Annotated in this window: 30 protein-coding genes and 1 pseudogene; 18 read left to right on the forward strand and 13 right to left on the reverse strand. The window is 62.5% G+C overall.

What is annotated here, in order from left to right; translation table 11 throughout:
• The 3 genes and pseudogenes from ACFPWW_RS12405 to ACFPWW_RS12415 form a co-directional block, all read left to right on the forward strand.
• A partial coding sequence (locus ACFPWW_RS12405; RefSeq protein ID WP_377311859.1) for a cytochrome c-type biogenesis CcmF C-terminal domain-containing protein occupies window positions 1-733 on the forward strand: 733 nt, incomplete at its 5' end.
• Window positions 734-747: 14 nt separating this feature from the next.
• Window positions 748-1,223, forward strand: a pseudogene (locus ACFPWW_RS12410) (cytochrome c-type biogenesis protein CcmH).
• Window positions 1,224-1,298: 75 nt separating this feature from the next.
• On the forward strand, window positions 1,299-1,991 hold the full coding sequence (locus ACFPWW_RS12415; protein WP_377311861.1) for a CBS domain-containing protein: 693 nt from the start codon (window positions 1,299-1,301) through the stop codon (window positions 1,989-1,991).
• A 207-nt stretch (window positions 1,992-2,198) separates the two neighbouring features.
• On the opposite strand, the gene ACFPWW_RS12420 is transcribed toward ACFPWW_RS12415, so the two are convergent.
• Together ACFPWW_RS12420 and ACFPWW_RS12425 are read right to left on the reverse strand one after the other, a co-directional pair.
• Window positions 2,199-2,360, reverse strand: a complete 162-nt coding sequence (locus tag ACFPWW_RS12420) for a heme exporter protein CcmD (protein WP_377311862.1) — start codon at window positions 2,358-2,360, stop codon at window positions 2,199-2,201.
• Between the two features lies 1 nt (window position 2,361).
• On the reverse strand, window positions 2,362-3,126 hold the full coding sequence (locus tag ACFPWW_RS12425) for a heme ABC transporter permease (RefSeq protein ID WP_377311864.1): 765 nt from the start codon (window positions 3,124-3,126) through the stop codon (window positions 2,362-2,364).
• Between the two features lie 247 nt (window positions 3,127-3,373).
• Here ACFPWW_RS12425 and ACFPWW_RS12430 point away from each other — a divergent pair, with 247 nt between their 5' ends.
• Window positions 3,374-5,224: an ABC transporter transmembrane domain-containing protein gene (locus ACFPWW_RS12430; protein WP_377311943.1), complete on the forward strand. Its 1,851-nt coding sequence runs from the start codon at window positions 3,374-3,376 to the stop codon at window positions 5,222-5,224.
• A 167-nt stretch (window positions 5,225-5,391) separates the two neighbouring features.
• Window positions 5,392-5,691, forward strand: coding sequence for a hypothetical protein (locus tag ACFPWW_RS12435; protein ID WP_113500131.1), 300 nt, complete (start codon window positions 5,392-5,394; stop codon window positions 5,689-5,691).
• 39 nt (window positions 5,692-5,730) lie between these two features.
• On the opposite strand, the gene lysA is transcribed toward ACFPWW_RS12435, so the two are convergent.
• Window positions 5,731-7,002, reverse strand: coding sequence for a diaminopimelate decarboxylase (lysA, locus tag ACFPWW_RS12440; RefSeq protein WP_377311865.1), 1,272 nt, complete (start codon window positions 7,000-7,002; stop codon window positions 5,731-5,733).
• 147 nt (window positions 7,003-7,149) lie between these two features.
• Here lysA and ACFPWW_RS12445 point away from each other — a divergent pair, with 147 nt between their 5' ends.
• Window positions 7,150-8,073 (forward strand): LysR family transcriptional regulator, encoded by a 924-nt coding sequence (locus ACFPWW_RS12445; protein WP_377311866.1) that lies wholly within the window; start codon window positions 7,150-7,152, stop codon window positions 8,071-8,073.
• A 24-nt stretch (window positions 8,074-8,097) separates the two neighbouring features.
• On the opposite strand, the gene ACFPWW_RS12450 is transcribed toward ACFPWW_RS12445, so the two are convergent.
• The 6 genes from ACFPWW_RS12450 to ACFPWW_RS12475 form a co-directional block, all read right to left on the reverse strand.
• Entirely contained in the window at window positions 8,098-9,159 is a 1,062-nt protein-coding gene (locus ACFPWW_RS12450) for an ABC transporter ATP-binding protein (RefSeq protein ID WP_112706089.1), read from the reverse strand.
• A gap of 21 nt (window positions 9,160-9,180) precedes the next feature.
• Complete coding sequence (locus tag ACFPWW_RS12455; RefSeq protein WP_377311867.1) at window positions 9,181-10,035, reverse strand: sugar phosphate isomerase/epimerase family protein; 855 nt, start codon at window positions 10,033-10,035, stop codon at window positions 9,181-9,183.
• 30 nt (window positions 10,036-10,065) lie between these two features.
• The gene (locus ACFPWW_RS12460) at window positions 10,066-11,304 is read right to left on the reverse strand and encodes an ROK family transcriptional regulator (RefSeq protein ID WP_112573249.1); all 1,239 of its coding nucleotides are present in this window, start codon (window positions 11,302-11,304) and stop codon (window positions 10,066-10,068) included.
• A 40-nt stretch (window positions 11,305-11,344) separates the two neighbouring features.
• Window positions 11,345-12,187 (reverse strand): carbohydrate ABC transporter permease, encoded by an 843-nt coding sequence (locus tag ACFPWW_RS12465; protein ID WP_112573247.1) that lies wholly within the window; start codon window positions 12,185-12,187, stop codon window positions 11,345-11,347.
• Entirely contained in the window at window positions 12,184-13,113 is a 930-nt protein-coding gene (locus tag ACFPWW_RS12470; RefSeq protein WP_112573244.1) for a carbohydrate ABC transporter permease, read from the reverse strand. Before ACFPWW_RS12470 ends, ACFPWW_RS12465 begins: the two co-directional genes overlap by 4 nt.
• A gap of 68 nt (window positions 13,114-13,181) precedes the next feature.
• Entirely contained in the window at window positions 13,182-14,480 is a 1,299-nt protein-coding gene (locus ACFPWW_RS12475) for an extracellular solute-binding protein (RefSeq protein ID WP_377311868.1), read from the reverse strand.
• 278 nt (window positions 14,481-14,758) lie between these two features.
• Between ACFPWW_RS12475 and ACFPWW_RS12480 the strand changes: the two genes are divergently transcribed.
• On the forward strand, window positions 14,759-15,805 hold the full coding sequence (locus tag ACFPWW_RS12480; RefSeq protein WP_112706096.1) for a Gfo/Idh/MocA family protein: 1,047 nt from the start codon (window positions 14,759-14,761) through the stop codon (window positions 15,803-15,805).
• 15 nt (window positions 15,806-15,820) lie between these two features.
• On the opposite strand, the gene ACFPWW_RS12485 is transcribed toward ACFPWW_RS12480, so the two are convergent.
• Window positions 15,821-16,957 carry an ROK family transcriptional regulator gene (locus ACFPWW_RS12485; RefSeq protein ID WP_377311869.1) on the reverse strand — a complete coding sequence of 379 codons (1,137 nt, stop codon included), beginning with the start codon at window positions 16,955-16,957 and terminating at the stop codon, window positions 15,821-15,823.
• Window positions 16,958-17,798: 841 nt separating this feature from the next.
• Here ACFPWW_RS12485 and ACFPWW_RS12490 point away from each other — a divergent pair.
• From ACFPWW_RS12490 to ACFPWW_RS12535, 10 genes are all read left to right on the forward strand, one after another.
• Complete coding sequence (locus ACFPWW_RS12490) at window positions 17,799-18,803, forward strand: ABC transporter substrate-binding protein (protein WP_377311871.1); 1,005 nt, start codon at window positions 17,799-17,801, stop codon at window positions 18,801-18,803.
• Window positions 18,803-19,837 carry a FecCD family ABC transporter permease gene (locus ACFPWW_RS12495; protein ID WP_377311873.1) on the forward strand — a complete coding sequence of 345 codons (1,035 nt, stop codon included), beginning with the start codon at window positions 18,803-18,805 and terminating at the stop codon, window positions 19,835-19,837. The genes ACFPWW_RS12490 and ACFPWW_RS12495 overlap by 1 nt, the downstream gene beginning before the upstream one ends.
• On the forward strand, window positions 19,827-20,612 hold the full coding sequence (locus tag ACFPWW_RS12500; RefSeq protein WP_112757232.1) for an ABC transporter ATP-binding protein: 786 nt from the start codon (window positions 19,827-19,829) through the stop codon (window positions 20,610-20,612). The genes ACFPWW_RS12495 and ACFPWW_RS12500 overlap by 11 nt, the downstream gene beginning before the upstream one ends.
• Window positions 20,612-21,346 carry a molybdate ABC transporter substrate-binding protein gene (locus ACFPWW_RS12505; protein ID WP_377311875.1) on the forward strand — a complete coding sequence of 245 codons (735 nt, stop codon included), beginning with the start codon at window positions 20,612-20,614 and terminating at the stop codon, window positions 21,344-21,346. The genes ACFPWW_RS12500 and ACFPWW_RS12505 overlap by 1 nt, the downstream gene beginning before the upstream one ends.
• 355 nt (window positions 21,347-21,701) lie before the next feature.
• Complete coding sequence (locus ACFPWW_RS12510; protein ID WP_377311876.1) at window positions 21,702-24,728, forward strand: alpha-mannosidase; 3,027 nt, start codon at window positions 21,702-21,704, stop codon at window positions 24,726-24,728.
• 210 nt (window positions 24,729-24,938) lie between these two features.
• Window positions 24,939-26,969: a transketolase gene (gene tkt / locus ACFPWW_RS12515; RefSeq protein WP_377311877.1), complete on the forward strand. Its 2,031-nt coding sequence runs from the start codon at window positions 24,939-24,941 to the stop codon at window positions 26,967-26,969.
• Between the two features lie 147 nt (window positions 26,970-27,116).
• Window positions 27,117-28,262 (forward strand): extracellular solute-binding protein, encoded by a 1,146-nt coding sequence (locus ACFPWW_RS12520; protein WP_377311878.1) that lies wholly within the window; start codon window positions 27,117-27,119, stop codon window positions 28,260-28,262.
• Window positions 28,262-29,152 carry an ABC transporter permease subunit gene (locus ACFPWW_RS12525; protein ID WP_112573224.1) on the forward strand — a complete coding sequence of 297 codons (891 nt, stop codon included), beginning with the start codon at window positions 28,262-28,264 and terminating at the stop codon, window positions 29,150-29,152. The genes ACFPWW_RS12520 and ACFPWW_RS12525 overlap by 1 nt, the downstream gene beginning before the upstream one ends.
• Window positions 29,152-29,970 (forward strand): ABC transporter permease, encoded by an 819-nt coding sequence (locus tag ACFPWW_RS12530; RefSeq protein ID WP_377311879.1) that lies wholly within the window; start codon window positions 29,152-29,154, stop codon window positions 29,968-29,970. Before ACFPWW_RS12525 ends, ACFPWW_RS12530 begins: the two co-directional genes overlap by 1 nt.
• Window positions 29,971-29,994: 24 nt before the next feature.
• On the forward strand, window positions 29,995-31,074 hold the full coding sequence (locus ACFPWW_RS12535) for an ABC transporter ATP-binding protein (protein WP_377311880.1): 1,080 nt from the start codon (window positions 29,995-29,997) through the stop codon (window positions 31,072-31,074).
• Between the two features lie 6 nt (window positions 31,075-31,080).
• Here ACFPWW_RS12535 and ACFPWW_RS12540 read toward each other — a convergent pair whose 3' ends face one another.
• The 3 genes from ACFPWW_RS12540 to ACFPWW_RS12550 form a co-directional block, all read right to left on the reverse strand.
• The gene (locus tag ACFPWW_RS12540) at window positions 31,081-31,914 is read right to left on the reverse strand and encodes an inositol monophosphatase family protein (protein ID WP_112706075.1); all 834 of its coding nucleotides are present in this window, start codon (window positions 31,912-31,914) and stop codon (window positions 31,081-31,083) included.
• A gap of 216 nt (window positions 31,915-32,130) precedes the next feature.
• Window positions 32,131-33,858, reverse strand: a complete 1,728-nt coding sequence (gene poxB, locus ACFPWW_RS12545; protein WP_377311881.1) for a ubiquinone-dependent pyruvate dehydrogenase — start codon at window positions 33,856-33,858, stop codon at window positions 32,131-32,133.
• 228 nt (window positions 33,859-34,086) lie between these two features.
• Window positions 34,087-35,946, reverse strand: coding sequence for a TPR end-of-group domain-containing protein (locus ACFPWW_RS12550; protein ID WP_112758858.1), 1,860 nt, complete (start codon window positions 35,944-35,946; stop codon window positions 34,087-34,089).
• A gap of 637 nt (window positions 35,947-36,583) precedes the next feature.
• Between ACFPWW_RS12550 and ACFPWW_RS12555 the strand changes: the two genes are divergently transcribed.
• Window positions 36,584-40,387, forward strand: a 3,804-nt coding sequence (locus ACFPWW_RS12555) for a N,N-dimethylformamidase beta subunit family domain-containing protein (RefSeq protein ID WP_377311882.1), incomplete at its 3' end; no start/stop codon positions are given.

Here is a 40,387-nt window from a genome sequence, read left to right on the forward strand (position 1 = left end):
CCTGCAGCGGCTCTATGTCGTGGCCGCTCTCGCCTTTGCCGCCGCGCTCGTCTTCTTCTATCTCGAACATGGCGGCCCGGTCATGGCCGTGCTCGGCCTTGCCGCCGGCCTGTTCCTGATCCTGGGCGCCGTTGCCGACCTCTGGTATCGCGCCGGCATCGGCAAGGTGAAGGCCGATATCGCCTGGCGGCGGCTCACCGGCCTGCCGCGCTCGGCCTTCGGCACGGCGCTCGCCCATGCCGGGCTTGGCATCACCGTGCTCGGCATCGTCACCGTGACCACGTTTGCGACCGAGCATGTGATCGAGATGAAGCCCGGCCAGTCGGCGGAGGCCGGCGGCTACGGCATCGTCTTCGACGGCATGCAGCCGGCGACCGGCCCGAACTATACCGAGGACCGCGGCCATTTCTCGATCCGCCGCGGCGGCGCGCAAGTCGCCGATACCTGGTCGGCCAAGCGGCTCTATACCGCAAGGCAGATGCCGACGACGGAGGCCGGCATCCTGACCTTCGGCCTCAGCCAGCTCTATGTTTCGCTCGGCGACGCCACCCGTGACGGCGGCATCGTCGTGCGCATCTGGTGGAAGCCGTTCATCCTGTGCATCTGGGGCGGGGCGCTGGTCATGGCGCTCGGCGGCTTCGTCTCGCTCAGCGACCGGCGCCTGCGGGTCGGCGCCCCGAGCCGGAAGGCGAAGGCCAGGGCCGCAGCACCGACAATGGAGCCGGCGGAATGAGGAGCCTCCTCCAAATGTCGCGCCGTCTCTCCCGGCTCCTCATCATCCTGTTCGTCCTTTTCGCCCCAATGTCCGCCTTCGCCGTCAACCCGGACGAAGTGCTTGCCGACCCGGCCCTTGAAGCCCGGGCACGGGCGCTGTCGGCGGAGCTGCGCTGCATGGTCTGCCAGAACCAGTCGATCGACGATTCCAATGCCGACCTTGCCAGAGACCTGCGCCTTCTCGTGCGCGAGCGCATCACCGACGGCGATACGGACGAGGAGGTGCTGGACTATATCGTCTCGCGCTACGGCGAGTTCGTGCTCCTGAAGCCGCGCGTCAGCCTGCGCACGCTGCTGCTCTGGGGCGCGCCCCTGCTGCTGATCCTTGCCGGCGGCGTCTCCCTCATCGTCTTGCCCGCAAACGCGCCGGCAAGCCGACCGGCAGCAAGCTCACCGACGAAGAGCAGGCACGGCTTGCCGAGCTTCTGGATCCGACTCTGCGACTTTGACGGAGGTCAAGGCCCATTCGTCCCGGCCGCCCTACTCTCATGGAACAAGAGGTTTCCGGAAGGGGAGGCGGAGCTATGCAGGCCAAGGACATTATGACGAGCGACGTGGTTTCGATCAGCCCAGCGGCGGAGATCCGCCATGCCGTCGCGGTGATGATGCAGAACAATATCAGCGGGCTGCCTGTCGTTGAAGACGGGGGGCGGATCTGCGGGATTGTGACCGAAGGCGACCTCCTGCTGCGCCGGGAGATCCGGCTTGCGCCGCGTAGCGCGCGCCACGCGGAAGTTACGTCCGATGTCGATCTCGACCGCTACATTCGCGGCAACGGCTGGTCCGTCAGGGATATCATGTCACGCGATGTCATCGTCGCCGGTCCGGACAGCGAGGTTTCGGATATTGCCGAAAGCCTTGAGGTGCATCGCATCAAGCGCATCCCGATCGTCGAGGGCGGGCGGCTCGTCGGGATTGTCAGCCGGCGCGATATCCTCGCTTTGATAACGGACGCGCCGACGCTCAGATTGCCACGCGAGGATGACGCCATCCTCCTGGCGGTTCGCACGCGCCTGAAATACGATCTCGGCCTGACGCCGCAACGGATACGCGTATCCGTTCGCAACGGGCAGATCACGCTCGAAGGGAATTTGGAAAGCGATCTGCAGCGCCGTGCCGTGCTGGCGCTTGTCGAAAACCTCGGGTCGGGAGGCTGCCTTGATCGGTTGCAGATTGCCGCAGATCCGGGTCCGGAAGATCGGTCGCAGCGGACCTGAGCCCGGGCCGCAGCCCCGGCGCTTCCGATCGGCGGCCGGCGGCCAATGCTTGCCGGGCGCTGCACCGATGCCGGCCAACCTGCCTGAACGGCGTGCGGCCATCGCTATGGGCACGCCATAGGCACCCGGTCCATCAGCTCCGTTCGGACTGATCTCAAGGACAGCGTAGGGGCTGTTGCCGCGCGCGAGGACGGTGTTTCCGGCGAATTATCGCCCGTCAGCATGAGGGGCCGCGCGATGCCTGATCTTCGCGACGACCTCGACTTGCCGGCGATAGGCGCGGCCGCGAAACCAGATCGTCACGCTGATGGCGGTCATGGTGGCGAAGGCGACGGCATAGGCGGCCAGCACATATTCCTGATGTGTCATCTCAGTTTGCCCTTTCTGTTGCGGCCCGTGCGGCCAGGCGGTGATGCGACATGAGTTTTCGCCGCCAGATTTCGTTCCTGATCGAGGCGATGTGGAGGGTGAAAAAGAGTGCCGTAAAGGCCAGGCCCATGGTCAGCAGCGGGCGAAGGAATTCGATATCCAGGGCGGGGCCATCCAGCCTGAGCACGCTCGCCGGCTGGTGCAGCGTGTTCCACCAGTCGACAGAGAACTTGATGACGGGAATGTTGACGAAGCCCACGACAACGAGAACGGCCGTGACGCGCGCAGCGCGCGTCGGCTCGTCGATGGCACGGTTGATCGCCAGCAGTCCGAGATACATGAGGAAAAGCACGAACATCGAGGTCAGGCGCGCATCCCAGACCCACCAGGTGCCCCACATCGGCTTGCCCCAGATCGCGCCCGTCACAAGCGACACGAGGGTAAAGGCCGCACCGATTGGCGCCGCGGCGCGGGCGGCGACATCGGCCAGCGGATGGCGCCATACGAGAGAGCCGATGGCGTTTGCCGTCATCACCGCATAGCAGAACATTGCCATCCAGGCCGCCGGAACATGCACATACATGATCCTGACGGTCTCACCCTGCTGGTAGTCTCCGTCGGAGACGAAACTCAGATAGAGGCCGATGACGAAACAGAGGGCGGTGAGCGTCGAAAGGCCGGGCAATATCCGGTCGGCGAACGCCAGGAACCTGGCGGGCTGCGCAAGGCTGGCGATGTTGTCTTTGATGCGTCCGGCATAGGTCATGGCCTGCTCTAGCGCCCAACACCGCCAGATTAATTGACCCGGATCAAACTGCGGTCATGCGCCTCTCATTCGCTCGGCCGACATCAGGGTTCGAGGTAGGGGCAGCGAAGCCTTTCGCTGCATGTTGCTGAGACCTTGTGCCGCGGCAGCGCTCCGGCTCAACCGGTCGATAATTGATCGCGGTCAAAGACGATCGCCGCGCAATGTCAAAAAAAGGGGCATTCCAGTTCAGGAGACCCTCATCTTGATGATTGCCGCGCACGACCGAACCGCCGCTCCCCCTCCCGGCGCGATTGCGGGTTCCCACCCGCGCTCCGGGAAAAAGAAGCCGGCCGTTTCCGGCCTTCTCCGATTGCTGCCCCTGCTGCGGCCCCACCGGGGTCTTCTGCTGTGGGCGCTCGTCTCGTTGGCTGCTGCAGCCATGATCTCGCTTGCGCTGCCGATGGCGGTCCGCCGGATGATCGACCACGGATTCGGTCAGTCCGACGGCGGTTTCGTCAACAGCTATTTCCTGATGCTTCTTGCTCTTGCCGTCGCGCTCGCCATAACAAGCGCCTGCCGGTACTATTTCGTCACGACGCTTGGCGAACGCATCGTCAGCGACCTGCGTGTGAAAACCTTCCGGAACGTGACACGCCTGCCGGCCCGCTTTTTTGACGCCAACAAGTCCGGCGATATCGCATCCCGGCTGACGGCTGACGCTGCGCAGATCAAGTCCGCATTGAACCTTGCCGCGTCGGTGGCCCTGCGCAATTCGCTGCTGTGCCTGGGCGCTCTGGCGATGATGTTCGTCACGAGCCCGGGACTGTCCGCCATTACTTTGGGCGCCATCCCGCTCGTTGTTGCGCCGCTCGTTCTTTTCGGTCGCTCGGTTCGCAGAAAATCGCGGGCGGCGCAGGACACGCTTGCGATCGCGTCGGCCTTCGCCAGCGAGATGATCGCCGGCAGCCGAACGATGCAGGCTTTCAACGGAGAGGCGGCGGCGAGCGAGAGATATGCACGCGAGGTCGAGACCTCCTACCGCAGCGCCGTCCACGCCGCCCGCTCCCGCGCGCTGCTGACCGCCGTCGCCATTGCCCTCATTTTCGGAAGCGTCGTCGGGGTTCTCTGGATCGGCGCCCACAACCTGCTGTCCGGTACGCTTTCGGCCGGGAGCCTCAGCCAGTTCCTGCTTTATTCCGTCATTGCCGCTGGCTCGCTGGGCTCGCTCTCCGAAGTCTGGGGCGAACTGGCGCAGGCGGCAGGTTCGGCCGAACGCCTTTTCGAGCTGCTCGATGAAGATGGCGGCGAAAGCGAGCCGGTCTCGCAAACTGCGCTCAGTCGGCCCGCCGCAGGCGCAATCGAAATCCGGGACCTGCATTTCGCCTATCCGGGAGCCCCGGACAAGGAGGTCCTTGCGGGCCTGTCGATGAGTGTCCGGCCCGGAGAGACGGTGGCGCTTGTGGGCGCTTCCGGCTCCGGCAAGAGCACGATCTTCTCGCTGCTGCTCGGCTTCTACCCGAATTATTCCGGCCAGATCTCGCTCGATGGCTGCGATATCCGCACAACCGCGGCCTCGGCCGTTCGAGGCGAAATAGCCGTCGTGCCGCAGGACGTGACAATCTTTGCGACGACCATCGCGGAGAATATCGGCCTTGGACGCCCCGACGCCTCAGACGAAGAAATCGCGGCGGCTGCGGCCGCGGCACGGGCGCATGGATTTATCTCCGAACTGCCGGATGGCTATCGTAGCGTGGTCGGCGAGCGCGGTCTCACCCTGTCGGGCGGGCAGCGGCAAAGACTGGCGATCGCCCGCGCGGTCCTGAAGAACGCGCCGGTCCTTCTGCTGGACGAGGCCACGGCATCTCTCGACGCGGAAAACGAAATGCTCGTGCAGAAAGGGCTCGACGATCTGATGTGCAACCGCACGACGATCGTGATCGCGCATCGCCTTGCCACTGTGCTCAAGGCGGATCGAATCCTGGTGATCGACGGCGGGCGGGTGATCGAGGAGGGAACGCACGCCGCGCTGATCCGCCAGGGCGGAACCTATTCCAAGCTTGCCGAACTGCAGTTCGATCTCACGGAGGCGACGGCGCTCAAGGGGCACGCGGCATGAGCCTTGCGGCGACAGGTATCTGCGATGTGCACGCCTGTCGCTTGCTCCAGGGCTGGCCGGTCATTCCGCTGACCGGCCCGGAACCCAGGCTTTTCGGATATGAATAAGGTTGACAAGCAACCTTTTAGATGAGAACAAAAAGAGAACTATTGGGAAGGCGGTTATTCATGATACGTTTCGCGCCGAAGACTACTCCGGCAGTCAAAATTGCAAAGCCGAATACCGACATCGAGCTGGCGGATTCCATCGCCGCCGTCCAGAAAGTGGCCGACGACGCGAACAGGCAGGCCGATCCGGCGACGGGCGAACCTGCAGCAATATTACTCCTTGAGTTATCGGGGGAGCCCGCTCCAAAAGTCAGAAAGACGGGCTCCAGGAAGCGCAGAGAGGCTGGAAACCCGACGCGGCTTGAAACGGGCAACCGGGGTCATGATCGAAACGCCGGTGATTTGCTGCTCGACCTCTGACGACAGGTTTCCGGCACCAGTGCCGAAGGTTTGGCTGCGTCACGCCGCCGCCGCGGCGTGACTTGCGGTCAATTCCAGCTCGCAAAGCTCGTCGATGGTCTGGCGTCGGCGGATCAGCCGGGAATTTGCCCCGTCGATGAGATATTCGGCAGCGTGAAGCCGGCTGTTGTAGTTTGACGACATCGACGCGCCATAGGCGCCTGCCCCGTGGAAAACGAGAAAGTCGCCGACCTCGGCAGGAGGCAGCGGCCGCGTCTCGACCACGCCGTCGGCCCCTTGCGTGAATACGTCTCCCGATTCGCAGAGCGGTCCTGCTACGACAGTGGGGCGCGGTTCGGACGAGCTTAGGTCCCGGTCGTCGTGAGGCAGCACCGATATCCCGTGATAGCTGCCATAGAGGGCAGGGCGCATCAGGTCGTTGAAACCCGCATCCACGAGAGTGAAGTGATTTCGGCCAGCTTGTTTTGTCGCGCGGACCTCGGCCAGCAGTACACCGGCTTCTGCCACGAGGAAACGTCCAGGCTCGATCTCCAGGCGCACGGCATGGCCGAGCCTGCTTTCCGCCTGCCTGCGCACGCTGTCCCACAGGCTGAAATAATGCGCGGTATCGATTGCCTTGTCCCCGTCGCGATAGGGAACGGAAAGGCCACCGCCTGCCGATATCGCCTCGATGTCGTGATCCAGACTGTTGAGCAGGCCGGTCATCGCGTGACAGACCTGTTCGAGATGGCCGTAATCGACGCCGGAACCGATATGGAGATGAAGCCCGACGAGATGCAGGCGATAACGGCGGACCAGGTCGATGGCGTGGCCGAGTTCGGTATGCCAGATGCCGTGCTTGCTGTTTTCTCCGCCCGTATTTGTCTTGTTGCTGTGGCCGTGGCCGAAGCCGGGATTGACGCGCAGCCAGACGCGATGACCGGGCGAAAGCTGGCCGAGCTGGTGCAGCATGTCGATGGAGCCGGCATTGACTTCGACCTTGTCGTTGACGACGCGGCGCAGGGTGGGGCGGTCGAAAATGTCGGCGGTGTAGACGAGCCCTGCCGCGCCTGAAACGGTCGAACCGGCAGAAAATCCGGCCCGCTGCGCGCGCTCGATTTCACCAAGGGATACGGAGTCCACAAGCACGCCCGCCTCCCGCATGAGGGAGAGGATGTGGATGTTGGAGCACGCCTTCTGCGCATAGCGGATCACATCGAACGCCCCAAGCTGCCTTATCCGCTCGCGGATCGTCGAAGCGTCGTAAATCCACAAGGGCGTCCCGTATCGATGGGCGAGGGCAATAAGGTCATTGGCGGGGGTGAAGGGCATGGTACGGCTTATCCATAGGGCGACCCTTCGAACCGGGAGATCGTTTCAGCTGGGCAATGCGGTTTTCGCAAAAGGGTTGACCACGAAACCGGCCATATGAAAAATATCAATTTTTCCAGTCTGCATTCAATTCCGATATGAGGTGGCATGGCCGTTACCCTTCGGCATATCGAGGTCTTCAGGGCGGTGATGATGACGGGCAGCGTCACGGATGCGGCCGCGATGCTGAATACGTCACAACCGACAATCAGCCGCGAACTGGCGCGCTTCGAACATCTGATCCAGATGCAGCTTTTTGAGCGCATACGCGGCCGGCTGCGCCCGACCGCGCACGCTCTGCAATTGTTCGAGGAAGTGCAGCGCGCCTATTTCGGGCTGGATCGCATCCTCGATGCAGCGGCGTCGCTGCGCCAGTTCGAGCAGGGACAGCTTTCCATCGTATGCCTGCCGGTCTTTTCTCAATCGCTCCTGCCGCAGACATGCCGGCGTTTCATCGAGCGCTTCCCGAACGTGGGCGTCAGTATCGTTCCGCAGGAATCCCCTCTGCTGGAGGAATGGCTGTCGGCGCAACGTTATGACTTCGGGCTGACCGAGGTCGGCCACGCCCCTCAGGGCACGGAGGCGACCCCACTCATGACGCTCGACGAGATCTGCGTGTTGCCGGAGGCTCATCCGCTTCTGGCAAAGGCCGTTCTGTCGCCCGGCGATTTCGAAGGGCAATCCTTTGTCAGCCTGTCGGCGACGGACAGCTACAGGCAGCAGATTGATCAGATTTTTCGAAATGCCGGCATCGCCAGGCGCATGGTCGTCGAGACCCACAGCGCGGCATCCGTCTGCTCGATGGTGCGGGAGGGAATTGGCCTGGCCATCGTCAACCCCCTGACGGCCCTGGATTTTTCCGGCAACGGTGTTCACCTTCGCCGGCTGTCGTTCTCGGTCCCGTTTTCCGTCAACATCGTGCGGCCGATCCATCGGCCGCAGTCGCAACTGGTCGAGCTATTCGGGGGCGAACTGGCCCGGCAGGCCCGGCAGATCGAAACCCGGCTTGCCGCCCTCATTGGCCCTCGCTGACCGCCGACACCCTGTTGCACCTCGTCAGTTCAGCACCGGTTCTCCAGCGGTGATACGCTGCTCGCCTTCGTCAAACAGATGAACAGAATCGTGGAGCGGAGCGATGCGCAGAACATCGCCGGGGGCAGCTCTGATCCGCTCCCGGAACACGCAGCTGATCGTCTGCGCGCCAAGACGGGCGATCACCAATGTCTCGGACCCTGTCGGCTCGACAACGGCGGTCGTCACCTCGATGCCGTTGGGATCGAGCGTGATGTGTTCGGGGCGAATGCCGTAGGTGACGGCGCCGGACGGGTGCCGCTCGCTCGGCAGGACAAGCCCGTCTGCGGTCCGGAAACCTTCATTCGTCATGGTCCCCCTGATGAAGTTCATGGCGGGAGAGCCGATGAAGCCGGCAACGAAGAGGTTGTTCGGGCGATCGTAAAGTTCGAGCGGAGAACCGGATTGTTCGATCAGGCCGTCCTTCATCACGACGATCTTGTCCGCCATCGTCATCGCCTCGATCTGATCGTGGGTGACGTAGATCGTCGTGGTCTTCAGCCGCTGATGCAGTTCCTTGATCTCGGAGCGCATCTGCACGCGCAGCTTGGCATCCAGGTTCGACAGGGGCTCGTCGAACAGGAAGACGGCGGGATCGCGAACGATCGCGCGTCCCATGGCGACGCGCTGCCGCTGGCCGCCCGACAGCTGCTTCGGATAGCGCTCGAGAAGCGCCTCCAGCCCGAGGATCTTGGCGGCATTGCCGACGCGCCTGTCGATCTCGGTCTTCGGCATGCGCTTCAGCCGCAACGAGAAGCCCATATTCCTGGCGACCGTCATGTGCGGATAAAGCGCGTAGTTCTGGAACACCATGGCGATGTCGCGATCCTTCGGTGCCAGCTCGTTGACGATATGCGCGCCGATCTGGATCTCGCCGGAGCTAATGTCTTCCAGGCCGGCGATCATTCTGAGCAGGGTGGATTTGCCGCAGCCCGAGGGGCCGACCAGCACGACGAACTCGCCGTCGCGGATATCGACCGAAACGCCTTTGATGGCTTTGAACGCGCCGTAGTCCTTGCGCGCATTGTTCACTCTCACATGGGCCATTTCCGTCCTCCCGGGTCGCTCTCAAAGCTTGTCCAAGACGTTTCTGAGGTAGGCGAGCCCGAGGCGCTCACCTTCTTTTCTGGCCTCGAGATCCTTGCCCGGCCATCCGTAGGCGGCGTCTTCGTGTTCGATCGAAAGCGTGCCATCAAAGCCGCCGGCGCGGGCCTGGCGCAGGAAGCGGGGCCAGTCGAGCAGGCCCTGGCCCGGCAGCTTGTACTGCCACCAGCCCTTGCCGTGGTAGCCGACCGCCTGCTGGGCGGCTGCATCGATGGCCGTATCCTTGGCGTGGAGAATGGCGATGCGATCCTTGACCGCCTCCATCGCGGCATAGGGATCGACGCCGATGCGGATGAGGTGCGACGGGTCGAATTCGAGAGCGAAGCGCCGGTCGGGTATGCGCTTGAAGAGCTCCTGCCAGCCTTTCGGCGTGGTGCCGATGAAATTGTCCTTCGGCCCCGGCCAGTTTTCGATCGCGAAGGTGAGGCCGCCTGACGTCGTGCGGGCAATCAATCGGTTGGCGAAATCGGCGAAATCATCGTAGTTGGTCTCCTCGTCGGCACTGTCGTCGCGGCCGGGAAAAATCACGAAGATCGGCACTCCGGCGTCACCGATCGCCTCCGCAAATTCCTCCGTTCGGGTGCGAAGTTCGCCGCGCTTTGTGCGATCGGAATCGAGCTGGTTGCCGAAATAGGTAATCGAGGAGACGAAGAGGTTGCGGTCCCGGGCGAGTGCCACCGCAGCCCGCACCCTGTCCGGCGTCCTGATGTGGCCGCCGACGTCGATTTCGATCGCGTCGAAACCGGCCGACGCCGCAAAATCCACCACTTCCTCAAGTGGCCGGTCGTTGAATGTCGACGTATAAAAACCAATCCTCATCAAAATCCTCCCAGTGCCTTGCCGGCGGTTTCAATTGTTCAGGCGATCCATGAATTTGAGAGGCGAGCGGGTGCGCTGAACGGCGTCGGCCGATGCCAGCATCAGGGCCGCGGCCATCGGCATCGCTGCCGCACCGAGCGCCGAAGCGTCCTCGCCGAGCGAAGCGCGATGCAGCGAGGGCAAGGTGGTGTCTGCGGCCGTCAGATGTTCGTGAACGTAGCGCAGCAGCTCGTCGATCATGCGGATCGGCAATCGGCCGCCGATGATGATGGCGTCGGGATCGACGATCATGCCGATATGCTTGACGGCAACGGCAAGATGCGCGCTCATCTCCTTCAGCCATTTCGAAACGAGCGCCCTGCCATGCGCGTCAAGGGCCAGCAGGTCCTGGGGCACGCTTGCGCGGATGCCGTGTTCGGCCAGGAATTTGTAGAGGAAGAAGATCGTCACCATCTCGCCCAGAAGATCGACCTTCGGTGCCGCCTTGTCCCGATCGTCGGCGATCGGCAGCCAGCCGATTTCGCCGCTGAGCGCCATGGCGCCGCGATGGCCGTTGCCGTCGAGCACGAGGCCTCCGCCAAGGCAGGCGTTGATGGCGATGTAAAAGAAGCTGCGGCTTTCCGACCCGAGGCCGTAATCCAGTTCCGCAAGTGCCGCGGCATTGGTCTCGTTCTCGATGAAGACCGGGTGCTGCGTCAGGTTTTCCAGCGCTGCGCGGACGTCGAATTCCATCCATTCCGAGTAGTCGTCGGGCATGCCGAGGAAGCTGATCTCGCCGAGCCAGTCCGGCATGGCGAGCCCGATGCCGGCCAGATGCGCGTCGTCGATCAGGCGGCTTCGCTGGAAGTGCGAGATCGCATCGGCCGTCAGCTGCATGAATTCGGCCGGCCGCACATAGCGCTTTTCGTGGTGCACGCGGGCACGCACGTTGCCGACCGCATCGACGGCGACAATCGTCAGATGGTCGCGATCGATGTTGATGCCGATTGCGTAGAATGCATCGGGGTTGATCTCGAGCTCGATTGCCGGCTGGCCCCGGAGCCCATGGCGCCGGCGCGCCTCGATGATCAGGCCCTCGTCGAGCAGGCGGTCCACGATGCGGGCGATCGCCGGTTTGGTAAAGCCGGTCTGCCGGGCAATCTCGGCACGCGAGATCGGCGCCTGCCGATGGATGCAGCGCAGAACGACGGCTCTGTTGTGTTCGCCCGCATCCTCGACATTGGCCCCCGTCAGGTCGGGAGACAGTCTGGCGCCGGTCGTCTGGTTCATGGTCGGGATCCTCCATCTGCCACGCACATGCAAGCCGGCCTCATCCTTTCACTGCGCCGCTGGTCATGGCACCAAGGATCAGCCGCTGGAGCGACAGGAAGGCCACGATCGCCGGCACGACGGAGATCAGGCAGGCGGCCGCAAGCAGCTGGATGGACGAGTCGGTCTGCATGCCACGGAAGTTAAAGATCCCGACGCCGATCGGCATCAGATTGTTTTGCGTGAGCAGCAGAAAAGGCACGAGGAACTGCGACCAGCCGGCAATCACGGTGATGATGAAGACGGAAGCGATGCCCGGCGCCGAAAGCGGCAGGACGATCCGCCAGAAGACCGAGAACCGGTTGCAGCCGTCGATCATGGCTGCCTCGTCGAGGCTGCGCGGAATGCCGTCTATCGTGCTTTTCAGCAGCCAGGTCGCAAGCGGCACGCCGAGCGCGATATAGACCATCGTGACGGCGAAATGCGTGTCGAGCAGGCCAAGACGGTTCATGTAGCGGTAGAGCGGCACCATGATGACCAGCGGCGAGATCATCTGGAACAGCAGGAGCCCCATCATCGACAGGCCCTTGCCGCGGAACTGGAAGCGGGAAAATGCATAAGCCGCAGGCAGGGCGACGATCAGCACGCCGAAACCGCTGAAGGCAGCAAGCTTCAGCCCGTTCCAGAGATAGATCGGGAAGTAGCTGTTGTTGAGCACGGTGACGAAGTTGTCGATGGTCGGATTGTGCGGGATGTAGCGCGCCACGCCGCGATAGATTTCCCGCCTGTCGCGCAAGGCCATCGACAGGAGATAGGAGAGGGGGCCGGCGAAGAAGATGAACATCGCCAGCATGAAGAGGTAGCTCAGGAAGTCGCCGAAGCGCGTGCCGGTGCGCCTGCTCATTGCTCCTCCTCCTTCGGCAGGAACGATGCGTAAACGAAGGCAAGCCCTAGGCTGATGATCAGCATCAGCACGGAGAGCACGCTGCCGCCGGAAAGATCGTAATTGCGGAAGACGATATTGAACACGTAAAGCGAGATCACCTCGGTCGCCCGCCCCGGACCGCCGCCGGTCAGCGTGATGATCGCGTCGAAAGTGTTGAGCGTCATGATCGTGATGAGGATCATGTTGACCAGCATGGCGGCGCGCAGCTGCGGGAGAGTGATGAAGAGGAACTGTTGCGAACCTGTCGCGCCGTCGACATCCGCCGCCTCGTAAAGGGACGGGTCGATCGATTTTAGGGCTGCGTACATGACCACCATCGAGAAGGCCGTGCCGCGCCAGATATTGGAGATCAGCGCCGACCACGGCGCGATCGCCGGATCGGATAGCCAGGCGACCGTCGGCAGGTGCATGAGCCGCAAGATGCTGTTCAACGCCCCGTAGGGGGCTTCGGAAAACAGCATCTGCCAGATGATGCCGCCGGCAATGCCGGGCACGACCCAGGCAACGAGCGCCGTGGTGCGCAGGATCGTCGTGCCGAACAGGCCGCGTTTTTCGCCTCTGATGACAACGACGGCAACGGCGAGACCGAATATCTGCTGTCCGATGACGCTGCCGCCCACGAAGATGAGCGTGGCCCATAGGATGTCGGGCAGCTGCGGCGAACTCAGCGCGTTCGAGATCGTGCCGAGCGTATAGACCGGATTGTCGCCGATCAGGGTCGCATTGGTGAACGACAGGCGGAACACGTCGATCACGGGATAGAGATAGAAGATGCCGATGACGATGATCACGGGCATGATCCAGGGCAAGGGTGCCCCGGCAAAACGGCGCATGAACGATCTGCTGTGAGGCGGGCTGGCAGCCTCGATGGCGATGGGGCTCATTGGGCTTCTCTGTCCGGGTTTGACATGACCGGCGACGCCCGTCATGGGCGCCGCCGCAATCTCAATCGTTAGAGACGCTTGTATGCCTCCATCGTCGCGTTGAACGCCGCGTCCAGAGCCTCTTCCGGCTTCTTGGTGCCGGACAGGACATCGCCCATCATGATCTGGATCTGGTTGGAGATTTCCGGATAGATCGGAGCGCCCGGACGGGCCTGGCCGTTGACGAGAGCTGCGGCAAAGGTCTTGTTGGCCTCGGTTGCGAAGACATCATATTTGTCGAAGAGCGACTTGCGCGTCGGCAGCTGCTGCTGCAGCGCATTGGCCGGCCCCATATAGACTTCGCGGGCAAGATTGGCGCACATCTCCACCTTGTCCTTGTCCTTGCTGAACGAGGCGATCGTCCATCCGCCGGTGCCGGTGGAGCGCTGGTCTGCGGTCGGGCCGGGGATCGGCGAGAAAGTCCAGTTCTTGAACTCGTCTTCGTCGAGCGTGACCTTCAGCTGGGCATATTGCCAGTTGCCGCCGATGAAGAGAGCGGTGGTTCCGGCAGCTGCCGCGGCGTTGAGGTCGTCATAGTTTCCGATGGTCGTCACGCGCTTGGGTGCGGCACCGGAATCGACCAGATCCTTGTAGTAATTCAGGGCCTTCAGGAATTTCGCCTTGTTTTCGACCTCGCCGAAGATGGGCTTGCCGGAATCGTCGACGAGCTTGCCGCCGAGCGCCCAATAGTTGGCCAGCCAGTCGAAGGTGGAGCCTTCGTAGCGGCCGGCGTTGAAGAGGATGCCTTCCATGCCCTGTTCGACGGAGGAAAGCCCGGCCTTCTTCAGGTCGTCCCAGGTCTGCGGCGCGTCGGCAACGATGGATTTGTTGCGGTAGAGAACACGAAGGTCCGTGTCCCACCACCATGCACGGATCGTCTGGTCCTTGTCGGTGATGCCGTTGCGGATGAAGGGGAAGAGGTCGGCGATTTCCTCCTTCGAGAAATAGGGCGTGAAGTCGGCGAGCACATGGTTGACCATGAACTGCGAGAGCACGAAGGAGTCGACCGCAGCACAATCCGGAGCGTTGCCGGCCTTGGCCTGCTCCAGCATCTTGGCCTGTTCGGTGCCGATATCGGCCGACATGAACTGCATCTGCAGTTTCCAGTCGGGATGCTTCTTGATGAACTCGACGAAGAGCTTCTGGTAGCCTTCGGCGATTGCCGGGTCGGCATTGTTGGGGCTGTCGTTGGTGAGCCGGACGACCAGGGTTTTCGGGGCGTCGGCAGCCCCGATCCTGTCCTTTGTCGCGAGCTCCTGGGCAAATGCGGCAGGCACTGAAAATAACATTGTGCTCAGCGCTAACGCGCTGATGAACGCTCTCTTCATGATGGGTCTCCTCCCCATTTTAAACGGATACAGCCTGGTGGTCGGTTGACCTCTCCTCATTTCCATGCTGCATTAATTAGATTAAGTTACTTTGATTTGATGTCAAGCCGCAGCTTGGGAGGAATGAGATGCTGGCGACATTCAACACAAGTTAGCGAACCGCAGCCGCACGTCCCGATCACAAGAGAATCGAGCCATTTCGGGCACCCGCAATGGCACGGTGAGGTTTTGCCTCGGCTACGTGAGGATAGCCGAACCTGACATCCATGGAGGATCAGATGCGTTTACTCATTCTCGGCACTGGTGGAATGGCCAACCAACATGCCGCAAATTTCAAGGCGATCGAAGGCGTCAGCGTGGTGGGCGGGGTCGATGTCGTGCCCGAACGGCTGGCAGCCTTTTGCTCCGAACACGGGATCCCGAACCACTTCGGCTCGCTCGAGGAGGCGCTGGCCTGGGGCGAGTTCGACGCCGTCGCCAACGTCACGCCCGACCGCATTCACCACCCGACGACGCTTCAGGCGATCGCGGCGGGAAAGCATGTGTTCTGCGAAAAGCCGCTGGCGACCGATGCCGTCAAGGCGATGGAAATGACCGATGCAATCGAGAAAGCCGGCAAGGTCGGCATGGTCAACTTCACCTATCGCAATTCGCCCGCCCTGCAGAAGGGCCGGCAGATGGTGCTCGCCGGCGAGATCGGCGCGGTCAGGCATGTCGAGGCGTCACATCTGCAGAGCTGGCTCGTCGGCCGTCATTGGGGCGATTGGAAAACCGAGAGCAAATGGCTGTGGCGCCTCAGCAAGAAACACGGCTCGAATGGCGCGCTTGGCGATATCGGCATCCATATCGTCGATTTCGCGTCCTACGGTTCGGGGCTGGACGTCGCCCATGTCTTTGCCCGGCTCAAGACATTCAACAAGGCGCCGGGTGACAAGATCGGCGAATATGACCTGGACGCGAATGACAGTTTCACCATGAATGTCGATTTCACCACAGGGGCGATCGGCACAATCCAGGCGACGCGCACCGCCGCAGGCCAGATGGATCAGCTGCGTCTCCGGGTCTATGGCGAAACCGGCTCGATCGAGATGATCTACGACACCGGAAAATCGACGCTTCGCGCCTGCCTCGGCGAAGACGTTCACACCGCCACATGGCGCGATATTCCCTTCGATCCCGTCGAGACCAACTACCAGCGCTTCGTGCAGGCTGTCAGGGCGGGCAAGACGCAGGAACCCTCGTTCCGTCGCGCGGCGAATATCCAGAAGGTGCTCGACAAGGCACTGGCCTCCGATATCAGCCACGCCGACGAGGCGCTTGTCTGATCGGATACTCGGGCGTCAGGCAGAGACCGGCGGCAGCAGGGTGTTGAGGAAGGGCAGCAAGGCCGCCCCCAGCGCCACGCCGCCGCCGCTGAAGCTTGCCGGTTTCATCGGCGAAATCCATGGTGTCAGGAAAGGTCGCTTGGATGTGTCGCGCCGTTCGACGGAAAGCTGGTGGATCAGCGCTTCGATGACGCTTCGCGGCAGGTCGCTGCCGATCATGATGACACCAGGGGCAATGAAACCGGCCATGGCGATGATCGGGTCGAGAAGGTGGCTGGCCGCGTCGCGGATCCACTGCGTCAACTGGGGGGAAGACGGTTCCGCGCCCGCAATGAGGCGCCGGAACTCCTCGTCGCTGATCAGGGCGCGCAGGGCGCCGAAGCCGACCACGCTGTTCAGCCGGACATTGTCGGGACCGGTCAGCATCTCGCCGATACTGCCGGCGCGTCCGTGAACGCCGGAATAGGGGATGCCGCGAACGAGGAAGCCGGCCTGGACGTCTTCGTCGATGATGATCATTGCCAGCCCGCCTTCGGGCGCGGGCGCGCCGATGGTGCGCTCGGCAAGCAGGCTTGCGGTGCACTCGTTCTCCACATGTATGCGTGCAAGCGTCGAGGTCGCGTCGAGTTCCTCGCCTTCCTGTGGGGTCCAATCGTTGGACCCAATCCCCAGGCCGATGATCGGCAGGCCGGCATGACGGCTCGCCATGGCCTGGGTGGCCGAGACGATTGACGGCACTCTCGCGGTCGGGGAAAGCGGAAAATATTCGCGATCATGGACCTGGCCGCTGAGATCGATCAGCACGGCTTCGCCCCTGCTCTGGCGGACCCTGACGCCGATCGAGAACGCACCATCCGGGCGCAAGGCGAATTCGGCGGCGGTTGCGCCGCTGCCCGCGCCGTTGCGGCGGTGCGACGTCACCAGGCCTTCATCGCTGAGCCGGCGCAGAATATTGGTGATGCCAGGGCCGGTAAGGCCCGAGTGCTGGCCGAGCTCCATACGGGTCAAAGGGCCGTGCCGGCGGATGGCTTCCAGGATGACGCGGATATTTCTGTCGGCGATTTCTCCCGATCGCAGACCGATTGTCTTACCCCGCGTAACAGCCGTTTCCTCTGCCTGACGTCGCCGCGGCCCGGATCGAAGATACCGCATTATCGTCTTCCCTCAGCACCATGACGCTTGTGTATCACAGGGTGTCGACGCCCCTAACCGTTTTCATTTTTGGAAGATAAGCCATTAATTCTATTGGGGCACAAATCGAAGTCTCCCGGACACATTTTCCAAATGTCCCCATAAGTCGTTTGCAAAAAACTACCATCCGGACACGCGATACAAAAAGCCCGCCACTGTCGGGTTTTCTTTAAAGCAGATTTTCAGACTGTAGATCGGTTTTCGAGACGCGGGCATCTGGCACCCCATGCGCAATCATTCGCGGCGGAGCCGATGCGGGGCTTCGGCTCGATCGGCATGCCTGGAGATCGATTGCGGCGACGTTGCTGGCAGGTGTGCGCGGTGTCATCACTCTTCTGGGCGCGTTCGCATTGCCTCTCGTTCTCGACAACGGCGCTCCCCTTCCAGCGCGAGATCTGGCGATCCCTGTCGCTGCCGCGCGTCGTCTTGTCGCTCATCATCGCCAATCTCGGGAGACGGGGATAAATGAGCCCAGTTGGGGGGGGCGATCATGCAAGATCGTACGTTGGAGACGCACGCGCAGGATCGACCAAACGGATGGCGGCGGCCGTCGGCGAGGGAGCCGCGGTTATCTGTCAAATTCAGCAGGCGCTGAAGTTTCTCGACGTCGTGACATGATTTTTTGTTGACCTCGACCGACCGGGCCGATCGAAGAAATCTGCTTAAGCGAAATATTCCTGGGAATATAACGAATTGCATGCAGCCGGCTGTCCTGATAGGGATCGGCATCTTCATCAGGGGAAAATGAATGCTAGCTCGCCTCGTTTCCATTGCGAAAATCGCAGTCGCCGCCGGTGGCCTGTTGTTCGCCGTACCCGCCTGGGCCGATCATATCGTTACCGATCAGATCGGCCGCCAGGTGCATGTGCCGGATGTCGTGAACCGAGTCGTCATACTGCAGCACCAGACGCTCAACATCGCGGTGCAGCTCGGCGCGATGGACAAGGTTGTCGGCGTTCTGGACGAGTGGAAGAAACAGCTGGGTGCCAACTATGTCCGCCTTGCGCCGCAACTGCCCGGCCTCCCGACGCCGGGTGGCCTCACCAAGGTCAATATCGAAGAACTCCTCAAGCTGAAACCAGACGTGGTCTTCGTCACGAACTACGCCCCGGCCGACATGGTCAAGCAAATCGAGGACTCGGGCCTTGCGGTCGTCGCCATTTCCCTGCTCGATGTGCCGCCTGAGGAGGCGGTGAAGATGAACCCTTCGGTGAAGGACGAGCCAGCGGCAATTGATGCCGGATTTGCGAGCGGAGTGAGGCTCATCGCCGACATCCTGGGCGAAAGGGACAAAGGCGAAGATATGATCGCCGTCACCAAGAAGGCACGAGCGCTGGTGGCGGAGCGTCTGGCCGATGTTCCCCAGGAAAAACGAGTGGCGGTCTATATGGCGAACCCGGATCTCTCCACGTACGGGCACGGCAAATATACTGGCCTTATGATGGAGCGCGCAGGTGCCCGCAACGTCGCGAACGAGATCGCGGGCTTCAAGCAGGTGACGATGGAGGATGTCCTCAAATGGGATCCGGCGGTTATTTTCGTGCAGGAGCGCTACCCCGACGTCGTCACCGAAATCAAGAATACCGCGTCATGGCAGACGATCGACGCCGTCAAGAATGGCCGCATATATCTCATGCCGGAATACGCCAAGGCATGGGGCTATCCGATGCCGGAAGCGATGGCTCTTGGCGAATTGTGGATGGCGCAGAAGCTCTATCCCGATCGGTTCAAGGACATTGACATGCAGAAAGAAGCCGACGCGTATTATAAGGAATTCTACCACACCGACTATCGCGCCACGCACTGATGGAAGACGACGAATTTCCGCGACGCCCGCCCGGCGTCGCGATCGCCATACTCGCTGCTTTCCTGGTTATCGCCGCCATCGGGGCGCTCGGCGTCGGCCGCTACGATATTCCCTTCGCAAGAGTGGTCCAAATTCTGATGGATCCGATCTCCCATCCAGACATACCCGTTTCACCGACGGAGGCGAATGTAGTTTTTACCGTTCGGATGCCGCGCATCCTCTTGGCAATTTTAGCGGGGGCAGGGCTTTCGCTTGCAGGCGCGACGATGCAAGGCGTCTTCCGAAATCCGCTCGTCGGTCCCCAGGTTATGGGTGTGTCCTCCGGAGCCGCTTTCGGTGGAGTGCTCGCCATTCTCTACGGCGTATCGGGTTTCGGTCTGCTGAGCTCCGCCTTCGCTTTTGGTCTGTCGGCGCTCATCCTCGTCTATTTGCTGAACGGCATCGTTGCCAGACGCAATATCCTGGCCCTCGTCCTGGCGGGGGTCGTTGTGAGCGGTTTGTTCGGGGCCTTGGTGAGCCTCGTCCAATATCTGGCAGACACGGACGACAAGCTTCCAGCGATGGTTTTCTGGCTGCTCGGTAGTTTTGCGACCGCAAGCTGGGAGAAGCTCTCCCTGGTTGCGGCCCCTGTGCTGATCGCCGCTCTCTTGCTTCTCGGCTTGCGTTGGCGCGTAAACCTGCTGTCGATCGGGGACGAGGATGCCAGGGCAATGGGAGTAAACGTGGAACCGATGCGCTGGATGATCCTGGTCCTGGTCTCATTTATCGTGGCCGCACAGGTGGCTGTCAGCGGGATTATCGGCTGGGTCGGCCTCGTCGTGCCGCACATGGCCAGAATGCTGGTCGGTCCGGATCACAGGGCGATGATGCCGGCCTCGCTGATTATCGGGGGACTCTACCTGCTCATCATCGATACCGTGGCTCGCACGGCGACAGCCAGCGAAATTCCCCTCGGTATCCTCACCGCACTCATCGGGACCCCGGTCTTTGCTATCGTCTTGAGGCAGACGCAACGAGGCGGCCGTGGCATCTGATCGCATCAGACTGGCGATCGAGCGCGCAAGCCAGACCTACGACGGCAAGCGTTGGCAATTCCGGGATCTCGATTTCCAATTGAAGGCGGGCGAGATCACCGCAGTGCTTGGTCCGAACGGCCGCGGCAAATCCACGTTGTTGCGCGTGCTGGCGGGTTTGCTCAAACCCACTTCGGGAAAAGTACATCTGAGCCGAAGTGTTGGGTTTGTGCCCCAGGCATTCTCGGGGACTTTTCCGTATTCCGTGCTGGACATCGTATTGATGGGACGTGCGCGGCATATACCGCTGTTCCAGACTCCTCGCAGAAAAGATATCGAAAAGGCGATGGCAGCGCTCAGTGCGACCGGGATGGCGGACCATGCCTCACGCAGCATCGACGCGCTTTCCGGAGGCGAGCGCCAGCTTGTTCTAATCGCGCGTGCTCTTGCTGGTGAAAACGAGGTCCTGTTGCTCGACGAGCCGGCCTCGGCGCTCGATCTGAGAAATCAGGATATCGTGCTGCATCTCCTCGGCGAACTGGCTGACCGGGAAGCGCTGGCAATCGCATTTACCACTCATCAGCCCAACCATGCTGTGGCAATTGCCGACCATGCGCTTCTCATGCTGCCGGAAGCGAAGACGATTCTCGGCCGGGTTGGTGATGCGATGACCGAGGACAATCTGGAAGCTTTATACGGCCTTCCTATCCGCGCCGCGTCGTTCGGTCTGGGCTGTCGGGAGGAGCGCGCCTTCACGCCTCTTTTCCGCCAACGGAATCGAAAGGGAGGATTGTGATGAAAAGAACCATCAAGCTTCTGTCCGCGGGAAGTCTGAGACATGCGTTTCCGAAGATTATTGAAGCATTTACGCCGGAGATGGATGTCGAAGTTTCGCTTTCACTCGGACCGGCAGGTCTTTTGCGCGAGCGGATCGAGAACGGCGAGGACTTCGATCTCTTCGCTTCGGCGAATATGGAGCATCCCCAAGCGCTCGCTGCAGCAGGCATAGCCGAGGAGGCGATCTGTTTTGCTCGCAATCGTCTCTGCATGATGGCTCGCTCTGATATCGGCATGACGATTGAAAACTTCGTCGAGATCCTCGCCAATCCTGACTTGCGGATCGCTACGTCGACACCGGGCGACGATCCGTCGGGGGACTACGCATTCGAATTGTTCAACCGGATCGAAGCCTTCTATCCAGGGATGGGAACGATGCTGAAGGCACGTGCCCGCCAACTCGTCGGCGGGCGCAATTCTCCGCCGACACCACCCGGCAAAGGCCCCGGCTATCTTATTGCCGATGGGGAAGTCGATCTGATGACGAGCTACTATTCGAACGCGCGACTGCTGGAGGGCAATCCGGCTTTCTCGGTCGTCGAAATCCCGATGGAGCTCGCGCCTGCCATTTCCTACGGACTTTCATTGCGAAAGGGGGCATCGCGTGAGGCGCATTCGCTGCGCGAGTTCGTGCTGGGCGACGCCGGTCGAGTCATATTAAGTGAAACGGGTTTCGCACTGCCGCTGCACTAGCTAGAGCAAACTGATCCTCAAGAGAACCTCGCCGTCCCCATGCAGTATACGACCAGGGCGGCGAATAGCGCTCCTGTGCGTTTCGGCGTTGCTCCGGTCGATCTCCAGGCAGATCGGCGCTTGCAGGATCGAGCTTCGCGCCCGCGAGATGCTGCAGAGGGCGCGGGCTTTTACCCGTACCCATCGGAAAAACTCTCGCAACGCATTTCTTGTGTGCTTGACGTGAAAACAAAGTTACTTAATCTAAGGGTCGCCACGCGTTTCGGTTGGAGGAGACGGACGCGGTGCCTGCTGCCTGTCTGCGCGCGCCTGATCTCCCCCGCTGTCAGTTGCTTATTTTCCGATAGGACCCGCCATGTCTCTTACCATTGCCCAACGCCTCGATCGTCTGAAGGTCCGCACAGCCGAGCTCGCCCACTGGCGCGACCGGCAGAGCGTCGTGATCGACGGCTGGACCTTCGACGGCGAGCCGATCGCCCATCATCAGGACTGGCCGCACCGCAAGGGCACGGTCCGTTTCGCCGCGTCGGCGACGGTGCCGCGCGACTGGCCCATCGAAGAGGTTCGCCTGCAGCTCGATCTCGGCGGCGAGAGCCTCATCACCTTGCACTATTCCGGCGGCCAGACCGAGGCGTTCGGGCTCGACCCCTACCATCAGGAATTCCCGATCAAGGGCCGGGAATTTTCGATCACGACCGAAAGCGTCGCGCGTTTTCCCTTCGGAGAGCCGAACCGGGCGCCCAGGCTCAACAAGGCGCGGCTGATCTGGCTGGACGAGCCGGTCCACAAACTGCACCTCCTCTTGCGGCAGATCGGCGAGGCCGCCGGCGTGCTCGAAAGCCATGAGGTTCTGCCGCACCTGATCGAGGCGGCCGAACAGGCGCTGCGCAGTCTCGACTGGCCCTCGGACACGCCAGCCTATATTTCGCGCACCTCCAGCGCGGTCATGCAGCAGAAGATCTGGGAGCTGCCGGAGCTGCAGGAAAACCCGGCCGGCCTGACGCAAACACAGAGTGCTTCGGCCGCCGTGGCCCATGACCAACTGGTCGCGCGTCTGAAGGAGCTTCAGAAGCGCTTCCCGCAAAACGGCGAGCTGCTGCTGACCGGCCATGCCCATATCGATCTCGCTTGGCTGTGGCCCTATCGCGAGACGCGACGGAAGATGCGCCGCACCTTCAATACCGCGCTGTCCTTGATGGAGCGCTCGGACGACTTCCGCTTCAACCAGTCGACCGCCCACTATTATGCGCAGATGGAAGAGGACGATCCGGAGCTTCTCGACCGTATCAAGAAGAAGGTCGCCGAGGGCAAGTGGGAGACGGTCGGCGGCATGTGGGTCGAACCCGACACCAACATGCCGACCGGCGAAAGCCTTGCGCGACAGGTGCTTTACGGACAGCGCTATTTCGAGAAACATTTCGGCCTGCGCCACACGGTCTGCTGGCTGCCGGACTGCTTCGGCTTTTCGGGAGCCTTGCCGCAGATCCTGAAGCTCGGCGGCATCGACAGCTTCTTCACGATCAAGGTGAACTGGAGCGAAACCAACCATATCCCATCCGACCTTTTCTGGTGGAAGGGCCTCGATGGAAGCAAGGTTCTGACCCACACATTCGACAATCCCATGCACGGCTACAACGGTTTCGTGCAGCCGGACTGCTTCGTGCCGACCTGGAAGAATTTCCGCGGCAAGACGCAGCACGACACATCATTGTTGGCCGTCGGTTACGGCGACGGCGGCGGCGGCGTGACGCCGGAGATGGTCGAACGCGAAGTGCAACTGCGCGACTTCCCGGCGATCCCGAGCGCACGCTGGGGCACGGTGAAGGGTTTTTACGAAAAGGCGCACCGTACGGCGGCGCAAAAGGAGCTGCCGGTCTGGGACGGGGAAATCTATCTCGAACTGCACCGCGCGACGCTGACCTCGCAAAGCGGCGTCAAGCGCAAGCACCGGCAGGCCGAGCGAGCGTTGATAACGGCGGAAACGATTGCGTCGCTTGCGCATCTGCTGGGAGCCGGCAAACCGCAAAGCCTGGAAGCCGACTGGCGCGTTGTCCTGAAGAACGAGTTTCACGACATCCTGCCGGGCTCGAGCATCCGTGAAGTCTATATCGATGCCGAACAGGAACTCGACGGCGTCATCGGCAATGCCAAGGCCGAACAGGCCAAGGCTTTGAAGGCGCTTGCGGCTGAGCTTCCGGCAGGCGGCGTGGCGGATGCGCTCGTTGCCGTCAATCCGTCGCTTGCCCCGCGGCCGCTGACGGCGCGGCTTTCCGACGGGACGGTCCTGTCATCTGCCGATACCGTCGCGCCGCTGTCCGTTGCCGTCTTCGATCGCAAGGCGCTGAAGCCCGCAGGCATGCTGAGAGCCGACACCCACAGCCTGGAAAACCAGCATCTGTCGGTCGTCATCGGCAAGGACGGCGCCGTGTCGAGCCTCGTTCACAAGGCGACGGGCAGGGAGGCGGTCGAGGGCGGCGCAAATCAGCTCTGGGTCTATCCGGCCGACAAGCCGCGCAACTGGGATGCCTGGGACGTCGATGCCGACTATGCCGAAAAGGCCGTCCGCCTCGACAGGCCGGAGAATATCACGCTTGTCGAACAGGGACCGCATCGCGCGGCGATCCGCGTCGTTTACCGCTACCGGAACTCGACCGTCACCCAGCTTTACGTGCTGACCGCCAACGCCCGCAGGCTCGACATCGAGACGGTGATCGACTGGCATGACCGGCGCACTCTGCTTCGCACGCTGAATCCGGTCGCGGTCCGCTCGCGGACAGCCACCTTCGAATGCGCCTTCGGTGTCGTCGAACGCCAGACCCACACCAACACCTCCTGGGAACAGGCGATGTTCGAGGCTGCCGCGCATCGTTTCGTCGATCTCAGCGAGCCGGGCTTCGGCGTCGCCCTGCTCAACAATGCCAAATACGGACACAGCGCGCGCGGCAATGTCATCGGCATGAGCCTCGTGCGCTCGCCGATCTATCCCGATCCGCTCGCCGATGAGGGGGAGCAGAGCTTCACCTACGCGCTGATGCCGCATGAGGGCGCCTGGCACGAAGGCGACGTTCTTCAGGAAGCGATCGACATCAACCAGCCGCTCGTCACCGCCGAGGCAAGCGGGCTTTCGGCAGGCACTCTGTCGCCGCTCGGCGTCGAGGGCATCCCGGTCGCCTTTTCCGGGCTGAAGCCGGCCGAGGAGGGAGACGGCCTCATTCTGCGGCTTTACGAACCGGCGGGCCGGCGCGGCCGGCTTTCCCTCGCCCTGCCATCGGGGTGGCATGCATCGGGTGCCCTCAACATCCTCGAAGAGCCGATCGAGCGTGCCGGACCCGCAGACATCATGCCGTTCGAAATTCGTACCTGGCGGCTGCAGCGAGGCTGAAAGCAGCAATATCCGGGCTTTGCGATTTCGCGTTCGGCGCTCCGGCCGATCGCGTATGCGCAGGGCATGGGGCAGAGCGCGGCTCTCGGCATCAGGCGATCTGTCACCGGATGAGAGGCCGCGGAAAAAGTTTCAACATGCCGCAGTGGCCCCGCTCGCGTCGGACCCTATCTTCCGGCTGGTCTTTCACCAGCCTCCGAGGAAACGATCATGACGGAAACCGTGAAGTCCGTACCGGCGCCCCGCGATCAGCACCTGCGCGACATGGCCAATTGCATTCGGTTTCTCTCGATGGATGCCGTCGAGAAGGCCAAGAGCGGGCACCCGGGCATGCCGATGGGCATGGCCGACATTGCCGTCGTGCTCTTTTCCGACTTCCTGAAATTCGATGCTGAAGACCCTTACTGGTTCGACCGCGACCGTTTCCTGATCTCCAACGGCCACGGTTCGATGCTCCTTTACAGCCTGCTCTACCTGACGGGCTATCGGGACATGACGATCGACCAGATCCGGAATTTCCGGCAGATCGACAGCAGGACGGCAGGTCATCCGGAATACCGCCATGCCACGGGCATCGAGACGACCACCGGCCCGCTCGGGCAGGGCATTGCCAATTCGGTCGGTTTCGCCCTTGCCGAGCGCATCATGAACGCCCGGTTCGGCGATGATCTTTCAAGCCACTATACCTATGTCTTCCTCGGCGACGGATGCCTGATGGAGGGCATCAGCCAGGAGGCCATCTCGCTTGCCGGCCATCTGAAACTCGGCAAGCTGATCGCGTTCTGGGACAACAACTCGATATCGATCGACGGCGCGACGAGCCTGGCGGAATCCGACAGCCAGCCGGCGCGCTTCCGCGCATCGAACTGGCACGTCCAGGAAATCGACGGTCACGACACTGACGCCATCCGCAACGCGATCGCCGAGGCGCAACGGGTCAGCGATCGCCCGTCGCTGATCGCCTGCAAAACCATTATCGGCTTCGGCTTTCCGACCAGGGCCGGCACGCAGAAGGCCCATAGCGACGCGCCCGGCGAGGAGGAGATCGCCGGCGCCCGCAAGATTCTCGGCTGGAGCGCGCCGCCCTTCGAGATCCCGTCAGACCTGCTCGAAGATTGGAGAAAGATCGGCGCGAAGGGACGTAACGCCCGTATGGCCTGGGCGATGCGGGTGCAGACGGCGCAGGCGGATGTCCGCGCCGATTTCGAACGCCGGATGAAGGGCGAACTGCCCCCGGACTGGACGGGGGCGATCGAGGCTGCAAAACAGGAGCTTCTGTCTGCCGAAAAGGACCTTGCCACAAGGCAGGCGAGCGGGATCGTTCTCAATCACCTTGCCGAGGCCATTCCCGAGCTTGTCGGCGGATCGGCGGACCTGACGCCGTCGAACAATACCAAGGCCAAATCCATGATCGAGATCTCGCCGGGCCAGTATAACGGATCCTATATCCACTACGGCGTGCGTGAACACGGAATGGCTGCGGCCATCAACGGGATTGCCCTGCACGGCGGGCTGGTCCCCTACGGCGGCACTTTCCTGACCTTTTCCGATTATGCCCGGCCGTCCATCCGACTGGCGGCGATGATGGCCGTGCGTTCGATCTTCGTGATGACGCACGATTCCATCGGCCTCGGCGAGGACGGCCCGACACATCAGCCGGTCGAACATCTGACGGCGCTGCGCGCCATTCCGGGCCTTGCCGTGTTCCGCCCGGGCGACCCGATCGAGACGGCGGAATGCTGGCAGGCCATTCTCGAAGCCCCGCGGCAGGCCGCGCTGATCGCCTTGTCCCGCCAGCCTATGCCGCTTCTGAGAAGGCAGCCTGGCTCCGCCAACCTGTCGGCAAAGGGCGGATACGTTCTGCTCGAGGCAGAAGGCGGCGCTCGCGAGCTGACGATCATGTCAACCGGATCGGAGTTGCACCTTGCTGTCGAGGCAAGGACGAGCCTCCAGGCGGAAGGCATTCCGACGGCGGTCGTCTCCATGCCGTGCCGCCTGCTGTTCGAGGCGCAAGCACCGGACTACAAGCGCGAGGTTCTTGGAGAGGGAACTGCGCGCGTCGCGGTGGAAGCAGCTGTCCAGGACAGCTGGGACCGGTATCTCGGGCTCGACGGCCGGTTCGTCGGCATGCACAGTTTCGGGGCCTCGGGCAAGATCGACGACGTCTACAGGAAGTTCGGTATCACGACAGACGCCGTTGTGAAGGCTGCTAAGGACGCAGTTGGATTGCGGTATCGATAAGCAAAATCGAGACGCAGCCACTGCCCTGCCGGGTTTGGCACACGTGTGCATTTTCTTCGCTTCTGTCATTCCGATGTTACGCGCCGAGGCTAGCAAGTTCTCAGAACTCATCTGGGGCGCCGCCTCGCTAGCGAAGGGAGACAGGGTATGAATAGACGCGAATTTCTGATCACATCGTCGGCGGCTGCGAGCCTTCTCGCCCTTCCGCGCTTCGCCTCGGCCGCCGCAGGCACGATCGACCTCTACAGCGGTTCGGATTCCAATATTATCGACCTGTGGAACAACATCATCCGTCCGGCTTTCGAAAAGGCGCATCCGGAAGTGACCCTGAAGGTCACCGATGCCGGCGACAATAACGGCCTGCGCGCCATCGGCGACCGCGCTCTCGCTGCGCTTAAGACCAAGACCGATCCGCAGGCCGACCTCTTCGAATCCTTCGATCCGCGCCTTCCGGCCGGCGGTATCGATGCCGGTCTCTGGGTGAAGTTCTCCGCTGAGAACGTACCCGGCTTCGACCGCGTCAATCCGCTCGCTATCGACACGCCCTACTCATTGCCCTATCGCGGTTCGCAGGTTCTGCTTGCCTATGACAAGACCAAGCTCGACCCGAAGGATGCACCGAAGACCTGGGAACAGCTGACGGCCTGGATCAAGGCCAATCCCGGCCAGTTCATCTACAACCGTCCGGACAAGGGCGGTTCGGGCGGCAATTTCGTCCGCCGCGCCATTCATGAAGCCAACGGCCGCGATCCGAAGAAGTTCAAGATCGACAACTTCACTGCCGATTTTGCCGAGCAGTCGCTGACGCCCGCCTGGAAGATCCTCAACGATCTCGCGCCGTCGCTCTATCAGAAAGGCGCCTATACCGCCGGCAACACGCAGTCGATCCAGCTGCTCTCCCAGGGCGTCGTGACCATGGCTCCGGTCTGGTCCGACCAGGTCCTGCAGGCAATCTCGCAGGGCGTTCTGCCCGAGACGACCGGCCTCGTGCAGCTCTCCGATCTCGCGCTCTGCGGCGGGTTCTCGGCCATGACGATTTTCACCAACGGCGCCAATAAGGACGCCGCCCTCAAGCTCGCCTCCTTCATGCTGACGAGCGAGATGCAGGAAGCCATCATCACCGAGATCGGCGGTTTCCCGGGCGTTTCCTGGGATCACATTTCCGAAGACCTGCGCAAGAAATATGCCGATGTCATCCCGGCCACGATCCCGACCTTCCCGGGCGGCGATTGGGAAAAGGCGATCAACGACGGCTGGTACCGCAACGTCGCTCCCGGAATCAGCCGCACCTGATGGCGCTGCATGCCGCACAGCCTGCGGTCGCGCACCGCGCTCCGTCTCTCGGCAGGGGGAGCCTTTACGGGCTCCTCCTGGTCGGCATGCCGGTCTTTCTGGTCGGCTGGCTGATCATCTTTCCGATCCTCTCGGCCGTCGCAACCACCATCTTCGTCCGCCAGCCGGACGGGACGAGCGGCTTCTCGCTCGCCTCCTACCATTTCTTCTTCACCGATACCTACAGCCTCAACAACCTCTGGCTGACGCTCTGGACGACCATGGTCTGCGGGCTGCTCCTGCTTGCGATCGGCCTTCCGATTGCCCTTTACCTGCGCTTTTCCGGCAGCCGCCTTGCGGCCTACGTGCAGGGGCTGGCAATCTTTCCGATGTTCGTTCCTTCGATCATTCTCTCCTATGCCCTGATCCGCACGATCGGGCCGAACGGTACGGTCGATATCCTGCTCAACGCCGTCGGCCTGCCAAAACTGCCCAGCCCCTATCTGACGCCCTGGGGACCGGTCATCGGCCTCGTCTGGGACAATCTGCCTTTGACGGTACTGATGCTGACGGCTGGCCTCGCGTCTGTTTCCAACAGCTCCGTCGAGGCGGCCCGTGATGTCGGCGCAACGCCTTTGCGCGTCTTCATCTCGATCATCCTGCCGCGTATGGGCAATTCGCTGCTGGTCACGGCCTCCTTCGCCGTTCTCGGCATATTCTCCGCCTTCACCTTGCCCTATGTGCTTGGTCCGGCCTCTCCGGAGATGATGGGACCGTTCATGCAGCGCACCTTTGCCGACATGAACGACCCGCTCGGTGCGCTCACGCAGGCCGTCATCACCTTCGGCTTCTGCCTCCTCTTCGGCGTCTTCTATGTCTGGTCGATCGCCCGCAATCGGGAGGGTCGGTGATGCGCCGGCCGACTGCCTTGAAATTCGACTGGACGGGCCTGGTGCTGGCGATGCTGCTGACGCTGTTCATCGCGCTGCCGCTGCTGGTTGTCGCCACCTGGGCCTTCACCGAGGTCTGGCGCTATCCTTCCGTCATCCCCCAGCAGTTCGGTCTGCGGTTCTGGTCGCAGACGCTTGCCCGCAAGGATGTCTGGGACGCGTTGTTCCTCAGCCTGCGTCTGACCGCGACCGTGACGGCGCTCTCGGCGATCGTCTGCCTGCCCGCCGCCTATGCCTTTGCAAGGATGCGTTTTCCCGGCCGCAACGTCCTGTTCCTGTCGTTCCTTGCCTCGCATGCCTTTCCGAAATTCGGCCTGCTGGTGGCGATCGCCGGCATCTTTCTGCAACTCGGGCTGATCAGCACCTTCTGGGGCGTGGTGCTGATCCAGCTCGTCGGCACTTTGATGCTGATGATCTGGATCCCGGTCGCCGCCTTCCAGAATGTCGACCGGCGCATGGAGGAAGCCGCGCGCGATGCCGGCGCGACGCCGCTTCGCGTCTTCTGGTCGATCACGCTTCCACAGGCCGCGCCGACGATATCCGCGGCCCTGCTGCTGACCTTCGTCGGGACCTTTTATGAGACGGAGGGCGCCTGGCTGATCGGAGCGCCCGAAATCCGTACCATGCCGGTGCTGATGATCAGCTTCATCAACAGCCAGATCGTCGTGCAATATGGGGCGGTCCTCTCCGTCATGCTGTGGGTGCCGTCCTTCGCGGCGTTGATGTTTGCGCGGCGCGTCATCGGAACCGGCGCCTTCGCACGGGGCTTTGGCGCCTGAGCGCCGGCAGAAAGGGTTTCAGGAATGGCACATCTGGCGATCGAAGGCGTTTCGAAGAGCTTCGGCCATACGTTTGCCATCCGCGACTTCTCGCTCGAGGTCGGCGACGGCGAACTCGTCTGCCTGCTCGGCCCCTCGGGCTCCGGCAAATCGACGCTGCTTCGCATGATCGGCGGTTTCGAGCACCCGAGCGCAGGCAGCATTCGCATCGACGCGAGAGACGTGACGAACCTGCCGCCGGAGCGGCGCCCGACCGGCATGGTCTTCCAGAGCCATGCGCTCTGGACGCATATGGATGTCTTCAACAACATCGCCTTCGGGCTGAAATTGCGGCGCCTGCCGAAGGCCGAGATCCGCCAGCGGGTCGAGGATGCTCTCGCTCTCGTCGGTCTCGCCGATTACGGGCGGCGTGCGGTGACACAGCTTTCCGGAGGCCAGCAGCAGCGCGTGGCGCTTGCCCGTTCGCTGGTCCTCGAGCCGAAGATCCTGCTGCTCGACGAGCCCTTCGCCAGCCTCGACCAGTACCTGCGCGAGCGGCTGCGGGAGGAAGTGCGCGATATCCAGCAACGGCTCGGCATCACGACATTGTTCGTCACCCACGGTCAGGACGAGGCCCTGGCGCTCGCCGACCGCATCGTCGTCATGCGTGAAGGGCGCACCGAACAGGTGGCTCCGCCGAGCGTCATCTACCGCGAGCCGCAGACGGCCTTTGTCGCCGGCTTCATCGGCTCGATGAACTTCGTGGAGAGCGAGATCCGCAACGGGGTCTGCACGCATCCGCTGTTCGGCTTTTCCGTTCCCGTTGCCGACGGTCCCGTGACGCTCGCCATGCGTCCGGAAGCTCTGACGGTGCGTCCCGCCGGCCGAACGGCAGATGCGACGGTCCGCCGCGTTACCGATTTCGGCACCCACAAGATCGTCGATGTCGATCTCGCCGACGGCATCAGGCTGAAGGCGATGGTTGCGCCGGCCGAAACGATCAGGGTCGGGATGGCCGTCGCCTCGAGTTGCTCAGGCTTCTTCGCTTTCCGCGACAACGCCCTCATCCACCAATCGGGAGAGCCGCAGGCGGCTGCGCCCGCAAAGCCGCTCCCCGCGACCTGACGTGTCTCAGGCCCTCGGCTGAAAACCCTCCTGCAGCCAGGGATGCAGCGCCTTGCTTGCTGCCAGGATATCGCCTTTGCCGGTGACGGCAGCGCCGGAAAACCGTGTGACGATACCGCCCGCTTCCTCGACCATCAGCGCCGAAGCGCCGAAGTCGTGGACCGAGAGGCCATCCTCGAAAAAGCCGTCCAGCCGGCCGCAGGCGACATAGGCGATCGAAAGCGCTGCCGAACCGAGACGGCGCACACCGGCGGTATTGGCCATCAGCCGCTTCACGGCATCGAAATAGAGCTCCTCCGGGACCGCCTTGACCTGGCCGGGTATCGGCAGGCCGGCGCCGATCAGCACGTTCTGGATGTCGGCAACCTCGGCGCAATGGATCCGCTCGCCGTCCAGCCAGGCGCCGGCGCCGGCCTCGACGCTGAAAAGTTCGTCCTGCATGGCGTCGTAAACAACGCCGGCAACGATGCGGCCGCCCTCGGCGATTGAGATCGTCATGCCGAAATGCGGAATGCCCCAGGCAAAATTCGTCGTGCCGTCGATCGGGTCGATATAGATGACCGGCGCGTCCGCGCCAGCCTGCCGGTTGCCGACCTCTTCCTCGCCCCTTATCGCGTAGGACGGGAATGCCTTGACCATCTCCTCGACGATGATCCGCTCGACCGCGACATCGATTTCCGTCTGGTAGTCGCGCGGCGCCTTGTGGACCATCTCGGCCGCCGTGCGCCGCCGGAGCGCGTTGCGCGCCGTCTCTCCTGCCTTGAGGGCTGTTTCGGCCAGGACGAGAAGGCGGGGCGAGGCTGCCGGCGACAGACGCGCGGCGGTCGAAGACAATTTCATGAGGACAATCCGTGTGATGACTGAGGATGGCGGGCAGTTCGGCGCTTCTCATTGCAAATGCGCATGATGTTTTTATGAAGCAGGCGACATGCTGCAAGTCGCCACGCGCGACGGCCGGTTCCGGCAACGATTGGCGCGGCGCCTGCCTGGACTGAATCACGATTCACTCGGCTGCCGCAATATGTCGCCGCCAACCGATTCTGGTAGTGCCCGACCTCACCGGGACAGGAAGTTCGAGACCGTCAGGTCCACGAGTTCGTCTCCCCGGCCGTTCATGACAGCGCGGATGGCCCAGAGACCGAAACCCTTCACCTGCGCCGCTTCGATCTTCGGCGGCATCGACAGTTCCTGTGTATTCGTCACGACGTCGAGCAGGGCCGGACCGGGATGCGCCAGAATTTCCCTGACGGCGCCGTCAAGCTCGGCCGGATCCTCGACGCGAATGCCGTGGATTCCGGCGGCGCGGGCAACCGCCGCAAAATCCGGGTTCTTGAGTTCCGTGCCGGTTTCAAGAAACCCCGAAGCTTTCATTTCCATCGCCACGAACCCCAGAACGGAGTTGTTAAAGACGACGACCTTTACCGGCAGGTTCTGTTGAACGAGCGTCAGGACGTCGCCCATCAACATGGCAAAGCCGCCGTCGCCGGACATGCTGACGATCTGGCGGTCCCGGTGTGTCGCCTGTGCCCCGATCGCCTGGGGAAGAGCGTTGGCCATCGATCCGTGCACCAGCGAGCCGATCAGGCGACGTTTCCCGTTCATCTTCAGATAGCGCGCCGCCCAGATGGTGGGCGTTCCGACATCGAAGGTGAAAACGGCATCGTCGGAGGCGTGTTCGCTCAGAAGGCGTGCCACATATTGCGGATGGATCTTGCCGCCCTGTCTGCCGGTGGCGAGGTCGTCGAGGCCTTCACGCGCTTTCCTGTAGGCGGCAAGGCACTCATCCAGGTGGTTCCTGTCTGCTCGCTCTGCCAGCTTCGGCAGCGTTGCCGCCAGTGTGGATCTGACGTCACCGAGGATTGCGAGATCCAGCGAGGCCCTGCGGCCAAGATTTTCCGGGCGAATATCCACCTGCACGATCTTAGCGCCGGTCGGGTAGAATTGCCGGTAGGGGAAATCGGTGCCGAGCATGAGAAGCATGTCGCACTCCAGCATGGCCTTGTAACCTGACGAAAAGCCGATCAGGCCGGTCATGCCGACATCGAAGGGATTGTCCCACTCGACATGTTCCTTGCCGCCGAGCGCATGGACAACAGGCGCCTTCAGCCGATCCGCAAGGGCGATCAGCTCGTCATGCGCCCCCTGGCAGCCACGCCCGCACAGAAGGGTGACTTTCGAACTCTCGTTGAGCAATGCCGACAATCGCTCGATCTGATCGTTCGTCGGCACGATGCTCGGCTGAGGCAGGGCAAGCGCAGCCGGCGCCGAAATCTTCGCCGTGAAATCGGTCAAAGCCACGTCGCCCGAAATGACCACGACGGCAACGCCCCGTTTTCCGATGGCCGTGCGAACAGCCATCTCGATGACCGCCGGCAATTGCTCCGGGTGGCTGACCAGTTCGCAATAGTGGCTGCATTCCCGGAAAAGCTGGTCGGGATGCGTTTCCTGGAAATAGCCCCTGCCGATTTCGGCCGAAGGGATCTGCGCGGCAATGGCCAGGACGGGGACGCGGGAGCGATGGCAGTCGAACAGGCCGTTGATGAGGTGAAGGTTGCCCGGACCGCAGCTTCCGGCGCAGACGGCCAGCCCGCCGCTGAGATGAGCTTCTGCACCTGCCGCGAAAGCGGCTGTCTCTTCGTGGCGGGTATGGACCCACTCGATGTCGCCTCTTTTCCGGAGTGCTTCCGTAAGCCCGTTCAGACTGTCTCCGACCACGCCGTATATCCGCTTGACCCCGGCCGAATGCAGAACTTCTGTCAGTACATCAGCGACGTTGGACTTCATCGAATGGCTCCTGCGCTTTGGGGTTTCGGGATCACCGACAAGAGAAGCTAGGCCTCGCTCGACGCTTCTCAACCGCAAGACCTGCCAGAGCGGCGCAGCCGTCAAGCCGGACCTGCGTGCCGTCTGCGGTCTGCCCGCATGTCCGGAAGGTTGTCTCCCGCACAAAGACATAGGTTCGGCCCGCCCCCTGCGCTTGCCGGGTCCGATCGATGCAATGGGCGCCGCACCCTATCCCGCGATCCGCTCCCGTTCCTTCATCGCCTCTGTCAGCAGCTTCTTGAAGCGCGGATGCCGGCGCAGGTTGTCGAGGTCGGAATCATGGGTAAACCACTTGATATGGTAGGCCGAACTGCGCGGCAGCAGGCTCTCCAGAATGTCGATCGCCCGTTCCACATGGCCGAGTACGGAATGGACGCAGGCGAGATTGTATTGGGCCACGATATCGTCGGGATCAATCGCGCTTGCCCGGGCGGCCCAGTCGCAGGCGCGCGCCGCTTCGCCGAGATGGGCAAGGGCGAGTGCGCCGCGATGGGCGGGGCCGGAATTTTCCGGGTTCTGGTTGAGCGCGCGCTCGGCTCTCTCAAGCCCCTTGCGTGCCCAGTTTTCCCTGTCCACCGCCCGTCCGAGAGAGTGGTACGAGGACATCAGATGGATTGGAGAAACATAGTCGTCCGGGCGGATTTCGGCGGCGCGGGTAAAATAATGCACGGCCTCGGCGAAGTCGCCGCGCATGAAGAAGATGCGGGCATAATGGAAGTTTGCCTCATAAAGGTTGGGGTCGAGGGCAAGCGCGCGTTCGAAGCATGCCATGGCCTTGTCGTCCTCGCCGTTCTGATGCAGCGCCAGGCCGCGGGAGGCATGGGCTTCCGCGAGGTCCGGCTCAAGTTCCAGGGCCTTGGCGCTCATGGCGAGGATGCGCTCCAGGGGCACGTCACCGGGCGCCCAGTCGCGGATCGCCGCATCGCAATCGGCAATGCCGGCATAGGCGCGGCCATAATCCGGATCGAGTTCGACGGCCTTGTAGAACATACGCCGGGCAAGCTGCAGATAGGACTTGGTCCAGGTATGGGAGAGCTGCCGGCCTCTCAGGTAATAGGTATAGGCTTCGACATTGGCGGTCGGCTCGGCGGCGATCGCCTTGCGCTCCTCCGGTAAGAGCCGCACCTTCAGCTGGCCGACGATCGCGTTGGTGATCTCGTCCTGGATGGCGAAAATATCGGTGAGGTCGCGGTCGTAGCGTTCGGCCCAGAGATGATCGCCGTTTGCCGTATCGATCAGCTGGCCGGAGATGCGCACCCGCGTACCGGCGATGCGCACGCTGCCTTCCAGCATGTAACGCACGCCGAGTTCCTGGGCGACCTGCTTTACCTTCACCGACGTGCCCTTGTAGGTGAAGACGGTGTTGCGCGGCACCACATGCAGGCTGGAGACCTTGGAAAGATCGGTGATGATGTCCTCGGTGATGCCGTCGGAGAAATAGTCCTGATCGGTGTCGCCGCTCATATTCGTGAAGGGCAGGACGGCGATGAAACAGGTGTTGCGGTTCTGCGCGACGAGGCGGGCGGAATTCGGCTTCTCGAAGGAAACCGTGTAGACCTGCACCGGCTGCCGGATATTCTTGAACACGTGTTCACCTAAAAAATCGAAGCCGAGATTGAGGCGTGAACCGACCTGATCGCGCACGATTGCCGACACCGCAATGCCGCCGGTCGGGGCAATGCCTTCCAGGCGCGCGGCAAGGTTGACGCCGTCGCCGAAAATATCCTCGTTCTCGACGACGACGTCGCCGAGATTGATGCCGATGCGGAATTCGACGCGCTCTTCCTTCGGCACGTTTTCGTTGCGCACCGCCATGCTGCGCTGGATTTCGGCGGCGCAGGCCACGGCATTCACGACGCTCTGAAACTCGGCAAGGATGCCGTCGCCCGTCAGTTTGACGATACGGCCCTTGTAATCGGATATACGGATGTCGACCAGTTCGCAGCGATGGCGGTTCAAGGCCTGCAGCGTACCCGTCTCGTCCATGCCCATGAGCCGGCTGTAACCGACAACATCGGCAGCGAGGATGGCACTCAATCGCCGCTCCATGACCCTCTCCATGGATTGTCTCATGTCAGTTTCTCGCTTTTCCAGATTATAGCCGCGCTAGGGTTCCCTCCCTTGCAGCCGAAATCTCTCGATTCGGCATGCTGTCACGGCGGCGCAGAGCCTATATCGTTACGGCGCAGCTTCAATACTCCGAACGGGCGAAGATTGCGTCAAACGATAGCTCTTTCGAATGGGAAAGACCGTGGACGCGGCGCGGTGCCCAATTTTGAGGCCGTGCATCAATTTTGGCAGGCCTCCCGGGGGAAGGGTTCGGGTGCGGCGCGCACGAATTGACCGGGGCATTGTCTAGCGCCGGTTCTTCGCCGCTGAGCGCTTGTGGGGCGCCGCCGCCAGACGAAGTTGTGCTGGGTGGAAGCCGGGTACGATTTCCGGGTGATCCGCCGACAGCCGTGGAAAATGACAGGATCGCGCAAGGAAAAGCTGACGGCCGAGCCGCTTTCTGCCTCTCGAACGGCAAGTCAAGCGTTTGCACAAAAGCCCTTTTGCCTAAAAGGATGCCGCCTGTAGGTCGAAAGGGGTAAGATATACTCGCCCGTTTTTCGATTATAATCGGAAATCCGCGTATCGAACGATCTCTCATAGATTTGATTCTGGCAATTTCGCGAGAGGGCACGCCATGTATCGCAACGCTCGCCGGTGGGCTTCGCGCTCACTAATGGTGGATTCGTGGGCTCCCCGGTGGTTGACCGTCGGTGGAAAGACTAGGCCACGCAAGAACGCAGATCGACCCGAGGACAGTGCCCAGCTTGCGACATCCGCGCAGGCTGCGGGCGCAGGCTTGGGAAGCGTCTTTGTCGCCAATCCCGACAACAACCCTGCATCTGGCGGAAACGGCAGTGAAGCGAGAGCGGAAGCGGTCGGCGAGGCAGACGGTCGCGGCAATATCGACCGGGCATCCCCGTCCTTGCCCGCTGCTCTCGAAGCCGCACGCAGAGCGGCGGAACGAAGCGGAGATCCTGCCGCGTCGGTGCTTCCCGCCCAGATTCCGGCCCTTGCACCTTTCGAGCGGACAGCGAATGGCGCAGCATTCGGGTCAACGTCGTTTCCTTATCGCACCTACGCGGGACCCAGCACCATCGGCGACGATCCCCTGGCGCCATATCTGCCGCAGAACCCGGGATCGGTCGCATCAGGGCAAGGTTCGGCCGCCGCAGCGGGCGGGCGTGCGCATTCCGGCAAGGTGGTCATTCTCGAATCGAGCCCGTCGGCAGAGGCTGCTGCACAGCACACCGGACCGAATGCGTTGGCGTTCGGCATGCCTTTTGGCGTCTGCGGGTGCGGCTACTTTACGTCCCCCACACGGATTCTCGATTGGGCGCATGGCGGCGCCCTGCTCCAGCAGGACGGCCAGTTGCCGGGGACCAGGCTGACCGAAGGGCCGGACTATGTGGCAACGATCAAGCGGGCCATCGGCGCGTCGGTCAGCGACCCGCTGCTCGATCGCGACCTGTCCCCGCTTTCGGGATGGCGTGGCACCGCGACGTGGACGGGTTCGGCGAACGTGAACGGATCGCTGCCCGCCGGCGGAGAGATGGGAACGGCAACCGGCACGAAGGGCGTCGGCATCCTGTCCGGCTCGGTCACCGCGCCGCCGGTCACGCAGCGGTCGCTGACGACACAGAACCTGGCGGCCGCAGCGGCGGCCACCAACGCGATCGTGCTGGAAAACCAGAAGCAGGGCAATCCGGAGAGCGAGTGGGGCATCGATGGCGCCGGCAGCTCCAACATTGAGGGGTTTGCGACCGATATCAGCGTCGATAACGGCAAGACGATCAGCTTCAAGATCGATACGGATTCCACCAATTACCGGATCGATATCTACCGGCTCGGCTACTATGGCGGCATGGGCGCGCGCAAGGTGGCGACCCTGCAGCATACCGGATTGCAGAACCAGCCCAATCCGTTGCGCAATGCCACGACCGGAACGGTCGATGCCGGCAACTGGGCCGTCTCGGCCTCGTGGACCGTGCCTGAGGATGCCGTTTCAGGTGTCTATATCGCCAAGCTCGTGCGGCAGGACGGCACGTTCGGCGAAAACCATATTCCGTTCATCGTGCGCGACGACGACAGTCACAGCGACATCGTCTTCCAGACCGCGGACCAGACATGGCAGGCCTATAATGGCTGGGGCGGCGCAAACTTCTATGGCGGCAACGGCCCGGCGACGGGGCAGGGCGCCGGCCGCGCCTATGCGGTGAGCTACAACAGGCCGATTGCGACCCGGGGCGGGGTCGGCACCTTTGCCGGCCCGCAGGACTATCTGTTCGGCGCCGAATATGCCGGCATCTATTGGCTGGAACAGAACGGCTACGACGTCTCCTACCTGTCGGGTGTCGATGTCGATCGTTATGGCAGCCTGCTGCTCAATCACAAAACCTATATCGATGCCGGGCACGACGAATACTGGTCGGGACAGCAGCGCACCAATGTCGAGGCTGCGCGCGATGCCGGCGTCAACCTGATGTTCTGGAGCGGCAACGAGGTCTATTGGCGTACCCGCTGGGGCAATGCCTACAGCAGCGACGGTACGCCCTACCGCACCCTTATCTCCTACAAGGAGACATGGTCGCCCGGCGCCAGCATCGACCCTTCGAACGAATGGACGGGCACGTTCCGCGACCCGCGCCTCAGTCCGCCGGCCGTCGGCGGCGGAAACCCGGAAAACTCGCTGACCGGGCAGCTGTTCAAGGTCGACGATGTCGGCGACAATCTCAGCGCGATCACGGTCGGATATGATGACGCCAACCTGCGTTTCTGGCGCAATACCAGCGTTGCCAATCTTCAGCCGGGCCAGACGGCGACGCTCACCAGGAACTATCTTGGCTACGAATGGGACGAAGCCGTCGACAACGGGTTTGACCCGGCGGGCCTCGTGAAGCTGTCGTCGACGACGCTTCCGGTCAGCACCTACCTGCTCGATTACGGAAACACGACCGGCAACGCGACCGCGACCCACAATCTGACGCTTTATCGCGCGCCGAGCGGTGCGCTCGTGTTCGGCGCCGGTACCGTCTATTGGACATGGGGCCTAAGCGACAATCACGACAATCAGGCGACCCCGACCGATCCCCGCGTGCAGCAGGCGATGGTCAATCTGCTGGCCGACATGGGCATCCAGCCCGGCACGCTGCAATCCGGCCTCGTCGCTGCAACCGGCTCCACGGATCACGTCGCACCGACGTCGATCATCACGGCGCCGTCAACGGCAACCGTTGGCTCCAGTGTCACGATCACCGGCACGGCGGCCGACACGGGCGGCGGCGTCATTGCCGGCGTCGAGGTTTCGACCGACAACGGGGCAAGCTGGCATCCGGCAACGGGTGACGAGAACTGGACTTATACCTGGTCGCCGCAAGTCGCGGGCAGTTACACGATCCTGTCGCGCGCGGTCGACGACAGCATCAACCTTGAATCACCTTCGGCAGGACGCACTGTCACCGTAACCGGAGCAAGCTTTGCCTCCCTCTTCGGCGCGGCGACGCCGGCGGTCGTCAACACCGACGATACGTCACCCGTTGAACTCGGTGTCCGCTTCCAGACGTCGGTGGCAGGGACCGTCACCGGTATTCGGTTTTACAAGGGCAGTCAGGATACCGGCACGCATACCGGCTCGCTGTGGTCGAGCACGGGTACGCGGATCGCGACCCTCACCTTCACGAACGAGACCGCCAGCGGCTGGCAGACCGCCTATTTCTCCAGCCCGGTGAGCCTGACGCCCGGGCAGACCTACACGGCATCCTACCATACGGACAGCGGCCACTACTCGACGACCGCCAACTATTTCGTCTCCAATGTCACGAGCGGTCCGCTGACGGCGCCGGCCAATGGCAACGGCGTATACGCCTATGGCAGTGCCAGCCTGTTTCCGACGAGCACCTTCGAATCGACGAACTACTGGGTCGACGTGATGTTCACGACGCCGAGTTCGAACACGACACCGACGGCGGTTGCCGATGCGGGTGACGCGACGGAGAAGGGCGGGGTGGCGAACGGTTCGGGCGGCGTGGTCGCAAGCGGCAACGTCCTGACCAACGACACCGATGCGGATGCCGGCGACACCAAGACGGTGACGGCGGTCCGCTTCGGTTCGACATCAGGCACGCTCGGCACGGCGCTGAACGGCACCTATGGCAGTCTCGTGCTCAACGCATCGGGTGCCTACACCTATGCCGTCAACGAGAGCAATGCCGCCGTCCAGGCACTGCGCCAGTCGACCAACACGCTGAGCGAGGTCTTCAGCTACACGATGCGTGACACTGCCGGCGCCACGGCCACGGCCAATATCACCATCACGATCCACGGCGCCAACGATGCGCCGGTGCTGGCCGTGCAGACCGGCACGCAAAATGCCACCACCGGTTCCGCCTTCTCCTTCGTGCTGCCGAGCACGACCTTCACCGATGTCGACAGCAGCGAGACG

This window comes from Rhizobium sp. GCM10022189 (assembly GCF_042656325.1).
Taxonomy (GTDB): domain Bacteria; phylum Pseudomonadota; class Alphaproteobacteria; order Rhizobiales; family Rhizobiaceae; genus Rhizobium.

What these genes read in the sequence shown, in the direction of transcription:
- ACFPWW_RS12475 (WP_377311868.1), bottom strand. Translation starts at nt 14,480, where the DNA reads ATGAAGAGAGCGTTCATCAGCGCGTTAGCGCTGAGCACAATGTTATTT.
- ACFPWW_RS12525 (WP_112573224.1), top strand. Translation starts at nt 28,262, where the DNA reads ATGGCGCTGCATGCCGCACAGCCTGCGGTCGCGCACCGCGCTCCGTCT.
- ACFPWW_RS12430 (WP_377311943.1), top strand. Translation starts at nt 3,374, where the DNA reads ATGATTGCCGCGCACGACCGAACCGCCGCTCCCCCTCCCGGCGCGATT.
- ACFPWW_RS12480 (WP_112706096.1), top strand. Translation starts at nt 14,759, where the DNA reads ATGCGTTTACTCATTCTCGGCACTGGTGGAATGGCCAACCAACATGCC.
- ACFPWW_RS12420 (WP_377311862.1), bottom strand. Translation starts at nt 2,360, where the DNA reads ATGACACATCAGGAATATGTGCTGGCCGCCTATGCCGTCGCCTTCGCC.
- poxB (WP_377311881.1), bottom strand. Translation starts at nt 33,858, where the DNA reads ATGAAGTCCAACGTCGCTGATGTACTGACAGAAGTTCTGCATTCGGCC.
- ACFPWW_RS12415 (WP_377311861.1), top strand. Translation starts at nt 1,299, where the DNA reads ATGCAGGCCAAGGACATTATGACGAGCGACGTGGTTTCGATCAGCCCA.
- ACFPWW_RS12485 (WP_377311869.1), bottom strand. Translation starts at nt 16,957, where the DNA reads ATGCGGTATCTTCGATCCGGGCCGCGGCGACGTCAGGCAGAGGAAACG.
- ACFPWW_RS12445 (WP_377311866.1), top strand. Translation starts at nt 7,150, where the DNA reads ATGGCCGTTACCCTTCGGCATATCGAGGTCTTCAGGGCGGTGATGATG.
- ACFPWW_RS12450 (WP_112706089.1), bottom strand. Translation starts at nt 9,159, where the DNA reads ATGGCCCATGTGAGAGTGAACAATGCGCGCAAGGACTACGGCGCGTTC.
- ACFPWW_RS12470 (WP_112573244.1), bottom strand. Translation starts at nt 13,113, where the DNA reads ATGAGCCCCATCGCCATCGAGGCTGCCAGCCCGCCTCACAGCAGATCG.
- ACFPWW_RS12530 (WP_377311879.1), top strand. Translation starts at nt 29,152, where the DNA reads ATGCGCCGGCCGACTGCCTTGAAATTCGACTGGACGGGCCTGGTGCTG.
- tkt (WP_377311877.1), top strand. Translation starts at nt 24,939, where the DNA reads ATGACGGAAACCGTGAAGTCCGTACCGGCGCCCCGCGATCAGCACCTG.
- ACFPWW_RS12550 (WP_112758858.1), bottom strand. Translation starts at nt 35,946, where the DNA reads ATGGAGCGGCGATTGAGTGCCATCCTCGCTGCCGATGTTGTCGGTTAC.
- ACFPWW_RS12535 (WP_377311880.1), top strand. Translation starts at nt 29,995, where the DNA reads ATGGCACATCTGGCGATCGAAGGCGTTTCGAAGAGCTTCGGCCATACG.
- ACFPWW_RS12495 (WP_377311873.1), top strand. Translation starts at nt 18,803, where the DNA reads ATGGAAGACGACGAATTTCCGCGACGCCCGCCCGGCGTCGCGATCGCC.
- ACFPWW_RS12505 (WP_377311875.1), top strand. Translation starts at nt 20,612, where the DNA reads ATGAAAAGAACCATCAAGCTTCTGTCCGCGGGAAGTCTGAGACATGCG.
- ACFPWW_RS12465 (WP_112573247.1), bottom strand. Translation starts at nt 12,187, where the DNA reads ATGAGCAGGCGCACCGGCACGCGCTTCGGCGACTTCCTGAGCTACCTC.
- lysA (WP_377311865.1), bottom strand. Translation starts at nt 7,002, where the DNA reads ATGCCCTTCACCCCCGCCAATGACCTTATTGCCCTCGCCCATCGATAC.
- ACFPWW_RS12435 (WP_113500131.1), top strand. Translation starts at nt 5,392, where the DNA reads ATGATACGTTTCGCGCCGAAGACTACTCCGGCAGTCAAAATTGCAAAG.
- ACFPWW_RS12520 (WP_377311878.1), top strand. Translation starts at nt 27,117, where the DNA reads ATGAATAGACGCGAATTTCTGATCACATCGTCGGCGGCTGCGAGCCTT.
- ACFPWW_RS12540 (WP_112706075.1), bottom strand. Translation starts at nt 31,914, where the DNA reads ATGAAATTGTCTTCGACCGCCGCGCGTCTGTCGCCGGCAGCCTCGCCC.
- ACFPWW_RS12510 (WP_377311876.1), top strand. Translation starts at nt 21,702, where the DNA reads ATGTCTCTTACCATTGCCCAACGCCTCGATCGTCTGAAGGTCCGCACA.
- ACFPWW_RS12460 (WP_112573249.1), bottom strand. Translation starts at nt 11,304, where the DNA reads ATGAACCAGACGACCGGCGCCAGACTGTCTCCCGACCTGACGGGGGCC.
- ACFPWW_RS12425 (WP_377311864.1), bottom strand. Translation starts at nt 3,126, where the DNA reads ATGACCTATGCCGGACGCATCAAAGACAACATCGCCAGCCTTGCGCAG.
- ACFPWW_RS12455 (WP_377311867.1), bottom strand. Translation starts at nt 10,035, where the DNA reads ATGAGGATTGGTTTTTATACGTCGACATTCAACGACCGGCCACTTGAG.